Consider the following 55,259-nt stretch of genomic DNA (forward strand, 5'->3'; position numbering starts at 1 on the left):
ACCGCCCGACAGCTGGGCGGGGTATTTGTGCGCATGCTCGCCGAGCCCGACGCGGGTGAGCAGCGCCATCGCCTTTTCTTCCAGCGCCTTGCGGCGGGCGCCGAAGAAGCGGCCGAGGAAGGGCGCACCAGCCCATTGCGGGCCCATCATCACATTACCCAGCACGGTGCGGTGCGGGAACACGGAATAGCGCTGGAACACCACGCCGCGATCGGCGGTCGGCTCGCTGGCGATGGGCTCGCCGTCGATCAGGATGCGTCCGCGCGTCGGCTGCTCCTGCGAGAGCAGCATGCGCAGCAGCGTGGTCTTGCCGACGCCGGAAGGGCCGATGATGACGAGGAATTCGTGGTCGTCGAGCGACAGGTTGACCTGTTCGAGCACGACCCGCTCGTCATATTCCTTCCAGACATTCTCGAAGGTGATGGTGGTCATTCAGGCCGCCTTTATCTGGTCCCAGGGATAGGCGGCGACGGCGAGGCGGCGCAGCGCGTAATCCATGAGGAAGGCGAGAAGGGTGATCCAGATGACGTAGGGAAGGATCACATCCATGGCGAGGTAGCGACGCACCAGGAAGATGCGGTAGCCGAGGCCGCCCTCGGCGGTGATGGCTTCCGCCGCGATGACGAACAGCCAGGCGGCGCCGAGGGAGAGCCGCACCGAGTCGATGAGGCGCGGCATCACCTGCGGCAGCACTACGCCGGAGATCATCTGCCAGGTCGAGGCGCCGAGCGTCTGCGCCTTGATGATCTGTTCCGTCGGCAGGGCGGAGACCCGTAGCATCACGTCGCGGATGATGAAGGGGGCGATGCCGAACACGATCAGCACGATCTTCGAGGCTTCGCCGAGGCCGAACAGGATGAACAGGATTGGCAGCACCGCCAGCGGCGGTATGAGCGAGAAGGCGGCGAAGAACGGTTCGAAGGTGGCGCGCAGATAGGGCACGAAGCCGACGATGATGCCGAGCACAAGGCCGAGCAGGGCGGAAATGCCGAGGCCGAGGAACAGGCGCTGCAGGCTGAGCCAGGTGTCCCACCAGAGCAGATACTGGCTCGTCGCCTTGTCCACCGTGGTGGCCATGCGCACCATGGTGTTCCAGAAGCTGGCGAAGCTCGGCATCAGCTTGTCGGCCGGCTCGACCGCGAGGCGGGCATTCGAGCCCAGCATATAAATCGCCAGCACAATGACGAAAGGCAGGATGGCGAGGATAAGCCGGACGCCGGGCCGGGGGGCGTAGTTGATGATGCGGCGCATGCGGGGCCTTTCGGTTGCGATCGTCATCCAGAGGCTGATCCGCGCCCGTGATGACCGTCATCCCGAGGCGCCCGCCCGCCGGGCGGGGCCTCGAAGGATGGGTGGGGCGCTTAGGGAGCCCATCCTTCGGGACGCGCTGCGCCCACACCTTGTGAGGACTGTGCTTTGAGCGGTCTCTCGGGCGTCGCCGGGAACTGGCGCAGAAGCCCGCCGCTCACAGCTTCCCGTCGGCGGCGTCCTTGGTGAAGCTGGCATTGACCCGCATCTTGATGTTGCCCTTGTCGCCCAGCACGGTGCCGTCGGCGACTTCGATGCCGATGGAATCGACGCTGGTGGCGCCCTGGCCGAACAGGCCCTGCTGGAAGCAGAAGGTGCGGATGTTGTTCCAGATCTTGGCGTTGTCGGGCGAGAGCAGGAAGCTGGCCGCCTCCTGGGGGGTGTAGAAGAAATGGGTGGTGTCGAGCTGGGCCTGCAGGCCGCCGGCATCCGTGCCCATGGCGCTGGTCATTACCGCGCGCATTTCGTCGCCCGCAGCGCCGCCGGCCTTGAGGATGCCGAGCGCTTCGTACCAGGCGCCGACCACGGCCTTGGCGAAGTCCGGATTATCCTTGAGCGTGGCGGTGTTGCCGATGAACACGTCCATGATCTCGCCGGGGATCTTGGATGAGTCGAACAGGTTCGTGGTGCCGGAGACCTTGAGCATGTCCTCGGTGAGCGGCTTCCACGACACGGCGTGCTTCATGTCGGCTTGCGAGATGAAGGCGGCGGAGATTTCCGAATCCGAGATGTTCACCGTCTTGGTGGCGGTGGGGTCGTCGATGCCGGCGAGCTGAAGGCCGCGATTGAGGAGATAGTGCGAGACGCTGTACTGCAGCAGGTACACGTCCTGCCCGGCCAGTTCCTTCACGTTCTTCGCGGTCTTGGACAGAACGATGTCGTTGCCGTTGGAATAGTCGGTGATCAGCAGGATGGAGGTGTCGACGCCGCCGGCTGCCGGCATGGTGAGGCCGTCCATCGAGGCCACGCCCACCGCGTCGATCTCGCCGGCGATGAACTGGTTGATTGAACCGACATAGTCGTTGGCCTGGATGATTTCGACATCGATGCCGTATTTGTCGGCCCATTTCTTCATGATGCCGGAAGACTTCATGTAAGCGAAGGGCATGAAGCCGATATAGACGGTATAGGCGACCTTGAAACTCTTCTTCGGGGCGGCATGCGCCGCAGGCGCCCCCGCAAGAGCTGCGGCGGCGAGGCTGGCGAAGACGGCTGCAGCCCTGATTATGCGCTTCATGAGGGGTGGCTCCGGTCGCTGAAATGGCTGGACCGGGCTATTAAACGGTGACTTAATATGACGTGCAAGCCCAACAAATGGGCACGCTTAGCATATGAGCAAGGCAGAAAATTCCGTACAAATACGGAGGAAACGCATGACCGCACGCACCGCCCGCAAGCGCCTTCAGCCCGCCGAGCGGCGGGTGCTGATCCTGGAAGAAGCGTTGCGGCTGTTCGCGTCGCGCCATTTCTCCGTTGTCACGGTGCGCGACATCGCGCTGGTCTGCGACATCAATGTCGGGCTGCTCTACCACTATTTCGAGAACAAGGACGATCTGGTGCGCCGCGCGCTTGGGCACGCCATCGAGCAGCTCGTGGCCGGCTATGAGGAGCGGCGCGCCGCCGGGGCCGAACCACTGGCGGAAATCCTCGCCTGGCTCGACATCCATATGGAGCTGGCGCCGACCCTTGCCCTGATGGTCAAGCTGATGAGCGACTATGCCTCCTCCGGCCTGCGCGACGCGGAACTCGACGCGCTGATTGCCGGCTTCTACGGCCGCGAGCAGCAGCTGCTGGAGGGCGCGCTGGCGCGCGGGGTCGCGAGCGGCGCCTTTGCCCCGGTCGACATCGCCCGCACCGCCCGGCGGATCGGGCTGATGCTCGACGGCATCTTCCACGCCTCCGCCAGCCGTGGCGACGACCGTATCGTCGCCGACATCGCCGATCTCGCCGATTTCGTGCGCGAATTGCTCGCGGTGCGCGGCCTGCCGGCGGCCTGAGCGGCCCTCCCTTCACGGAAGGGTGATTAGATGACGCTCATCATGAAGCAGTAGCCTCCCGCCGGGAGCGCAGACACCCCGTCCAGCCATTGCTGTTGCGGTGGACAGGGTGCCGTTGCGCGTCCTCATCCCCGGGAAGGAGAGGGCGTTCTAATGAAATTCACACTCAATGGTCGCGAGCAGACGCTGGACGCTGACGGCGCTATGCCGCTGCTCTGGGCGATCCGCGACCTTGCCGGGCTGACCGGCACCAAGTTCGGCTGCGGCGCCGCCCTGTGCGGCGCCTGCACCGTGCATGTGGATGGGGCGCCGGTGCGCTCCTGCCAGACCTTTCTGTCCGATGTCGAGGGCAAGAGCGTCACCACCATCGAGGGCGTCGCCGCCACCGGCAAGGTGGGCGCGGCGGTGATCGACGCCTGGCGCAAGCTGGACGTGGTGCAGTGCGGCTATTGCCAGTCGGGGCAGATCATGTCGGCCGTCGGGCTGCTGAGCGAGAACCGCGCCCCGAGCGACGCCGACATCGACGCGGCCTTGGACGGCAATGTCTGCCGCTGCGCCACGTATCAGCGCATCCGTGCCGCCATCCACGAAGCCGCCTCCAACCTCGGGTGATCGCCATGCACCTCCTCACACCCGACCAATACCGGCAGATGCTCGCGGGCATGGGCGCCCCGGCGGCGGCCACGCGCCGCGGTTTCCTCAAGGGCCTCGCCGCCGCCGGCGGCGCGCTCGTCATCGGCGTGCATCTCGCCCCGCGCCTCGCGCAGGCGGAGGAAGCCGCCGCCGCCCCGCCCGCTCCGCCGATGCCCAACGCCTTCATCCGCATCGCCCCGGACAACACCGTGACCGTGCTCATCAAGCATGTCGACATGGGGCAGGGCGTCACCACCGGCCTGCCGACCATCGTCGCCGAAGAGCTCGACGCCGACTGGGGTCAGATGCGCACCGCCTTCGCCCCGGCCGATGCGAAGCTCTACAACAATCTCGCTTTCGGCCCCGTTCAGGGCACGGGCGGCTCCACCTCCATCGCCAATAGCTGGGACCAGCTGCGCCGCGCCGGTGCGGCGGCCCGCGCCATGCTGGTGGAGGCGGCCGCCAAGCAATGGGGCGTGGCGCCGGACACGGTCACAGTCGCAAAAGGCGTGCTGACGAGCGGCGCTCATTCCGGCACGTTTGGTGAGTTCGCCGAGGCGGCGGCGAGGCTGCCGGTGCCGGCCGAGGTGAGGCTCAAGGATCCCAAGGATTTCACGCTGATCGGCACGAAGCTGCCGCGGCTCGATTCCGCTACCAAAACCGACGGCACCGCGACCTATGCGCTCGACATGCGCCGGCCGGGCATGCTTACCGCCGTGGTCCGCCGGCCAGACCGCTTCGGCGCGACGGTGAAGAGCTTCGACGCCACTGCCGCGATGAAGGTGCCCGGCGTGGTCGAGGTGGCAGCGGTGCCGTCCGGCATCGCGGTGCTCGCTACCAACACCTGGGCGGCGATCCAGGGTCGCGACGCGCTTGCCGGCCTCGTCTGGGACGAGGCCAAGGCCGAGACGCGCGGCTCCGCCGCGCTCTTCGACGAATACGCCAAGCTGGCGAAGACGCCGGGCCTCCCCGCCGCCCGTCGGGGCGATGCGGCCAAGGGGCTGGAGCGGGCGGCGAAGATCATCGAGGCCGAGTTCAGCTTCCCCTATCTCGCCCATGCGCCGATGGAGCCGCTGAACTGTGTGATCGAGAAGACCGGCGAGGGCGTCACCATCTGGACCGGCTCGCAGTTCCAGACCATCGAGCAGGCGGTCACTGCCGGCATTCTCGGTGTGAAGCCCGAGCAGGTGAAGATCGAGTCGCTCTATGCCGGCGGCTCCTTCGGCCGCCGTGCCAACCCGCCGGCGGACTATGTCGCCGAAGCCGCCACCATCCTCAAGGCGATCGACGGGCGAGCGCCGGTGCATCTCGTCTGGACCCGCGAGGACGACATCAAGGGCGGCTATTACCGGCCCATGTTCTACCACTCGGTGCGCGCCGGCCTGACGGCGGACGGCAAGATCGCCGGCTGGGACCAGCGCATCGTCGGCCAGTCCTTCATCGTCGGCACCCCGTTCGAGGCCTTCATCATCAAGGAGGGCGTCGACGGTACATCGGTGGAGGGGGCCTCCGACACCAATTACGCCATCAACGATTTCCGGGTCGACCTGCACACGGTGAAGGTCGGCGTGCCCACCTTGTGGTGGCGCTCGGTCGGCCACACCCACACCGCCCATGTGGTGGAGGTGATGATCGATGAACTCGCCCACGCGGCGGGGCGTGATCCGGTCGCGTTCCGGCTGGAACTGCTGAAGGACAAGCCGCGCCACGCGGCCGTGCTGAAGCTGCTGGCGGAGAAGGCGGAATGGGGCGGGAAGCCCGGCGCCGGAAAGGGGCGCGGCGTGGCGCTGCATGAGAGCTTCAACACCGTGGTCGGCAGCGTCATCGACGTGTCGGTGGTCGAGGGGCGGATCAAGGTCGAGCGCGTCGTCTGCGCGGTCGATTGCGGCATCGCCATCAACCCGGACGTGATCGCGGCGCAGATCGAGGGCGGTGTCGGTTTCGGTCTTGGCGCGGCGCTGCATGACGAGATCACGCTCGACGGCGGCGTGGTCGAGCAGGCCAATTTCGACACTTATGTGCCGCTGCGCATGTCGGAAATGCCCAAGGTCGAGGTGCATATCCTACCCTCGGCCAACCCGCCGACCGGCATTGGCGAGCCGGGCGTGCCCGGCGTGGCGCCAGCGCTCTCCAACGCCATCTTCGCGGCTACCGGCCAGAGGCTGCGCTCGCTGCCCTTCCGGCTGGAGGATTTCAAGGTCTGACAGCCCGTCCGGCGCAACCTCCGTAAAATGAAAAGGCCGGTCGCAAGACCGGCCTTTTTGCTGGGACGTTAGTGTGCCGGCTTACAGTCCGCCGATGCACACATATTTCACATCGAGATATTCCTCGATGCCGTACTTCGAGCCTTCGCGGCCGACGCCGGATTCCTTCACCCCGCCGAAGGGCGCGACTTCCGTGGTGATGACGCCGGCATTGATCCCGACCTGCCCATAGCGCAGCTGCTCCGAGACGCGGAAGGCGCGGGCGAGATCGCGCGTGTAGAAATAGCAGGCGAGACCGAACTCGGTGTCGTTGGCGAGGCGCACCGCCTCTTCCTCGGTCTCGAAGCGGAACACCGGGGCGACCGGGCCGAAGATCTCCTCGCGGGCGAAATTCATCTCAGCCGTGGCATCGGCAATGACGGTGGGCTGGAAGAACTGGCCGCCGAGCGCGTGCCGTCCGCCGCCGGTGACCACCTTGCCGCCCTTGGCGAGCGCGTCGGCGACGAAGCTCTCGGTCTTCGCCATCGCCTTGTCGTCGATCAGCGGCCCCTGCACCACACCTTCCTCAAGGCCGGAGCCGACCTTCAGCTTGGCCGAGGCGGCGGCGAGCTTCTCGACGAAAGCGTCATAGATGCCGGCCTGGGCATAGAAGCGATTGGCGCAGACGCAGGTCTGGCCGGAATTGCGGTATTTGGAGGCGATGGCGCCTTCCACCGCCTTGTCGAGATCGGCGTCGTCAAAAATGACGAAGGGCGCGTTGCCACCGAGTTCCATCGACACGCGCTTCACCGTGTCGGCGGCCTGCTTCATCAACAGCTTGCCGATGGGGGTGGAGCCGGTGAAGGTGATCTTGCGCACGGTCGGGTTGGTGGTCATCTCGCCGCCAATGGCCGAGGCCGAGCCGGTGAGGATGTTGACCACGCCCTTGGGATAGCCGGCCTGTTCGCACAGCACGCCCCAGGCGAGGCCGGAATAGGGGGTCTGGGTCGCCGGCTTCATCACCGAGGTGCAGCCGGTGGCGAGCGCCGGGCCGATCTTGCGGGCTGCCATGGAGGAGGGGAAGTTCCACGGCGTAATGGCCGCGACCACGCCGACAGGCTGCTTGGTCGCGAGGATGCGCCGCTCGCCCCAGGGCGAGGGAATCACGTCGCCATAGACGCGGCGGGCTTCTTCCGAGAACCACAGCACATAGGCGGCGCTGGCGCCGACCTCGCCCATGGATTCGGTGAGCGGCTTGCCCTGCTCGATGGTCAGCAGTTCGGCGAGCGCGCGCTGATTGTCCATGATGGCGGTGTAGAGGCGGCGCAGCAGCTTGGCGCGCTCATCCGCCGTGGTGCGCGAGAAGCTCTCGAACGCCCGCTCGGCGGCGGCGATGGCGCGGCGGGTTTCGTCCGTGCCGGCATTGGGCACGGTGCCGATCACTTCGCCCGTGGCCGGGTTGGTGACCTCGATCGTGCCGCCGCCATCGGCGCCGACCCACTGCCCGTCGATGAGATTCGCGTCGCGCTTGAAATCCGCCCAGTTCATGGGTTCCGCCTCTCCGTCAGGGGGAGGCTGGAGAACCCGTCAGGCGGTACGCCCTGACCGGCTCAGCCTCCCGGGGCGCGGCTCTTCTGGCCGGCGCCGGCCAAGGCTATGTAGCGCCCGGCCGGCATGGCGACAATCACTCGCCGGTCACATCCGTTGTGAAGGCGTGGGGCAAGGCCTCAGTCCGGCCGCATGTCGAGCAGGGGGGTGAAGCCGCCAAAGATCATGCGGGCGCCGTCGAAGGGCATGTCGGTGAATTCCTTGAGGCGCGGGTCGTCCATGAACGCCTTCATGCCGGCATCGCGCGCCTCGCGGGAGGGCCATTCGATCCAGGAAAACACCACGGCTTCCTCGGGCGTCGCCTGCACCGCCCTATGGAAATCGGTCAGCTTGCCGTGTGGCACGTCGTCTTCCCAGGTCTCCATCAGCCGCAGGGCGCCGTGAGCGAAGAAGATCGGCGCCGTCTTCTCCGCCATGGTGCGGTAGGCCTCCTTCTTGGTAGTCGGCACGGCGATGACGAAACCGTCGATATAGCTCGTGGCGTCCTCCTCCCTTGGCCAAGTTGGACGCGATAGTAGGTCCATTCCCCTGGGGAAGAGCGGTAGGCAGGGCGGGAGCTCCAACGAAAAAGCCCCGGTGCGAGCCGGGGCTTTTCCTCATCTTGGCGTCGTCAGAGCGCTCAGTTGTTCCGGTTGCCGAATAGCTGCAGCAGCATGAGGAACATGTTGATGAAGTCGAGATAGAGCGTCAGCGCACCCATGATCGCCTTGCGGCCGGCCACCACGTCGTCGTCGCCGGCGAAGTACATCTCCTTGATGCGCTGGGTGTCGTAGGCGGTGAGGCCCGCGAACACCAGCACGCCCACCACCGAGATGATGAACTGCAGCATCGAGGAGACGAGGAAGATGTTCACCACCATGGCGACCAGAATGCCGATCAGGCCCATGACGAGGAACGAGCCGAGGCCCGACAGGCTGCGCGAGGTGGTGTAGCCATAGAGGCTGAGGCCACCGAACGCCGCCGCGGTGATGAAGAACACCCGGACGATGCTCTCATGCGTGTAGACCAGGAAGATGCTGGCCAGCGACACGCCGACAAGCGCGGCATAGACCCAGAAGATGGTCTGCGCGGTGGCGACGCTCAGCCGGTCCACCCGGAAGCTGAGGAACAGCACGGCGGCGAGCGGCGCGAACATCACGACATAGCGCAGCGGGCTGCCGAACAGCGTCGCGCCGAACTCGGTCAGGTAGATGCCGGCGAACTGGTAGGGCGTCGCCACGTCGGAGACGGCGAGCATGTAGATGCCAAGCGCCGCCGCGCCGGTGATGGCGAGGCCGAGCGTCATGTAGTTGTAGACGCGCAGCATATAGGCGCGCAGGCCCTGGTCGATCTCGGCCTGCGTCCGCGCCGCGGTCGCCCCGAAGCGCGGCACGGAGACGTTGCGGTTAAAGTCGGACATGGTCGAATCCTCTCGCGAAATCCGGTCACCCACCCCGCCACCGGCGCTCCGCCGAGCAGTGTGGGTCAGTGCGTCGAATATGAGGGCGCGACCTTCCTGCCGCAAGTGAAGTTTGCGACAGGTTTGACGCTACGGCACGCGGCGCGTGCCGCCGGCCTAGTGCGCGCCGCGCTACAGATTGCGCAGGATGCGCGCCGGTCTCTGCCCCAGCGCCCGCCAGGTGCCGATGAGGCCGAAGCCGACGGTGAGCACCAAAGCCACCGCGACGGCGCCGAGCGCCGCGCCGGTGGACCAGGCAAAGCCCAGCTTCATCACATAGACCACCACGACATAGGCCGCCGCCGTGCCGGCGCCAACCGCCACCACTGATGTGACAAGCCCGAGCGCGGCATATTCGAGCCCATAGGCGGCCACGAGCCGCGCCCTTGTGGCGCCGAGCGTCTTCAGGATCACCGCGTCATAGACCCGGTGATGCTGACCCGCCGCCAGCGCGCCGGCGAGCACCAGGACGCTGGAAAGCAGGGTGACGAGGCTCGCACCGCGTATGGCGATGAGCAGATTGCCGACGATTTCGCCGATCTGGGTCAGCGCCTCCTTCACCCGCACGGCGGTGACGGCAGGGAAATCCGCCGCCACGGCGCGGCCGAGACTGCGCTCGGTGGCGACATCGCCGCCTTCCGGGAGGGTGAGCGTCGCCAGCGAGGTGTGCGGCGCGCCGGCGAAGGTGTTGGGCGAGAACACCATGACGAAGTTGATGGCGAGACGCTCCCACTCCACATCGCGCAGATTGGCGATGGTGGCGGTGATGGAGCGGCCGAGCACGTTCACCGTCACCTCGTCGCCGATCTTGAGGCCGAAGGCGTCGGCGATCTCGCGCTCGAAGGAAACCAGCGGCGGGCCGGCATAATCGGCCGGCCACCACTCGCCGCCCGCCATCACCGAGCCTTCGGGCAGCGTCTGCGCATAGGTGATGCCCCGGTCGGAGGACAGAACCCAGGCGAATTCCGGCGGCGGGTCCAGGCTTTCCGCCGCCCGCCGGCCCAAAGTGAGGATGCGCCCGCGCAGCATCGGCACCACCTCGACCTCGCCCTCCGGCGCTTTCTGCTTGAGGAACTGAGTGAAGGCTTCGGTCTCGCCGTTCTGGATGTCGAGGAAGAAGAAGCTCGGCGCTTCCGTCGGCAGGCGCGAGGTGAGCTCGCGCGTCAGGCTGCGGTCGATCAGCGCCAGCGTCACCAGCAGGGTGAGGCCGAGGCCGAGCGACAGCACGATGGTGGGGGTGAGCGCCGCCGGCCGGTGGATATTGGCGAGTGCGAGGCGCAGCGCCGTGGAGCGCGGGCGCGGCAGCCGGCGGGCGATAGCCATGATGCCGGCGCCGACCAGCCGCAGCACCACGAGCACGCTCGCCGCCGCCGCGAGATAGATCATCGCGATGTTGCGCTGCTCCGAGGCGTAGACGGCGAGCGCCGCGAGCGCCAGCACGGCGAGGCCGGTGAACGCGACATAGGCGAAGCGCGGCCGGCGGCGCCCGCCTTCCACATGCTCGCGGAACAGCGCCGACACCGGCACATCATGGGCGAGGCCTAGCGGCCACAGCGCGAAGGCCAGGGCGATGAGCGCGCCATAGGCCAGCGCCAGCAGAATCGCGCCGGGCTGCAGGCTCGGCTCGATGGCCACCGGCAGCAGGTGGCCGAAGGCGGCATTGGCGAGGAAGGGCAGCGATGATCCCACCGCGATGCCGATGGCGATGCCGATCGCCGCGATCAGCCCCACTTCCGCGAGATAGATCGTGAACACCGTCCGCCCCGGCGCGCCGAGGCTCTTGAAGGTGGCGATGACGCCGCGCTTGGCGTCGAGATGGCTCTTCACCGCATTGGCGACGCCGACGCCGCCGACGAGGAGGGCGGTAAGGCCGACGAGGGTGAGATATTCGGTGAAGCGGCGGACATTGTTTTCCAGCCGAGGAGCGGCGGCGTCGCGGGTGCGGGCCTCGAAGCCGGCCTCCGGCGCGCCCTTCTGTACCTGCTCGACAAAGGCCGAAAGCTCAGCGGGGCGATCCATCCGCACGCGGTAATGCCAGCGCACCAGGCTGCCGGGCTGCAACAGATCGCTGGCGCGCAATGCGTCGATCGCGATCAGCACGCGCGGGCCGAATCCGATGCCGGTGGAGAGCAGGTCCGGCTCGCGCTCGAGCGTGCCGCGCAGGATGAGCGTCGCGGCGCCGAGCTGGAAACGGTCGCCGGTCTTCAGCTGCAGCCGGTCGGCGAGGGCGGGATCGACCAGCGCGCCATAGGCGTCGCCGTCGCGGGCCAGTGCCGCAGCGAGGGGCTGCGGCGGGGTGATGTCGAGCGTGCCGACCATGGGGTAGACGCCGTCCACCGCCTTCACCTCCGCCAGCGTGGCGTCGAGCGCCTCGCCACTGCCGGCACGCGCCATGGCGCGCAGGGTGGCGACGGTGGAAACGCGCCCGCCCGCCTCGATGAGCCGGTATTCCTCCGGGCTCGCCTCGCGCTGCACCAGGGTGAAGGCGGCATCGCCGCCGAGAAGCGTCGTGCCCTCGCGGGCCAGCCCGTCGGTCAGCGCCCGCGAGAAGGCGCCGACACCGGCAATGGCGGCGACACCGAGCGCGAGGCAGGCGAGAAACACGGCGAAACCGCGCAGGCCACCGCGCAACTCCCGCAGGGCGAAGCGCAGCGGCAGGGTGCGGCGGCTCGGCGCGCGCACCGGCAGGGCATGGCCGGCGGCGGCTGCCGGTGTCGAGATCTGATCTGTGCTCATGCGGGGATTCCGGCGCCGGCCAAGGCGTCCGCCGTCTCGACGGCACCGGAGCGCAGCCGCACCGTGCGGTTGCAGCGGCTGGCCAGCGTCGGGTCATGGGTGACGATGACCAGCGTGGCGCCGCGCCGCGCCTGCGCCTCGAACAGCAGGTCCATGATCTGCTTGCCGGTCGCCTCGTCCAGATTGCCGGTCGGCTCGTCGGCGACGAGGATGCGCGGCTCCGGCGCCAGGGCGCGAGCCACCGCCACGCGCTGCTGCTCGCCGCCGGAGAGCTGGGAGGGGTAGTGATCGAGCCGATGGCCGAGGCCGACGGCGGTGAGTTCGGCAGCGGCGCGGGCGAAGGCGTCGGCACGGCCGGCCAGTTCCAGCGGCACGGCCACGTTCTCCAGCGCGGTCATGGTCGGGATGAGGTGGAAGGCCTGGAAGACGATGCCGACATGCCGGCCGCGAAAGCGCGCCAGCGCGTCCTCGTCGAGCCCGGTGAGTTCCTGTCCCGCCACCTCGACCCGGCCGGCATCCGCCCGTTCCAGCCCGGCCAGCACCATGAGCAGGCTCGACTTGCCCGAGCCGGACGGCCCGACGAGGCCGACCGCCTCACCCTGGTGAATGGCGAGCGAGACGCCTTTGAGAATGTGCACGCGCGCCGCACCGCTGCCGAGAGAGAGTTCGACGCCATCGAGGCGGATGGCGGTGGCCTGTGTCGTGTCAGAAGGCATGGGGCTCTTTTCGCGTCTGTTGCGGGCCGGCGGGGCCTTGTCCTCTGGAGGCCGGCATCCCGTGCACCATATGTTGCGCTGCACCGTTTCCGAAAGGGTAGACCTTTGTCACGATTGCTCCATCGGCTCTTTGCTCTGTGCGCCCTTGCGCTTGTTGGCGCGACGGCCGCCGCCAGCGCCGCACGCGCCGAACCCGTGCGCCTGGTGGCGTTTGGCGACAGCCTCACCGCCGGCTATGGCCTCGCCGCCAGCCAGGCCTTTCCGGTACGGCTGCAAACGGCGCTGCGGGCCAAGGGACACGAGGTTGTGATCGAGAATGCCGGGGTGTCCGGCGACACCACCAGCGCCGGTCTCGCCCGGCTGGACTGGTCGATCCCCCAGGGGACGGACGGGGTGATCCTGGAACTCGGCGCCAATGACGCGCTGCGCGGCCTCGATCCGGCGATCCCGGAGCGCTCGCTCGACGCCATTCTGGCGCGGCTGAAAGTGCGGGGCATTCCGGTGCTGATGGCCGGCATGCGCGCGCCACCCAATCTCGGCAGTGCCTATCAGGCGCGTTTCGACGGCATCTACGAAAAGCTGGCGCGGAAATACGACGTTCCGCTCTACCCGTTCTTTCTCAACGGCGTGGCGGGGTCCCCGGCGCTGAACCTGCCTGATGGCGTGCATCCGACGGCGGCGGGGGTGGACATCATCGTCGCACGCATGCTGCCGGCGGTGGAGGCGTTCCTGGCGACGCTGAAGACCCAGGCCCCCGCCGGCAACGCCGCACCCGACTGACGTACCTCCGCCACCCCTGCGGCGAATGGCAGGATTGTGACGTTGTGTGTCCCGGCGGTTCTCGACGGGAGGGGCGGGGCGGGCTAACGCTCGGCCCGGGGCATAGCGTGCATAGTCGGCCTGTGCGGGGGCACATGAAGTATCGAAGCGAGATCGACGGCCTTCGGGCCGTCGCCGTCGTTCCTGTCATCCTGTTTCATGCCGGTTTCGGAGCCTTCTCCGGCGGTTATGTCGGGGTCGACGTCTTCTTCGTCATCAGCGGCTATCTGATTACCGTCATCCTGCTCAACGAGATTGAGGCCGGCACCTTCTCCATCGCCCGGTTCTATGAGCGGCGGGCGCGGCGCATCCTGCCGGCGCTCAGCGTGGTGATGCTGGCCTGCCTGCCCTTCGCCTGGCTGTGGATGATCCCGGACCAGCTCAAAGAGTTCGGCCAGAGCGTCACCGCCGTGGTCTTCTTCGTCTCCAACTTCCTGTTCTGGAAGGAGGAGGGCAGCTATTTCGCCGCCGCCGCCGAGCTAAAGCCGCTGCTCCACACCTGGAGCCTGGCGGTGGAGGAGCAATATTACCTGTTCGCGCCGCTGACGCTGGCGGCGCTGTGGCGCTTCGGCCGGCGGCGGCTGTTTTGGATGGTGGTCGGGGTGGCGGTGCTCAGCCTGCTCGCCACCGAATGGGGCTGGCGCTACGCGCCGCGCGCCAATTTCTACTTGCCGCAATTCCGCATCTGGGAACTGCTCGCCGGATCGATCTGCGGCTTTCTCGCCACCAGCCACGCGCCGCGCGCCAGCAACGGGCTGAGCGCGCTCGGGCTGGGGATGATCCTGTTCGCGATCTTCGCCTTTGACGAGGCGACGCCGTTTCCGAGCCTTTATGCGCTGGTGCCGGTGGTCGGGGCGGCGCTGGTGGTGCTGTTCGCGCATAAGGGCACGGTGGTGGCGCGGGTGCTGTCGGCGCGGGTTCTGGTGGGCCTTGGGCTGATCAGCTACAGCGCCTATCTCTGGCACCAGCCGCTTTTCGCCTTCGCGCGCATCCGCTCGCTGGTGGAGCCGGCGCCGGCGCTGATGATGGCGCTGGCGGTTCTTTCCCTTGTGCTTGCCTATCTCAGCTGGCGCTATGTCGAGCAGCCCTTTCGTCGCCGCCCCGTGCCGCTGCTGCCGAGCCGGCGCGACCTCTTCCGGGCGAGCGCGCTGGTCGGGGGACTGTTCGCCGTCGTCGGGATCTACGCCAATGTGTCCAAGGGCATTCCCTCCCGGCTGGCCAGCATCGAGAAGGGGAGTCAGGCGGAAAAGCTGATCGCCTCGGCCGGTCGCCCCACAATCGACGCCCATTGCGATCGCAGCGGCGTCCCCAACCAGGTCGGGCCGCTGTGTCCGATCTTCCAGCCGGCCAATCCGCGCCACCGCATCCTCATCATCGGCGACAGCCATGCCCAGGCAACGCTGCCCGCCTTCGCCGGGGTGGGCGAAACCGACGCCGTCTACTGGATGGGCGCGGCGAGCTGCCCGCCGCTGATCGGCGTCTCGGTGCATGGCGGGCTGTTCGAGCTGGGCGTGTGCGAGGATCTCGCCCGGCGCCAGCTGCGCGCGGCGGAGGAGGGCGCGTTCGATATCGTCGTGTTCATCGCGCGCTGGTCGATGTACCATTTCGGCCTGAGGAACAAGGTGTTGATTTCGCTTGAGGGCGCCCGTCGCTACCCCTCGCAGGCGGACGCGCGGGACGCCTTCGCCACCATGCTGCCCGAGACGGTGCGGCGCTATGTCGAAATGGGCGTGACGGTGGCGCTGCTGGACCAGATTCCGGAACAGGCCGTGCTGCCGCAGAAGGTCCTGGAACAGGCGGCTCTGCTCGGCCTGCGCGGCGGGTTCGACGGGGAGGCGCTGGAACAGGCGATCTGGGAGAGTTCCCCCGCTCTGGAGACGGATGCCGCGCGCCAGGCCTTCAGCGTGGGCGAGTTGCAGAAGGTAAAGGGCGAGAAGGTCTGGCTGCTGTCCTTCGACGAGGTCTTTGAGCGTAAGGGGCGCTATGTCTGGGGGGATCGCGACGGAGCCTTCTATTCCGACCGCGACCATCTTTCAGTGCATGGCAACGCGTTTTTGCGCGACAGCGTGACAAAGGCCTTCGCGGCGATCACGCGCTCGCTGCCTGGGGCGGTGACGCCCGGATTGTGACGTTGTGTGTCTCGGCGGTTCTCGACGAGGGCGGCGGGGCGGGCTAACGCTCGGCCCGGGGCATAGCGTGCATAGTCGGCCTGTGCGGGGGCACATGAAGTATCGAAGCGAGATCGACGGCCTTCGGGCCGTCGCCGTCGTTCCTGTCATCCTGTTTCATGCCGGTTTCGGAGCCTTCTCCGGCGGTTATGTCGGGGTCGACGTCTTCTTCGTCATCAGCGGCTATCTGATTACCGTCATCCTGCTCAACGAGATTGAGGCCGGCACCTTCTCCATCGCCCGGTTCTATGAGCGGCGGGCGCGGCGCATCCTGCCGGCGCTCAGCGTGGTGATGCTGGCCTGCCTGCCCTTCGCCTGGCTGTGGATGATCCCGGACCAGCTCAAAGAGTTCGGCCAGAGCGTCACGGCGGTGGTGTTCTTCGTCTCCAACTTCCTGTTCTGGAAGGAGGAGGGCAGCTATTTCGCCGCCGCCGCAGAGCTCAAGCCGCTGCTCCACACCTGGAGCCTGGCGGTGGAGGAGCAATATTACCTGTTCGCGCCGCTGACGCTGGCGGCGCTGTGGCGCTTCGGCCGGCGGCGGCTGTTCTGGATGGTGGTCGGTGTGGCGGTGCTCAGCCTGCTCGCCACCGAATGGGGCTGGCGCTACGCGCCGCGCGCCAATTTCTACTTGCCGCAATTCCGCATCTGGGAACTGCTCGCCGGATCGATCTGCGGCTTTCTCGCCACCAGCCACGCGCCGCGCGCCAGCAACGGGCTGAGCGCGCTCGGGCTGGGGATGATCCTGTTCGCGATCTTCGCCTTTGACGAGGCGACGCCGTTTCCGAGCCTTTATGCGCTGGTGCCGGTGGTCGGGGCGGCGCTGGTGGTGCTGTTCGCGCATAAGGGCACGGTGGTGGCGCGGGTGCTGTCGGCGCGGGTTCTGGTGGGCCTTGGGCTGATCAGCTACAGCGCCTATCTCTGGCACCAGCCGCTTTTCGCCTTCGCGCGCATCCGCTCGCTGGTGGAGCCGGCGCCGGCGCTGATGATGGCGCTGGCGGTTCTTTCCCTTGTGCTTGCCTATCTCAGCTGGCGCTATGTCGAGCAGCCCTTCCGCCGCCGCCCGGTGCCGCTGCTGCCGAGCCGGCGCGACCTCTTCCGGGCGAGCGCGCTGGTCGGGGGACTGTTCGCCGTCGTTGGTATCGCCATGACTGTCTCGGGCGGCTTTCCCAGCCGGCTCGCCGGTGTTGCGCCCGGCAGCTATGCCGACACGCTTCTGGCCTCGTTCCGCCGGTCGTCTGTCAAGCTCGACTGCGCCCCGGTGCCGCCAGGCGAGAACCGGGCGCCGCTCTGCGCCGTGTTCACGCCGGAACATCCGAAGCTGCGCATCCTCATTATCGGCGACAGCCATGCCGGTTCGATCCTGCCCGCCTTTGCCGGGGTCGGACGCGACAACGCGGTCTACCAGATGGCACTGGCCAGTTGCCCGCCGATCAACCGCACCACGCTGCACCGGGCGATCTTCGACATCGGCGTGTGTGAGCAGGCCACGCGCGACCAGCTGCAGGCCGCGCGCGACGGGCATTTTGACGTGGTGGTGCTCGCAGCGCGCTGGTCGGTCTATGCCCGGCGCGGGCGGGGCCGCTCCTTCGCGCTGGGGCCGGAAGGCGACCCGTCCTTCCCGTCCTTCGAGACGTCGCGCGCCACCTTCTCCAGCCATCTCGCGGCGACGGTGCAGGATTATCGCGCTCTCGGCGCCGCCGTGGTGCTGATCGACCAGGTGCCGGAACACCCGGTGGTGCCGCGCAAGGTAATCGAGCAGGCGGTGCTGCTCAATCTCGACCATGGCAGCGGTCCGGCGCAGTTCGAGAAGGCGGTGGAGGAGAGTTCCACCACGGTGGAGGAGGATGGCAAGCTGCAGGGCTTCGCCACGGCGGAGCTGGACAAGCTGCGCGGGGAGAAGGTCTGGGTGCTCTCCTTCGACGCGCTCTTCGCCCATGGCGGGCGCTATGTCTGGGGCGATCGCAACGGGGCCTACTATATCGACGGCGACCACCTTTCCCCCTATGGCGCGGCCCTGGTGGAACCGGCGATGACGGCGGCGTTCACGACGATTGCGGAGGAACTGAAGCCCAGCGGGAGCGCGCCGCCACTGCCGTAACGGTAGCCGGTAGATGTGCCGAAGGAGAAGGGCGGCGGCTTGCCGCCCGGCCGGGGGCTACCTATCTTGTCCGCACCTTCCCCCGTCTTTGCGAAAAGCTCCCCACATGCAGTATCGCCCGCTCGGCCGCACCGGCCTCGAGGTCTCCACGATCTGTCTCGGCACCATGACCTATGGTGAACAGAACACAGAGGCCGAAGGCCATGCGCAGATGGACTATGCGCTCGACCACGGCATCAATTTCTTCGACACCGCCGAACTCTATTCGATTCCGCCGAAGCCCGAGACGCAGGGCTCCACCGAGCGCATCATCGGCAGTTGGTTCAAGGCACGCGGCAACCGCGACAAGGTGATCCTCGCCACCAAAGTGTGCGGCCTCTCGCAGATGGACTGGTTCCGCGACGACGGCGTACCCGCGCGCCCGACGCGCGGCCAGATTCGCGAGGCGGTGGAAAAGAGCCTCGCGCGGCTGCAGACCGAGTACATCGACCTCTATCAACTGCATTGGCCTGGCCGGCCGGTGGCACTGTTCGGCGCCAACCCGACCCGCTGGGAGAGCGCGCCCGGGCCGGAGACCCCCATCGCCGAGACGCTCGACGCCTTCGCCGGACTGGTGAAAGAGGGAAAGATCCGCCATTTCGGCCTCTCCAATGAGAGCGCCTGGGGCACGATGAAATTCCTCGCCGAGGCGGAGCGGACCAGCGCGCCGCGCGTCGCCTCGCTGCAGAATGCCTATAATCTCCTGAACCGTACTTATGAGACGGCGCTGGCCGAAGTGAGCCTGCGCGAGGATGTGGCGCTTCTCGCCTATTCCCCGCTCGGCCAAGGCTACCTCACCGGCAAGTACCAAAAGGGCGCCCTGCCGGCGGGCTCGCGCACCGCGCTGTTCCAGCGCGCGACCCGTTATCAGGTGCCGGGGGCGGAGGAGGCGATCGACGACTATCTCGCCATCGCCCGCGACGCCGGGCTCGATCCCTCGCAGATGGCGATCGCCTTCTGCCTGACGCGGGACTTCATGACCTCGGTCATCATCGGCGCGACGACGATGGAACAGCTCGTCACCGACATCGGCGCGGTCGACGTGACGCTGTCGCCGGAGGTGCTCAAGCGCATCGATGCCGTGCACCAGCTTCGCGGCAATCCCTGCCCCTGAGCGGGCGCGGGCGGCGGGCTGGCCCCGCCGCCTATTTCTCGCCCGTGCTTTCGGGCGGGGCGTGGCGGGTCATCAGCGGTACCTGCGCCATGGCGAAGACGAGGGTGATCGGCAGATAGCCGAAGGTCTTGAACGCCACCCAGGTGTCGGTGGAGACGCTGCGCCAGACGATTTCGTTCAGCACCGCCATGACGAGGAAGAACACGCCCCAGCGAATGGTCAATTCGCGCCAGCCCTGGTCGGTGAGCACGAAGACATCGCCCAGCACATAGGGCAGCAGCGGCTTGCGCAGCCACAGCCCGCCGAGAAGGGCGAGGCCGAACAGCGCGTTCACCAGCGTCGGCTTCATCTTGATGAAATGGTCGTCCTGCAGCACCAGAGTGAGCGTGCCGAACACCAGCACCACCCCGGCGGAGACCAGCGGCATCACCGCGATCTTGCGGGCAATGATCCACATCACCGCTAGAGCGGCGAAGGTGGCGACCATGAAGGCGCCGGTGGCGACATAGATTCCGCCGCGCCCATTGGCGATGAAGAACACCACCAGCGGACCCATTTCCAGCGCGAATTTCAGCAGCGGGTGCATGGTGCGCAGGCGGGTGCCGGCGGGCGCGCCGGACGGTGCATCGCTCATGGATCAGTCCTCCAGTCCGACGATGGCGCGGGCGAAATCGCGCGCCGCGAAGGGTTGCAGGTCGTCAATGCCCTCGCCGACGCCGATGAGGTGGATCGGCAGGCCGTGCTTGGCGGCGATGGCGACCAGTATGCCGCCGCGCGCCGTGCCGTCCAGCTTGGTCATGACGAGGCCGGTGACGCCCGCCACCCGCTTGAACGCATCCACCTGCTGCAGGGCATTCTGGCCCACCGTGGCATCGAGTGTCAGCACCACCGCATGCGGCGCTGTGGGGTCCTGTTTCTTGATGACGCGGACGATCTTTTCCAGTTCGTCCATCAGCTCGACGCGGTTTTGCAGCCGGCCGGCCGTGTCGATGATGAGCACGTCGGCGCCCTCCGCGCGGGCCTGCTGCAGCCCGTCAAAGGCGACGCCGGCGGCGTCGGCGCCGGGGGCACGGGAGACGAGGCTGGCGCCGGTGCGCTCCGCCCACACCTTCAATTGCTCGATGGCCGCCGCACGGAACGTGTCGCCGGCGGCGAGCACGACCTTCTTGCCCTGCGCCTTCAGCGTGGAGGCGAGCTTGCCGATGGTCGTGGTCTTGCCCGAGCCGTTGACGCCGACCATCAGCAGGATGAACGGCTTGGTCTCGCCGGCGAAGGCGAGTGGCTGCGCCACCGGCTTCAGCACCGCCTCGATCTCGGCGGCGACGAGGGCGCGCACCTCCTCGGGCTCGATGGTCTTGTCGTAGCGCCCCTTACCGACGGCCGCGGCGATGCGGGCGGCCGTGTCCATGCCGAGATCGGCGCGAATCAGCACGTCCTCCAGGTCCTCCAGCGTGTCGGCATCGAGCTTGCGCTTGGTGAATAGGTCGGTGATGCCGGTGGAGAGACCGGTGGCGGTGCGGGTCAGCCCCTGGGTCAGGCGCTTCCAGAATCCGGGGCGGGATTTCGTCGTCTCGTCGTTCATGTCGGTCATGCCGCGATCAGCCGAACGCCGTCATGGCCGGCGATGCGGATATGGGTCAGCGTGCCGGGCGCCAGTGCCGAGGCCAGACGCACCGGGGTGAAGCTCTTGGTGCGGGCGAGGCCGCCGCGCTCGGCCAGCACCTCGCGCCGCGCGCCAACCTCGGCAGCGAGGTGGCGAAGCAGCGCATGCGCGCCCTTTTCCCGCAGGCGGCGGGCGCGTTCCCTCACCACTGCGGGGTCCACTGCCGGCATGCGCGCCGCCGGGGTGCCGGGGCGCGCGGAGAAGGGGAATACGTGCAGATGGGTCAGCCCGCAGGCGTCCACCAGATCGAGCGAGGCGCGGAAAGCCGTCTCCGATTCCGTGGGGAAGCCGGCGATGAGATCGGCGCCGAACACCATTTCCGGCCGGGCTTGGCGCAGTTCGCGGCAGAAGCGGATGGCCTGCTCGCGCGAATGCCGGCGCTTCATCCGCTTGAGGATCAGATTGTCGCCCGCCTGCAGCGACAGGTGGAGATGCGGCATCAGCCGTTCCTCTTCCGCCAGCGCACGCATCAGCTCGGCGTCGACTTCCACGGAATCGAGCGAGGAGAGCCGAAGCCGGGGCAGCTCCGGCACATGGCGCAGCAGGGTGCGTACCAGCGTGCCGAGCCGTGGCGCGCCGGGAAGGCCGGCGCCATAGGAGGTGAGGTCGACCCCGGTGAGCACGATTTCGCGCGCGCCCTGTTCCACCAGCTCGCGCACCCGCGCTACGACGGCGCCCATCGGCACGGAGCGGGAATTGCCCCGCCCATGGGGGATGACGCAGAAGGTGCAGCGATGGTCGCAGCCATCCTGCACCTGCACGAAGGCGCGCGTGTGCCCCTCAATCGTGTCGGCCGGTCCGTCGAGCAGATGCGGCGCGGTCTCGCGCACCGCCATGATGTCGCCGACGACGATCTTCGCCTCGTGGCCGAGGCCGAAATCGAGCGCGGCGCGGGTCGCCTGCCACGCCTCCGGCGCGGTCTTCTCGGCCGTGCCGAGCACGCGATCGACCTCGTCCATCGCGGCGAAGCGGGCGGGCTCGGTCTGCGCGGCGCAGCCGGTGACGATGATGCGGCGGGAGGGCGCCTCGCGCTTGAGCCGGCGGATGGTCTGGCGCGCCTGCTTCACCGCCTCGGCGGTGACCGCGCAGGTATTGACGATGACCGCGTTCTCCAGCCCCGCGGCGCCCGCCATTGCCTTGGCGCTGGCGGAATCGAGCGCGTTCAGCCGGCAGCCGAAGCTGACGACCTCAATGGCGGACGCAGCGGCCGGGGCGGCGAGGGGCATCGTCACTCGGCGTCGCCGGACGCGATGGCAGAAGGCTCGGCTTCGCCGGAGGTAGCGGCAGGACGCTCGGCTTCGCCGAGCATGGCGGCGGTGAGCCGGCCGTCGAACTCGAACTCGGCCGGACCGGTCATCAACATATGGTCGTCGCTCTCGCGCCAGTCGATGACGAGATCGCCGCCGGGCAGGGAGATGGTGACGCGCCGGCCGGTGAGGCCGAGGCGCGCCGCGCAGACGGCGGTGGCGCAGGCGGCGGTGCCGCAGGCGCGGGTGAGGCCGACGCCTCGCTCCCACACCTTCAGCACGATGTGGTCGGGCGAGACCACCTGCGCGGCGGAGATGTTGGCCCGCTCCGGGAAGATCGGATGGTGTTCCAGCTCCGGCCCAAGAAGGGCGAGGTCGACCGCGTTGATGTCCTCCACCCAGAAAATGGCGTGCGGGTTGCCGACATTGACCACGGCCGGCGCGCGCAGCACGGGGGCTTCCGCCGGGCCGGCCTGCAATTCGATCGCGCGGGTGTCCGCTACCGGGCCGGCGAGCGGGATGTCGTGCCAGCCGAAGCGCGGCACGCCCATGTCGACGGTGATGCCTTCCGGGGCGAGCGTGCATTCCAGCGGGCCGGCGACGCTCTCGAACAGGATATGGTCGGCGCCGGTGCGGCCGGATTCATAAAGCGCGATGCAGCGTGTGCCGTTGCCGCACGCACCGGACTCTGAGCCGTCGGCATTGATGATGCGCACGAAGGCGCGCGTGCCCTCGGTCTGTGGCGGATAGAGCGCCATGATCTGGTCGAAGGGCAGTACCTCCGGCCGGGCGAGGGCGCGCGCCTCTTCCGGCGGCACGGCGAGCGGGGCGTCGCGCAGGTCCAGCACCACGATCTCGTTGCCGAGGCCGTTCATCTTGACGAAGGGGCGGTTTTCCAGCGCGGCCATGAACCCGGTTTCGCGGCAGCGGCGGACGGGCCGCCGGTGGGTTGACGAGGATGCGGTCCTTATATGGCGAAGCGCCGAGGATTGACCAGACTTATCGCCGGCCGCCCGTCGGGGCGTGAGTGTCGCGGCACGGCGACAGGGGGCGGCGAAGCGGCGCGGCGGGTCGCGCGGGCCGTCGCGGGCGCGCCTGCGGAATGCTAGGAATCGCGTTGTTGCCTTGTTTCCGGCGCCGCGCCCCTTTTCCGGTGAATCGACCATGATGGTGAACGTCTCCGCCCGCCCGCTGCCGCGCCGGCTTCTCCTCCTGCTGGTGCTGCTGGCCGTGCCGGCGCTGCCGGCCACGCTGCGGGCGCAGGACGCCGCTCCGCCTGTTGCCGCTCCGTCGGCTGCCGCTCCGCCCGCGAACGCCGCGCCCGCCGATCCCGCGCCGGCATCGCCCGATGCGCCGCCGCTTGACGACGACGACATGATCGCCCCGCCGATGATCGACCCGCGCGCGGTGGAAACGCAGAATGTCGCCCCCGCGCCGGATCCGATGAAGCGGCCCGACGGGTTCGGCGAGGAATCGGTGATGAAGCCGGTGCCGGTGCTGATGAAGGCCGGTCATGCCAGTTGGGACGACGCCTTCAAGACCATCGTCGCGGCGCTGAAGGAGATCGACGCCGAGATGGCGCGGCTGAAGCTCAAGCCCAACGGCGCCTCTTTCATCATCTATACCGCGACGGACGATCTCGGCTTCGATTTCGAGGCGGCCGTGCCGTTCGAGGGCGCGACGGCGGACAAGCCGCAGAACGGCATGATGTTCTCCGCCTCGCCCGCCGGCCGGGCGCTGCGCTTCACCCATCGCGGGCCCTATGATTCCATGGACCCGACCTATGAGCAGATCGCCAACCTGCTCGACGCCAAGGATCTGGAAGCCCAAGACCTTTATGTCGAGGAATACCGTTCCGACCCGCGGACCACGCCCGAGGACGACCTCGTCATCGACATCTGGGTGCCGCTGAAGTGATGATCGGCGGCCCGCCCCGCATGGGTGCCCGGCGTCCCGGCCATTCGCCTCGCCCGCCGCTCTGTGCTATGAGGCGCGCAAACGGACATCTTCGATAGCGACATGAACCTCATCGATACCACAGCGGCCTCCGCCGCCGGGGCGCGTCTCCCCGTCGAGGGCGCTTCCGCCGAGACGCCGCGTGCGGAAGCGAAGCGCTCGCTTGCCGGGCTCGACCGCGCCGGGCTGGCCGAGGCGCTGGCCGAGATCGGCCTGCCGGAGCGCGAACGCCGCATGCGCGTCGCCCAGCTCTGGCACTGGATCTATCTGCGCGGGGCGCTGTCCTTCGACGAGATGACCAATGTCGGCAAGGGTCTGCGCGAAAAGCTCAGCGCTGTCTTCTCGCTGGATCGTCCCGAGGTGGTGGTCGAGCAGGTGTCGAATGACGGCACCCGCAAATGGCTGCTTCGCCTGCCGCCCGACATTGCCGGCGACAAGCCGCACGATGTCGAGATGGTCTATATCCCCGAGAGCGACCGCGGCACGCTGTGCGTCTCCTCTCAGGTCGGTTGCACGCTCAACTGCTCCTTCTGCCACACCGGCACGCAGCGCCTGGTGCGCAACCTCACGGCGGCCGAGATCGTGGCGCAGGTGATGGTGGCGCGCGACCGGCTCGGCGACTATCCCGGCCGCGACCGCGCCGTCGGCCCGGGTCTTCCGACCGAGGGTGACCGGCTGGTGACCAATATCGTGTTCATGGGCATGGGCGAGCCGCTCTACGCCTATGACTCGGTGGCGAAATCCATCGAGGTGCTGGCCGATGGCGAAGGTCTCGGCATCGGCAAGAGGCGCATCACCGTGTCGACCTCGGGCGTGGTGCCGGAGATCGAGAAGCTGGGCCGCGAGGTCGGGCCGATGCTCGCCATCTCGCTGCACGCGGTGCGCGACGAACTGCGCGACGTGCTGGTGCCGATCAACAAGAAGTACCCCCTGAAGGATTTGCTGGAGGCGTGCCGCACCTATCCGGCCGCGTCCAACGCGAAGCGCATCACCTTCGAATATGTGATGCTCAAGGGTGTGAACGACAGCCCGGCCGACGCCAAGGCGCTGGTGCGGCTGCTCGCCGGCATTCCCGCCAAGATCAATTTGATCCCGTTCAATCCGTGGCCGGGCACGAAATATGAGTGCTCGGACTGGGAGACGATCGAGCAGTTCTCCGACATCGTCTTTCGCGCCGGCTATTCCAGCCCGGTGCGCACGCCGCGCGGGCGCGACATCCTCGCCGCCTGCGGCCAGCTGAAAAGCGAGACGGAGAAGCTCTCCGCCCGCGAGCGCCTGGCCCTGCGGGCAATGGCGGCGGCGGCGGAATAGGGGCGCGTAATGGACAACCTGCTGCGCCTGCTGCTGCGTCTCCTCATCGTGCCGCTCGGCGCCGTGGCGGGAATGATCGCCGCGCTGGCCATCATCCTAGTCGGCTACTGGCAGCTGGGCGACCTCATCTCCGGCGTCACCGACATCGAGGCGGTGGCGCTGGCGGACGCATTGATGACCACCGCTTTTGCGCTGATCGCCATCGTCGTCCTGATGGGTGGTCTCGCGCTGATCGGGGTGCTCTTCTCTGAGGCGTTCGCCGTGCGCTCCTGGGTGTTCCATGTCGCCAATGGCGCGATCTCGGCCTTGATCGCAGCACAGATTTTCCCGCCCTATCCGGATGCGCCCGTGCCGTTCAACGGCATGCTCTACATTCTCGGCGCCGGCCTGGCCGGCGGGCTGGTCTATTGGGCGGTGGCGGGATGGAGCGCCGGCTTCTGGAAGCCGCTGGGCCCCGCGCAGGCCGCCGCGCCGCTGCCGCCGGCCCAGCCCGTGCCGCCGGCGGCCGTCCCACCTGCGAACTGACGGCGTCGGCGCATACCTATGCGCATACTTGCACCGGCGCGCGCCATGCCTATAGTCCGCGCGCCCTTCCGGGCTCGGCTCCTTTCCTGCGGAACGTGATATGGCGAACGATGTGAAGAAGGTGGTGCTCGCCTATTCGGGCGGTCTCGACACCTCGGTGATCCTCAAATGGCTGCAGACCACCTATGGCTGCGAGGTGGTGACCTTCACCGCCGATCTCGGCCAGGGCGAGGAGCTAGAGCCGGCGCGCAAGAAGGCCGAGCTGCTCGGCATCAAGCCGGAAAACATCTTCATCGAAGACGTGCGCGAGGAGTTCGTCTCCGAATACGTTTTCCCGATGTTCCGCGCCAATGCGCTGTATGAGGGGCTGTACCTGCTCGGCACCTCCATCGCCCGGCCGCTGATCTCCAAGAAGCAGATCGAGATCGCCCGCAAGGTCGGCGCCGACGCCGTGGCCCATGGCGCCACCGGCAAGGGCAACGACCAGGTGCGCTTCGAGCTCTCCTATTACGCGCTGGAGCCGGAGATCAAGGTGATCGCGCCGTGGCGCGAATGGGACCTGACCTCACGCACCCGCCTGCTGGAATTCGCCGAGACCCACCAGATTCCGATCGCCAAGGACAAGCGCGGCGAGGCGCCGTTCTCGGTCGACGCGAACCTGCTGCACTCCTCTTCCGAGGGCAAGGTGCTGGAAGACCCGGCCGATGAGGCGCCAGAATATGTCTACCAGCGCACCATCTCGCCCGAGGCGGCGCCGGACAAGGCGACCTACATCACGGTGGGCTTCGAGAAGGGCGACGCGGTCTCCATCGACGGCGAAAAGCTCTCGCCCGCCACGCTGCTGACCAAGCTGAACGAGCTCGGCAAGGCCAATGGCATCGGCCGGCTCGACCTCGTCGAGAACCGCTTCGTCGGCATGAAGTCGCGCGGCGTCTACGAGACCCCTGGCGGCACGATCCTTCTGCAGGCGCATCGCGGCATCGAGAGCATCACGCTCGACCGCGGCGCGGCGCATTTGAAAGACGACATCATGCCCCGCTATGCGGAGCTGATCTATTACGGCTTCTGGTTCTCGCCCGAGCGCGAGATGCTGCAGGCGCTGATCGACAAGAGCCAGGAATTCGTCACCGGCGAGGTGCGGCTCAAGCTCTACAAGGGCAATGTCGAGGTGGTGGGGCGCTCCTCGCCCTACTCGCTCTACAATCAGGACCTCGTGACCTTCGAGGAAGGCGCGGTGGCCTATGACCACCGCGACGCCGCCGGCTTCATCAAGCTGAACGCGCTGCGCCTGCGCACGCTGGCCAATCGCGACCGCAAGGTCCGGGGCTGAGGCGCCCTCGCACCTGCCTCATCCCCGGGCTTGACCCGGGGATCCAGACCTTCCAGTGCGCCCAGCCACTGGGTGCCCGGGTCAAGCCCGGGCATGAGGGGGGCGAGTTTCCCCAGCGCTTCGCTTTTCCTCAGATCGCCTGACCGCCCGACACCTCGATGCGCTGGGCCGTGACCCAGCGATTGTCGGGCGACAAGAGGCTCGCCACCATCGGGCCGATATCGTCCGGCAGGCCGACCCGGCCGAGGGCTGTGATGCCGGCGATGAATTTGTTGACCTCCGGTGTGTCGCGCACCGCGCCGCCGCGGAAATCGGTCTCGATCGCCCCCGGCGCCACCGTGTTGACGGCGATGCCGCGCGCCCCGAGTTCCTTGGCCATATAGCGGGTGAGCACCTCTACCGCGCCCTTCACCGCCGCATAGGCGGCATAGCCGGGATAGGCGAAGCGGGTGAGGCCGGAGGAGAAATTGACGATGCGCCCGCCATCAGTGATCAGCGGCAGCAGGGACTGGGTGAGGAAGAACACGCCCTTGAAATGGACATCGACGAGTTGGTCGAACTGCGCCTGCGTGGTCTCTGCGATCGACGCGCCGTCGCCGTGGCCGGCATTGTTGACGAGATGGTCGAAGCTCTCGCGGCCCCAGACCTCGGAAAGCACGGCGCGCAGGCGCTCGGCGAAGGCGGGGAAATCGGCGACCTTGCCGGTGTCGAGCTGAAGCGCGACCGCCTTGCGTCCCACCGCTTCGATCTCGGCCACCACCGCCTGCGCGTCTTCGGCGCGGCTGTGATAGGTCAAGACGACATCGCCGCCGCGACGAGCAACGCTGAGGGCGGTGTTGCGGCCAAGCCCGCGGCTGCCGCCGGTGATGAGGGTAATGGTCATGGGTCTGTCTCCTGTTGGGGTGAGACAGATATGACGCACGGCGCCCGGCGGCGGTTGCCGGATCGGCGGAGCTTCTTGCCTAATCCTCCGAAGGTGCTTTCCTTCCCGCGTCAGCGGGCTAAGATGGTCGCATGACAACGCTGCTCGACATCATGGACCGGCACGGCCGTCTGCACGCTGACGCCAACGGCATCGCCACGACGCCGATTCCCGGCGTCATGTTCTTCCGCGTCACCTCCCTGTCGGGCGTCAGCCACGCCATTGCCCGGCCGCTGGTCTGTCTGGTGGTACAGGGCGCCAAGCAGGTGACGATGGGCGGCCGCGATTTTTCCCTGGGTGCCGGGGATTCGCTGCTGATCACCGCCGATGTGCCGATCGTCAGCCAGATCACCAAGGCGAGCCACGCCGCTCCCTATGTCTCGCTGGTGCTGGAACTGGACCTCGCTACCGTCGCCGAACTATCGCAGGAGATGGGACCGGCCTTGGCGGAGGCGGCCGACCCGGTGCGGGTCGACCCGACCGATTGCGAAGTGGCGGAAGCCGCGCTGCGGCTGCTGCACTTGCTCGATCGTCCCGCAGCCCTGCCGGTGCTGCAGGCGCCGCTCATTCGCGAGATGCATTATTGGCTGCTGGCGGGCCGGCATGGCGCCGCCATTCGCCGGCTCGGCTGGCCGGACAGCCACGCCCAGCGCATCGGCCGGGCGGTGGCTTTGCTCCGCGCCGACTTCGCCAAGCCCGTGCCGGTGAACCGCCTCGCGGAGGTGGCGGGAATGAGCGTCTCAACCTTCCACCAGCATTTCCGCACCGTCACCTCGCTGTCGCCGCTGCAGTTCCAGAAGCAGCTTCGGTTGATCGAGGCGCGGCGGTTGATGGCGGCGGAGGGGGCGTCCGCCAGCATGGCGGCTTTTGCGGTGGGCTATGAGAGCGTGCCGCAATTCACCCGCGAATATGGACGCCTGTTCGGCGCGCCGCCGGTGCGGGACGTGAAGGCGGCGCGGGAGCAGATGCGCGCCGCCTGACCGTGGCGAGCGGCAAGGAGTCAGTCCAGCGGCACCTTGCGGTTCTCACCGAGATCGGTGGTGGAGCCGGAGAGACGCGCCGCCATCATCTTGAACAGCACGCCAATGGAATTGGACGGACCGTCCCAATATTCCGCCTGATCGGGGATGAAGCGCAGCACGCAGATATTCGGGTCGGTCTTGCCCTGCGGCCAGAACGCCTTGTTCATGTCGCTCCACAATTCGTCGATCTTGGCGCGGTCGTTGGAGACTTCGGCCTGGCCGGAGACGGAGAGGTAGTTGTTGTCGCCCGGCTTGGCGAAGGTCAGCGCGGCCTGCGGGTCCCGCTCCAGCTCGTCGTCCTTGTGGCCGCGACGGTCGGAAAGGAACCAGACGCAGCCTTCCTCGCGCGAGGGGTGGGCGTCCATCGGCCGGGCGCGCAGGGTTTCGCCTTCGCGGGTGACGAGCATGCAGATGCGCATGTCTTCCATCATCTCCCAGACGCGGTCGATGGCTTCGGCGGTGGTCTTGTCGTCCATGTAAAATGCCTCCTCGGGTTCGAGGGGAGAACCCGGAGCCTCTGCGCTGGTTCCTCGCGTCGTGCGGCTATCCGCCCGCGGCATCCGTGCTGTTCCGCTGTCATGTGGCAGCGCTCTCGCTATGCTAGCGCGCTCACGCAAGGAGACGCTCATGGCCTGGTCGCTCACCGTCGGATATGTCTATGGCACCGCGGTCCGCATTCACGTGACTTTCCTGCTGTTTCTCGCCTGGATCTGGGTCGCCTATTACCAGAGAGGCGGGGCGGGAGCGGCGTGGGATGGTGTCGCCTTTGTGGCGCTGTTGTTCCTGTGCGTGCTGCTGCACGAATTCGGCCATATCTTCGCGGCGCGGCGCTATGGTGTGAAGACGCCGGAGGTCACTCTGTGGCCATTCGGGGGCATTGCCCGACTGGAGCGCATCCCGGAAAAGCCGTCGGAAGAGCTGGTGGTGGCGCTGGCCGGGCCGGCGGTGAATGTGGTCATCGCCGCCGTGCTGCTGCTCTTCCTCGACGGCAATGTCGGGGTCGAGCACATCGAGAGCATCGAGAACCCGCAGGTGAGCCTGCTCGCCAAACTCGCGGCCGCCAACATCTTTCTCGTGGTGTTCAATCTCATTCCTGCCTTCCCTATGGATGGCGGGCGGGTGCTGCGCGCGCTGCTGGCAATGCGGATGAGCCACGCCCAGGCGACGCAGACGGCGGCCTCCATCGGCCAGGGCCTTGCCATCGGTCTCGGCGTGCTGGGTATTTTCGGCAACCCGATGCTCATCATCATCGCCGTCTTCGTCTTCCTTGCCGCCTCGGGCGAGGCCGGGCAGGTGCAGATGAAGCAGGTGGCGCGGGGCCTGCTGGTGGAAGACGCGATGATCACCCAGTTCGAGACGTTGGGTCCGACGGCGAGCGTCGGCGATGCGGCGGAAGCGCTGATCCGCACCACCCAGAAGGAGTTTCCCATCGTCGACGGCGCGGTGCATCTGCGCGGCGTGCTCACGCGCGACGCGATGATCCGCGCGCTGCAGGCGCAGGGGCCGGGCGCCTCGGTGCTGGAGGCGATGGCGGAGGTGCCGACGGTCGGCACCCGCACCCCGCTGGACCGAGCGCTGGCGCTGATCACCCAGCGCGGCGCGCCGGTGGTCGGCGTGGTGGATGCCGGCGGCAGGCTGGTCGGGCTGCTTTCGCCGGAGAATGTCGGCGAGATGATGATGCTGCGCGCCGCCCAGCCGGACGCCCGCTTCGGGCCTTGGGCCAAGCGCAGCCCGCCCGCGCGGCCGGTCGCCTGACGGCGCGCGGCGCGCTTAGCCGGCTTCCTTCACACCTGTGACGCCGGTGAAGGCTGGCGGGTCGCTGGCGGGGAAGCTCTCGTCCAGCGCCTCGTCGATGTCCGCCTCGCCGGCTTCCGCTCCAGTCGCATGGCCGCCGGGGGGGATGACCTCGGTGCCGCCGGGAACGCCGCCATCGGAAGGGGGCACATCGCCGGTAATGCCGCCCAGCGCCGGCGGATCGCTGGCGGGGAAGGTTTCTTCCACGCTCCGGTCGATCTCGGCCTCCGAGTATTCCGGTTCGCCCGGCTTACCGTTGTCCTGAACCATGGCCCGCTCCTGTGTCTGATAGACGCAAAGTGGGGCCAGGCCGCGCGGCTTCAAGGGTTTCGGCCACGCCGTCATGCGGGATGGAACTTTGCCGGACCGCGCGCGTTGTTCGCGATGTCGCGCCTCGTTCCAGCGCGCGCGGGCGCGGCGGCTTTCCGACCCTCTGCGCGCTGAGGAGTAGGTTCATGACTCCCGATCACGAGCCCGTCCGGCTGCAATACTGGCCGCCCTCCCACACCGTGGATGCCCCCGACAAATGGCCCGATTCCTATGAGTTCGGCTCTGTGGAAGATGCGGTCGTCTTCGCCATGACCCAATCGCCGTCCCATCGCGAGGTGGCGTGGCTGCGCACGGCCGAGGGCGAGATCCTCAAGCCCGCGCAGATCCGCCGGCTGTGGGAATTGCGGCGCGACCATTGATCGCTTTTTCGTCCGCGACGGCGGAGCGCGCCGCTTCCGTCGTTGATCTTGCGGGCTTTGTGAGTATAGTGCGCCGCAAAATTCACGCGGGTCCGAAGACTTCGGGCCCGCTTTTTGGTGTTTTCATATGAAGCTGCGCAACATCGCCATCATCGCCCACGTCGACCACGGCAAGACCACGCTGGTGGACGAACTGCTGAAGCAGTCCGGTTCTTACCGCGAGAACCAGCGCGTCGCCGAGCGTGTGATGGATTCGAACGATCTCGAAAAGGAGCGCGGCATCACCATCCTCGCCAAGGCCACCTCGGTGGTCTGGAAGGACACCCGGATCAACATCGTCGACACCCCCGGCCACGCCGATTTCGGCGGCGAGGTGGAGCGCATCCTCAACATGGTGGACGGCGCCATCGTGCTGGTGGACGCCGCCGAAGGCCCGATGCCGCAGACCAAATTCGTGGTCGGCAAGGCGCTGAAGGTCGGCCTGCGGCCGATCGTGGCGATCAACAAGGTCGACCGTTCGGACGCCCGCGCGCAGGAAGTCATCAACGAGGTATTCGACCTCTTCGCCGCGCTCGACGCCAATGACGACCAGCTCGACTTCCCCATTCTCTACGGGTCGGGCCGCAATGGCTGGATGGCGCATTCGCCGGAAGGCCCGCAGGACGAGGGCATGGCCCCCCTGTTCGATCTCGTGCTCAAGCATGTGCCCGAGCCCACCGTCGATGACGGCCCGTTCCGCATGATCGGCACGCTGCTGGAAGCCAACCCCTTCCTCGGCCGCATGATCACCGGGCGCATCACCTCCGGTTCGATCAAGCCGAACCAGTCCATCAAGGTTCTGGCGCAGGACGGCTCGCTCGTCGAGCAGGGCCGCGTCTCCAAGATCCTCGCCTTCCGCGGCATCGAGCGCCAGCCGATCGAGGAAGGCGTGCAGGGCGACATCATCGCCATTGCCGGCCTTTCCAAGGGCACGGTCGCCGACACCTTCTGCGCGCTCGAAGTGTCCGAGCCGCTCAAGGCGCAGCCGATCGATCCGCCGACCGTCACCATGTCCTTCATCGTCAACGATTCGCCGCTCGCCGGCACCGAGGGTGACAAGGTGACGAGCCGCGTCATCCGCGACCGCCTGCTGCGCGAGGCCGAAGGCAATGTGGCGCTGAAGATCGAAGAATCCTCCGACAAGGATTCGTTCTTCGTCTCCGGCCGCGGCGAACTTCAGCTCTCGGTGCTGATTGAGACCATGCGCCGCGAAGGCTTCGAAATCGCCGTGTCGCGTCCGCGCGTGGTGTTCTCGAAGGACGAGGCGACCGGCGAGATTCTTGAGCCGATCGAGGAAGTGCTGATCGACGTCGACGAGGAATATTCCGGCGTCGTGGTGCAGAAGATGTCCGAGCGCCGGGCCGAAATGGTGGAGATGAAGCCCTCGGGTGGCAGCCGCCAGCGCTTGGTGTTCTACGCCCCCACTCGTGGCCTTATCGGCTACCAGGGTGAGCTGATGACCGACACGCGCGGCACCGCCATCATGAACCGCCTGTTCCACGCCTATCAGCCGCATCGTGGTGAGATCCCCGGCCGCCGCAACGGCGTGCTGATCTCCAACGAGGCGGGCGAGGCCGTGGCCTATGCGCTGTGGAATCTCGAAGATCGCGGCCCGATGATGATCGAGCCCGGCTGGAAGGTCTATCAGGGCATGATCGTGGGCGAGCACAACCGCGAGAACGATCTGGAAGTGAACGTTCTCAAGGGCAAGAAGCTCACCAACATCCGCACCACGTCGAAGGACGAAGCGGTGCGCCTCACCCCGCCGATCCGCATGACGCTGGAGCGCTCGCTGGCCTGGATTCAGGACGACGAGCTGGTCGAGGTGACGCCGAAGTCCATCCGAATCCGCAAGCGCTTCCTCGATCCGAACGAGCGCAAGCGCGAGGAGCGCCGCAAGGAAGCCGAGGGCGTCTGACGCGCCGCGCCTCCCTTTCCGGTCCACGAAAAGGCCTGTCCGCGTGCGCGGGCAGGCCTTTTTCGATTCGCCCCAGCGTTGCCCTGGCGCCACGCTCCGGTGGAACGATCGTCGCGACGATGCGGAAAGACCTTGATCCCTCGGAGCGCATTTGCTCCCATAAGGCCATGAGCACGCTTCTCATCGAGACACGCCGGGCGCGCCTGGCCGATGCAGGCGACATTGCCGATATCCATGATGCGGCATGGCGGGTGGCCTATCGCGGCCTCATCCCCGGCGCCGAGCTGGAAAAGATGATCCTGCGCCGCGGTCCCGCCTGGTGGCACACGGCGCTGAAGCGCGGTTCACGCGTCATCGTGCTGACCTTCGGCGACGCGGTGGCCGGCTATGCCAATGTCGGGCGCAACCGTGCCAAGGGGCTGCCCTTCGAAGGCGAGATCTACGAGCTTTATCTGCGGCCGGAATATCAGGGGCTCGGCTTCGGCCGCCGCCTGTTCGAGGATGCGCGCAAGGAACTCGTCAGCGCCGGTTTCGACGGGCTGGCAGTCTGGGCGCTGGCGGCCAATGAGCCGGCCGTGGGCTTCTACCGCGCCATGGGCGGCATGGGCGTCGCGCGTTCCACCGAGAGCTTCGGCGGCCGCGCGCTGGAGAAACTGGCCTTCGGCTGGAACGCCTGACGCCTCTTAGAGCACGTTCCGATCTGATTGCAGCGCAATCAGGATCGGTAAATCAGTCTCCAGCGACCTTGCAGAATTGATCAGTCGGCAGCGTCGGCGAGGCGCACCAGCCGGGCGGCGATCTCCTGCGCGTCGCCGGCAAGCCGGAAGCTCTTGGTCCGGCCCGTCGCGCCCGCCAGCAGTTCCACCCGCGAGGGCGCGAGACCAGCCGCCTTGGCCAGTAGTTTCGCCAGCGCGGCATTGGCCTTGCCGTCCTCGGCGGCGACACTGACACGCGCTTTCAGCGCGCGCCGCCCATCGCCGAGTTCGACGATGCCGTCAATGGCATCGCGCCCGCCGCGCGGGGTGGCGCGCACCGTCACCGTCACTCCCTCGGCCGTCAACGTCCAGGGCAGCGCCGAAACGGGCGCGGTCACGAGCCGGCGACGAGTTCAAACACCAGGTTGCGGATGAAATAGAGCAGGATGATCAGGATCACCGGCGAGACATCAATGCCGCCGAGATTGGGCAGCACACGCCGCAGCGGCGCCAGCACCGGCTCGGTCACCCGCCAGAGGAATTCGCCGATGCTGCGGACGATGGGGTTGTGCGCGTTGACCACGTTGAACACCACCAGCCAGGACAGGATGGCCGAGGCGATGAGAATCCAGACATAAAGCGTGATCAGCGTGTCGAACAGCCAGAGAATCGAATACATCGGCAGCCTCGGAACAGGGGCGGGAGCACGGCGCGGACGTGTCTCGTCACGCGGGAGATTAGGCCTCCGACCCGGTTTTCCACCGGATCGGACCCGCCCCCACAGCGCCGTCCGCCACGATGCTTAATGCTGCCGCTGCATTGCGGCAACCCTGATTCACAGCCCCGCGCATCAACCGCGCCGAGCCGCCTTGACACAGCCCCGGCGGCGAACGTACAAGGCGCGGCCTGAGGCTTGGGGCCGTAGCTCAGTTGGGAGAGCGCTGCAATCGCACTGCAGAGGTCAGGGGTTCAAATCCCCTCGGCTCCACCAGGTCTTCAGGCATTTCGGCGCTGATCTGAGCGCCCTCGAATTTTCCCTCGACATTATTACTCTCTACGTTCGCCTGCGCTGAGCGCCTATCTCCACGCAGGGTCACGCAGCCGTGACGCGGCGTCGCCCCGGGACATGCCTCTGCGTCACATTGCGGGCGTAAAGCCCGGCAAAATCAGCCGAGTTTTCCACGAAGGTTCCCTGAATGGTATCGGCTCTGCGCGAAGGCGTGTCCGGGCTCGACGTGACCATGCGCCTCACGCTTGCCGTGCTGGCGCTGGCCTCGGGTGTCTACACCTATCTCGGCGTGCGCGAACTGCTTGACGGCCCGCCCGTTATGACCGTGTTCGCGGCGATCATCTATTCGAGCGCGGTTTCCGTCGCCATCTACGCCTTCTGGTCGTTCCTGCTGCGCTTTCTGCCGCATGTGCGCGATGTGGCGAGCCGGCTCTGGCTGACCGCGGCGATGCTGCTCGGCTCGCTGATGATCATCGCCATGTCGTCCTGGCTGAACGCGGCGGCACTCGCGGGGGCGGCGGCAATCGAGCAGCACCTCGCGGTAACGGTGCAGAACTACACGCGCGACCTCGACACGGCGCATAACCGGGCGCTTGGCGCGCAAAGCCTGCTGCCCGACATCCAATTGGCCTCAACCCGTTTCGCCCGGCTGGCGGAGGCCGAGCGTGGCGGCGCTCTGACCGGCACGGGCGGCTCCGGCACGGTGGTGCAGTTGCTCAGCCAGATGTCGAACCAGCTCGATGATCTCGCGCGCGAAGTGGCGGCAAGCGGCGAGCGGGCCAAGGCGTTCTATGCCGAGGGCAGCGCGCAGATCGCCCGCATGCGCGAATTCGTTTCCGGCCAGGGCGACATCAAGGCCCGCTCCGATGCCTTCGGCGCCGAGGCGCTGGCGCTGATCGGCACCATCGCCGCGCTGGAACAGACCTCCATGGCACCGGCGGTCCGGCGGGCGGCGGACGATCTCGTCACCGGCTTCATCGCCCCGGCCGCCGATGGCCGTACCGCCGATCTCGCCGGGCGGCAGAGCACGGTTGTCGGCAGCGTCGAGAAGGCGGTGCAGGCTCAGGCGAGTGCGCTCTCGCAGGCGGCCGACAAGATCATCGGCACCGGCACGGTCGAGCCGGCGCGTTTCCAACCGCTCTCCACCGCCGAGGCGGTGGTGCGCTATGCCGGCGACTTCCTGCCGAGTTGGGCCGGCGCCATTTCCATCGATCTGCTACCGGCGGTGCTGGTGCTGATCCTGTGTGTCGTCCACGCTGCGATTCGCCGCGAGGAGCAGCCGGCCGAGGCCGAGACGATGTCGGCGGCGCAGCTCATCGCCGCGTTGCGGCTGGCGCGGCAGGTGGGTGATGAGCGGCGATCGGCCGAGGACGGGGAGAGTTTCGAGGCGGTCATGGCCGAGATGTCGCCCGCCGCCACGGTGACCACTCTGCCCGCCGGCCGGGCCAAGAAGGACTGAGCCGTGGACGCCGCTGCCCCGCCATCCTCTCCCCCTGCGCCGGCCCGATGGCGCCGCGCCCTCGGCGACCGGCCGGACGAGACCCTGCTGCGGGCGATTTTCCGCGGCCTGGTCGTGCTGTCCGTGGTGGCGGTGGCGTGGGATATCTATGAGCGCGAGCAGGCGCCGCCCTCTCTTCCGGGCGCGAACCCTTCTGCCCCGGCCGAGGCGCCGGCGGTGCCTTATCTCCCTTCCGCCCGCCCGGACCGGGCGGCGCCGGAGAAGGATCGCCCCGGCCGCGCGCCCGACTCCGCGCTGCGCCAGCCGATGAGCCTCGAATTGCTGGCCGATGGCCGGCTGGACGCGCGCGGCACCATCACCCCTGGCACGGCCGAGCGGCTGACGGCCGAACTCGACAAGCGCGGCTCCTATGTGAAGACCGTCGTACTGAACTCGCCGGGCGGGGCGGTTGCGGATGCGCTGGCGATGGGTCGGGTGATCCGCGCGCGCGGGCTCGACACCCGTGTCGAGCGAACGGGTCTGTGCGCCTCGTCCTGCCCGCTCATCTTCGCGGCGGGAGTGGCGCGGACGGCCGAGCCTGGCGCGGCGATCGGCGTGCATCAGGTTTTCGCCGCGCAGCCGCCGGGAACGCCCCGCCTCGACGGTGCCGAAGGCATGGCGCAGGCGCAGCGCGTTTCCGCCGAGGCGCAGCGCCATCTCTTCGATATGGGCGTCGATCCGCGAGTGTGGATCAACGCCATGGAGACCCCGCCGCAGGAGATGTTCTATTTCACCGCGCCGGAATTGCGGGAGCTGAAGCTGGTGACATCACCGTCCTGACGGCAAGAGGTCGCAGCCTGGTGAAAAATCCGCCCCGACGCGGTCATTTTTGCAATTCATCAATGGCTTGCCCGCATGGATGCGCGTCATCCAGAAGCGGGCCGGCGCGCCTATATACAGCGCCTCACTGAACGGACGTGCCGCCATGAGCGCTCTCGGCTTTCTCCCCATTCCCTTCGCATCGGCCCTGTTCCTCGTGGGCTTCGCCGTCTCCATGATGATTGCCTTCAACGTGCTGGGCGAGCGCGGCGGTAAGTCCTGACGCGTCGGGTCGTCTATCCGCAGGCCGGGGTGTGGCGCCGCGCGGGAATAGGTGAACTGTCATCCGCTCCGCTCTATGATTGGTGAGCCGCTGTGGCGGCTACGCTGGTGAAAGGGCCCGTCATGCTGAATCTGTCCCGCCTGTCCGAGCTCTCCCGCCGCCTCCTGGCGCCGCTGCTGCTGGTGGTGCTGGCCACCGGCCTCGCCGGCTGCGGCGTGAACAACATTCCCACCAATGAGGAAAAGGCGAAGGCAGCGTGGAGCGACGTGCTGAACCAGTATCAGCGCCGCGCCGAGCTGATTCCCAACCTCGTCGAGACGGTGAAGGGCTACGCTCAGCATGAGAGCGAGGTGCTGACGCAGGTGACGCAGGCGAGGGCGCAGGCGACCTCGATCAAGGTGGACGTTTCCACCATCACCGATCCCGAACAGTTCAAGCAGTTCCAGCAGGCGCAGGCGCAGCTTTCCGGTGCGCTCGGCCGGCTGATTGCGGTGTCCGAAGCCTATCCCGAGCTGAAGGCCAACCAGAACTTCCTTGCCCTGCAGGCGCAGATCGAAGGCACGGAGAACCGCATCGCCGTAGCCCGGCGCGATTATATCGAGGCGGTGCGCGTCTATAATACCGAGCTACGCACCTTTCCCGGCGTTCTGTGGGCGAGCACACTCTATCGCAGCAGCAAGCCGATGGAGACCTTCACCATCTCGGAGGAGCAGATGAAGGCGCCTCAGGTGAAGTTCAACTGACCATGTGGGCCCTCTCGCCGCGACCTCTGCGCCGCGCCGCCGCGCTTTGGCTGCTGGTGGGGCTGGCGTTCGTCGGCCTCGCGCTCGGTACGGACAGGGCGCGGGCGGAACTGACCTTTCCCGCGCTGTCCGGCCGCGTCGTCGATGCCGCGCAGGTTCTGACCCCCGACGCCCGCGCGGCGCTGGAGGCCAAGCTCGCCGCGCAGGAGGCGCGCAGCACCGACCAGTTCGTCGTCGCCACCGTGCCCTCGCTTGAGGGCACCTCTGTCGAGGACTACGCCAACCGTCTGTTCCGGTTCTGGAAGCTCGGCCAGGCCGACAAGAACAACGGCGTGCTGCTGCTGGTCGCGCCCAATGAGCGGCGGGTGCGCATCGAGACGGGCTACGGGCTGGAAGGCGTGCTGCCCGACGCGGTGGCGAGCACCATCATCCAGACCGCGATTCTCCCCGAATTCCGCCAGAGCAATTTTGCCGGCGGGATCGAAAAGGGCGCGGACGCCGTCATCGAGGTGCTCAATCTCGACCCCGAAGAGGCGAAGGCTCGGGCGCGCGCAGCTGCCGAGCCGGAGATGAGCGCGGAGGACTGGGCGCATTTGGTCTTCATCGTGCTGATGATCGCCTTCTGGGCCTATGTGTTCTACCGCCAGGCCAAATCCGGCCATCTGCGCACGCGCGGGCGGCGCGGCGCGGGCGCGCTCACCGGCGGCGCCGCCGGCTGGGACTGGTCGCGCCGCAGCGGCGGTGGCGGCTGGTCCGGTGGCGGCGGCGGGGGTGGGTTTTCGGGCGGCGGAGGCTCCTCCGGCGGCGGCGGCGCCTCGGGGAGCTGGTGATGACGGGCGGTTTGATCGAGGCGGAACATGCGCGGGTGGCCGCTGCCATCGCCGCCGCAGAGGCGACGACCGCTGGCGAGATCCGTGTTGTCGTGCTCACCCGGCCGCTGGTGAGCCACGGTTTTTACGGGTTGATGTGGGCGGCGCTGCTGGCGCTGGTGCTGCCCTGGCCGCTGGCGCTGTTCACCGCGCTCGACACGCCCATGCTGCTGTCGCTGCAGGCCTGCGCCTTCATCCTCGCCGGCGCGGCGCTGATCTTCACCCCGCTCGGCGCCTTCACCGTACCGCGCTTCGCCCGCGAGGAAGCGGGCCGGGCGGCGGCCATCGACCATTTCCTCACGCTCGGCGTGCATCAGACGCGCGGGCGCACCGGGGTGCTGATCCTGGTGGCGCCGGCCGATCATCTGGTCGAGGTCGTCGCCGACGAGGCGATCCATGGCCAGGTGGGGCATGACGGCTGGGAGGGAGTCTGCGCCGCCGTGCTCTCCGGTGCCCGCGAGGGCCGGCTCGGCGACGGGCTGGCCGACGGCGTTGCGGCGGCCGGGCGCATCCTCGCCCAACATGTGCCGCCTTCCGCTGGCGACACGAATGAACTGCCGGACCGCATGATCGTGCTTTGAGGTTTGGGCGCGGAGGCTCAGTCCTGCGCCGCGCCGATGGTGTCCGCCATATGCGCGCCGCGCAGGCCGAGCGGCAAAGGCGGGCCGGTGGTGGTGTCGCGCGCGGTCTGGTGCTCGATCTCGGCGTTGAGCTCCGCGCCCAGCAGCAGCACCGACATGGACAGCCAGATCCACACCATGAAGCCGATCACCGCCCCCAGCGAGCCATAGGTCTGCTCATAGGACGCATAGCGGCTGACATAGAAGGAGAAGCCAGCGGAGGTGGCGAGCCACAGCACGGCGGCGACAGCGCTGCCGAGGCTTACCCATTTCCATTGCGGCCGCTCGCGCGAGGGGCCGAAGCGGTAGACGACGGTGATGAGCAGCGCGACGATCACCGCCAGGGCCGGCCAGCGCAGCAGCGCGATCAGCCGCTCCGTTCCCTGGGGAAGATGCAGCACGTTGAGCAGCAGCGGTAGTACGACCACCGTCGCCAGGGCGATCACGGCGAACAGCACGGCGCCGACGGTAAAGGTGAGCGTGACCAGCGTCAGGCGAAGGAACGAGCGCCGCTCTTCCTCCTCATAGACAAGATTCAGCGCCTCGATCATCGCCTTGGTCGCGGCATTCGCGCTCCACAGCGCGACGCCGAGGCTGAACAGAAAGCGCCAGCCGAGGCTCGCGGTCTCCGTCGCGGTCAACCTCAGAATCTGGTCGCGCATGACCTCAATTGCGCCGGAGGGCAAGACCCAAGCGGCGGCTTCCAACTGGCCCTGAATGGTCGCCGGATTGAGGAACAGCCCATAGAGCGAGATGATGGCGGCGAGCGCCGGGAAGGTGGCGAGAAGCGCGTAAAAGGTGACGCCGGCGGCAAGGCTCAGCACGCGGTTGGCAAAGAAGGCCTTGCCCGTGCGCAGCACGATGTCGCGCCAGCCCCTCGCCGGAATCTCCGTGGGGCGGGTGGCGGCGCGCCCGCGTCCGATTTCCGCCGAGGAAGCGGATGAGCCTGTGTCGGACCCCGTGCGTCCGCCTGGGCGAAAAGCCATTGCGACGACGGCGCCGATCGCCGCGCCGCTGAGGGCCGCGCTCCACAGCGCGCGTTTGTCCGAGTTGTACACCCCGCTCATCCCTCCCAGTCCTGCCGGCGGTGACTCGTGGTCGCCGTATCCGCGTATGGATCGGGGAGAGAACGCGACGGGGCGGATGCCGTTCCCCGCTTCAGCCGGAGGCGAGATCGCCCCGGCCGATGCCGACATAGGTGAAGCCCCGGCGGATGAGGTCTTCGGGCGGGTAGATATTGCGCAGATCGACCACGATGGCGCTGCGCAGCTGCGCTTTCAGCCGGTCGAGATCAAGCGCCCGGAAGGTGTCCCATTCGGTGACGATGACGAGGGCGTCGGCGCCCTCGGCGCATTCATAGGCGCCGGTGGCGTAATGGATGCCTTCGGGCAGCACTTTGCGCGCCTCCTCCATGCCGACCGGGTCATAGGCGCGGATCTTCACCCCCCGGTCGACGAGCGACTGCACGATATTGATCGCTGGGCTGTCGCGCATGTCGTCGGTGTTCGGCTTGAAGGTGAGGCCGAGCACGGCGACGGTGGCGCCGCGTGGGGGCACGCTGAGCGCTTCCAGCACCCGGCGGCCCATGGCCGCCTTGCGGGTCTCGTTCAGCGTGGTGACGGTTTCGATGAGGCGCAGCGGCGTGCCGGCTTCCTGCGCCGTACGAGCGAGCGCCAGCGTGTCCTTCGGGAAGCAGGAGCCGCCATAGCCGGGGCCGGCATGCAGGAATTTCGACCCGATTCGGCGGTCGAGCCCGATGCCGCGCGCCACTTCCTGCACGTCGCCGCCGACCTTTTCGCACAGATCCGCCATCTCGTTGATGAAGGTGATCTTCATCGCGAGGAAGGCGTTGCTGGCGTACTTGATCAGCTCGGCATTGGCCCGCTCGGTGAAGAGCAGCGGCGCGGCGTTCAACGACAACGGGCGGTAGAGCGCGGCCATCACGTCCCGCGCCCGCGAATCATCCGTGCCGACGACGATACGGTCCGGCCGCTTGAAATCCTCGATCGCCGCGCCTTCGCGCAGGAACTCCGGGTTGGAGACGACGGCGATGTCCGCCTCCGGCACGTCCTCGCGGATGATCGCCTCAAGATCGGCGCCGGTGCCGACCGGCACGGTCGATTTGGTGACGACGACGGTGAAGCCCTGGGCCGCGCGGGCGATCTCGCGGGCGGCGGCGTGAACATAGGACAGGTCGGCATGTCCGTCGCCACGGCGCGAGGGCGTGCCCACGGCGATGAACACAACTTCGGCGTCGGCCACGGCGGCAGCAAGGTCAGTGGTGAAATGCAGCCGGCCGGCGGCGACGTTGCGGGCGACGAGATCGTCGAGGCCGGGCTCGAAGATCGGCATGATGCCGGCTTTCAGCCGCTCGATCTTGGACAAGTCGTTGTCGACGCAGGTGACATCGTGGCCGAAGTCGGAGAAGCAGGTGCCAGAGACCAGGCCGACATAACCTGTACCGATCATCGCGACGCGCATATGTGTTCTCAATCCGTTTGACGGTGGAGGCTTCTGCCGCCCGTCGGAAGTCTTTCATTCCTTTAGCCAATCGCGCCAGGCATTTCGAGAGTCGCGGCGGCGGTCGGTTTCGGGGGCGGGAGAATGCCAGTCTTGTGCGTCGTCCGAACGACAAGGCGTGGCGGCGCGGCATCCATCAGACGTGATGTTCGGTCCCATTTGCGCCGGCGGGCCGAGCGGCTAGTAATGGCATCCGGCCGCTGCCCGGCGGCTCGCCAGCACGAGTGACGCCATGCCCGCCAATTCCCCTGCCATCGCTCCGTCCGCCGATGCCCGCCGCGCGGTGCGCAGCCGGCAGCTCACCGCCGGGCTGGTGGTGGCCGCCATTGGTGCCGGCGCGCTGGGCGGGGCGTGGTATTTTCAGCTCGTGGTTGGGTTGGCGCCCTGTCCGCTCTGCCTGGAACAGCGAATCCCCTATTATATCGGGGTGCCGGTGGCGCTCATCGGCGCGCTGTGCGGGGGGCTCGGCAAGGAGGGACTGGCGCGGGTAGCGCTGGCGCTCGCCGGCATGCTGATGGCGCTCGGCGCGTTTCTCGCCGTCTACCATGCCGGGGTGGAATGGGGCCTGTGGGCCGGGCCGGAAACCTGTTCGGGCGCCGGCCCGGCGGTGGGGGGCGGCAACCTCCTCGGCCAGCTGCAAACGGCGCGGGTGGTGCGCTGCGACGAGGCGCCCTGGCGCCTGCTGGGCCTTTCGCTCGCTGGCTATAATGCCTTCATCGCGGCGTCGCTACTGGTGGTGGCGATGTGGGGCGCGACGGCCAAGGCGTGAGCCGTCGCGGCTCACGGATCCAGTTCGGTGTCCCAGTAGAGATAGTCCATCCAGCTGTCGTGCAGGTAGTTCGGCGGAAAGTGGCGGCCGTTCTGGTGCAGGTCGAACACGCTCGGCTGATAGGGCTTCTGCCGTGGCACCATATGGGCGGCCTCTGGCATAAGGCTGCCCTTGCGCAGATTGCAGGGCGAGCAGGCGGCGACGACGTTCTCCCAGGTGGTCTGGCCGCCGCGCGAGCGCGGGATGACGTGATCGAAGGTCAGATCCTCGCGGGAATAGCAGTACTGGCAGGTGAAGCGGTCGCGCAGGAAGACGTTGAAACGGGTGAAGGCGGGCTGGCGCGAGGGGCGGATGAAGGTCTTGAGCGAGACGACGCTCGGCAGCCGCATCTGGAACGTCGCGCTGGAGACCTGCCGCTCGTAATATTCGACGATGTTCACCCGGTCGAGAAACACCGCCTTGATGGCGTCCTGCCACGCCCAGACCGAGAGGGGGTAATAGCTCAGAGGCCGGTAATCGGCATTGAGCACGAGGGCAGGCCAGGCACCCGGAGACAAAGTCGCCGTCAACGCTCGCTCCCTGTCAGGAACGTCCGCACGGTCGCTCGAGTCGGCGCCGCGTGACGCACGGCAATAGTCTATAGGGAGCGTGTCAGTCTTGTGAAGCGCCGGCGCGCAATTGGCCGCGTCCGGCCGGCTTCAGGCCAGAACCTCGGTCAGGAAGGTGCCAGCGAGAGTGAGCCCGGTGCCGTCAATGCCGTGGGCGAGGCCATTGGACAGATGCGCGCGCACCGCGACGCCCTGCTGCTGCAGGCTTTCCACCGCGCGTGGCAGCGCCATGGGCGGAATCACCTGGTCGAGGTCGCCATGGATCAGCAGCACCGGCGGGCGGGCGGTGATCTCCTCCGTGAAGGCCGCCGTCGCGCCCTTGGGCGGCAGGACATGGATGCCGGAGAAGCCGACAATGCCGGCGGGCGCGACCTTGCGGCGCAGGCCCACATGCAGGGCCATCATCGTGCCCTGGCTGAAGCCGACCAGCGCGAGGCGCGAGCCGGGCAGGTTCAGCCGCGCCAGCTCGGCGTCGAGAAAGCTGTCGAGCGCCCTCTGTGCGCTCTGCACCCCAGCCCACCGCTCGCGGTCATTGCGTTCGGTGTAGCCGAACCATTGCCGGCCGACCGGGGCGATGGCCAGCGGTTCCGGGGCATGGGGCGAGACGAAGGCGGTGTTGGGGAGCAGCGGCGCCCAATAGTCGCCGAGGTCGATCAGGTCACGCCCGTCGGCGCCATAACCGTGCAGCAGCACGACCAGCGAGGTGGCGGGGCCGCCGGAGCGGGGCGAAAGGCGGGGACCATCGAGCATCAATTGGTCTCGGCGTCGCCGGCATTGCTGGAAGCCACGCGCGGCGCACTGCTGTGGTTGAGCAGCGTGTCGATATTGGCACGCTCTTTCTCGAAGCTGGCGAGAATGCGCCCGTCCAGCGCCCGTCCGCGCGGCAGGCGGATGCGCATCGGATCGACGAAGCGGCCGTTCACCAGCACTTCGTAATGCAGGTGCGCGCCGGTGGAGAGGCCGGTGGAGCCGATATAGCCGATGAGCTGGCCCTGACGCACCCGCACCCCTTCGCGGATGCCCTTGGCGAAGCCGGACTGGTGCGAATAGGTGGTGACATAGCCATTGGCGTGCTGGATCTCGATGCGGCGGCCATAGCCGGAGGTCCAGGCCGCCTTCTTGATTACGCCATTGCCGGCGGCGTAGATCGGCGTGCCGGTGCGGTCGGACCAATCGACGCCCGAATGCAGGCGGCTATAGCCCAGAATCGGATGGCGGCGCATGCCGAAGCCCGAGCGCAGCTGACCGCCGGAGAGCGGCTTGCGCACCAGGAACTTCTTCGCGCTCTTGCCTGCGTCGTCATAGAAATCGAGCAGCCCGTCATCGGGGGTCTGGTAGCGGTAATAGCGCCGTTCCTCGCCGCCGACGGTGAGACCCGCATAAAGCACGCCGCCGGCGCCGCCCGCCTCGTCAGGCTCATAGAGCACTTCGAGCGAATCGCCGGCGCGCACGCGGCGCTGGAAATCCACGTCGAAGGAATAGACGCGGATCATGCTCTCGATCACCGGGCGCGGCACCTCGTGGCGCAGCGCGGTCTCCCAGATGCTGTCGTAAAGGGTGATGCGCCCGCCGCCGCTGTCCTCGTCGCCATCGTCCGGGCCGAGATCGGCGAGCTGGGTGTCGCTCGCCTCCTGAACGGGGAGGAAGGTACCGCTGTCGGACAGCGCCACCGTACCCTGATGGCCGCTCTCGCCGAACACCGCCACGCGCAGCGGCATCGCCCCCTCGGTGGCATTGTCGAGCAGCACCTTGAGCCGCAGGCCCGGCGCCAGCTTGCCCGAGAGTTCGCGTGTGCCGAAGGCGCGCGCCGCGCCATTGGCGGCGACATCCGGCACGCCGAGGTCAATGAGGATAGAGGCGACGGTGTCGCCCGCCTTCGCCACGACGGTGCGCTCGGACCAGTCATTGCCGCCGGAGGCATCCTCGGCGGACTTGTCGACCGCCGACATGTTCTCGGGCTGATGCAGCGCGTTCAACGGATCGGCGGCGCCAGACGGCGCATAGGCCATCATGCCGACGCTCGGGAAGGCCGGTGCGCGAGCGTCGGCAGTGGGCACGCTGAATTCGGCGGTCTCGCGCACCTTCATCAGCACATCTTCCATCGGCAGCTCGGCGGCGAAGCGTGTGCTGGGCGGAAGCGCGGCGATGTCGCGCAGAACGATGGTGAGGTCGCCGGTGGGTTCGGCCTGCACCGCATCGGCGTCGTCATTGGTCGATTCGGCGATCAGCTTGGCCGGGTTGAAGCGCGGCACGTCGACCGAGGCGGAGGTGACACTCTGCGCCAGGTTGGTCGCCACCTTGGTGACGGCGCGCACCTTGATGACCTCGCGGTCGCCGTCCTTGACGGTGGTGGACAGGCGCAGAGTCTGCTTGGCGCTGAAGCTTTCGGAGAGGATGGACATGCGGTCACCCTTGCGGGCGACGTTGGAGGGGCGCTCGCCCGCCGCCAGCGTGCCGCGCAGCGCCGAGCGCACCGTCTCCGGCGACTGGGCGAAGCGGTATTCGCCGTCGAGCGCGGCATAGACCGCGCCGCCCATCAGCGCCGCACCGCAAATGCCGGTGAGCAGCGTCGCCATCAGCCAGCGGATGGAGATGCGGCGGCGGTTGATCGGCTCTTCGGCATCGCCATCGACGCCGAGCGGGGGCTCGTCGCCGAGATCGAACGCCGCGAGGTTCGAACGCCTCGCGCCTGCCAGTCCGCGCCTCGTCTCCAACAGGCTTCCCCGCCTTCCCTCGTGGCGCGCCGCGCGGTCGAGGACCGGGGTGCGCTCGCATGTTTCCAACGGCGCCCGGCGGCGCTCGTGCAGTCGGCCCGGCACCCCGCTGGGCGCTGGCTTTGTGATCCGGCCCGGCAAGCGGTCGCTTGCGCAAGGACACGGCGAGAGGTTTTAAGATACCCTCGCGACAGATGGAGGGACGATGCCGCCCATGATCGCGCCCGTCAACCCGGCCCGTCATCGATTCGACGCAGACGCCGAGCGGCGAAGTCCCGATGTAAAGCGGGGCCTCGCGGCAAAAGGATGGCGGGGGCGCTACTGGGCGCTGGCAGCCCGGGCGCGCAGCGGGGAGGGCGGCGGCAGAGGCACCTGCGCCAGGCGGGTCGCGGTGGCCGGTGGAACTGCCTGCCCCGCGCCGGCCTGAACGAACCCATCCTGTCCGAAACCCGCCTGCAAGGGCAGCGGTGCGCCGGGCGCAAGCGGCCTGTGGAGCGCGGGCGTGGCCTCCGCTGCGGCAAAGGCGGTGGGTGCGGACGTGCCGGCGTCACGCGTATCGGCTTCCGGCACGATGCCCTGCCAGGCGTTGGCGAGCGTCGTCGGCTCACGCAGGATCGGCCGGGCAGGGGTCGCCGTGCGCGCGGGCGCTGCGGCGCGGGTGTTGGAGGTGGCGGCCACAGGCGCTGCGGCGGCGGGCGCGGCTGTCGCGATTTCAGCCGCCGGGGTGCCGCCGAAACGCTTGAAGAAGCTCCAGATCTCTTCCGGCGCGTCGAGCCCGCTGCGCCGCGGCCCGAGCAGCACGGAGGCGAGCGCATCCGCCGCATCGGTCGACTGCGCGGGCGGCTGGTGGCCACCGGCAATCTCGTAATAGGCGACGGCGGCGCCGGGGGCGCAATTGTTCCAGCGGGTGATGCGGGCCTGCGGGGCGCTGGAAATGTCCGGCGCGGCGCAGCCGCCGAGCCGGGCGAACAGGGCGGCGGTGGCGTCCGCCGACATCAGCCGGGCGCCGGGGGTGGGGCGACCGAACATCGGCACGATGGGATCATAAGTGCCGTTCATCAGCAGGATCGGCACCGGCTTCGACGGCCGGCAGCTTTCGGTGTAGCCGACCGGCACCGTCATCATCATCGTCGCATAGGCCTGGAAGCGGTCGGCATAGTTGCAGGCGACATAGGCGGTGAGGAAGCCGCCATTTGAGAAGCCCATGAGATAGGCGCGGGAGGGATCGGCGATGCCTTCTGCAACCAACGTGTCCAGCACGTCGAGCACGAAGCGGCCATCGTCGCGCTTGTGCAGCAGCGGGATAAAGCCGGCGATCGAACTGCGGCCGTCGTTCCAGAGGAGGTTCATGCCCTTGGGGTAGGCGACAATGAAGCCCTCGCGGTCGGCGATGGCGTCGAGATCGAGGTAGCGCTGCATCATTCCGGCCGGCTGCAGCGCGCCGTGCAGCGCGATCACCAGCGGCAGCGGGCCGGGATCGGCGTTCGCCGGGCGGTGTAGGATGAATTCGCGGGAGAGGCCGCCAGAGACCAGACTGCGCACCGAATCCGTCGGCGCGTCCTCCGCCTGGGCCTCGGCCGGGGAGGCAGCGAACCCGCCAAGGGCGAGAAACATCGCCAGGGCTGCGCCCAGCAGGCATCTGGGTTTCGCAAAAAGCATGGACGGCGCGACCTCGGATGGGCGGGTTCCGCAGGACCCCTAGAGACGGCGGATTTCCGTCAATTAAAAGGCAAAGATGGTTAACAGCCCGTCAGCGGCAGCTTTCGTGGAGCTTTCCTCCACCCACCGCGTTGGCGAAAAGGGGGTGCGCGAGCCGGCGCGGTTGCGCTAGGGTGCGCGCGCTGCAGCGCAACCTGAAAGAGGGCGCGCGGACGAACGATAGGATTTGCCTTTGGAATGATTGCGAACTGCAATCGTTTCCGCTACGCACACTTCATCTTCCTGAGTGATCTGGGACACCGACATGGCAGGAGCGGCCGAGCGGCCCCTTTCCCCACATCTGCAAATTTACCGCCCGATGCTGACGATGATGATGTCCATCGTGCATCGCATCACCGGCGTTGCGCTGTATTTCGGTACGGCACTGCTGGTGATCTGGCTGCTGGCCGCCGCCAGTTCCGGCCAGGCCTTCAGCACCGTGAACGGGCTTTACGGCAGCTGGCTGGGGCTTCTGGTGCTGGTGGGTTACAGCTGGGCGCTGATCCATCACGCGCTGGGTGGCATTCGTCACTTTGTCTGGGACACGGGCGCGGGCTTCGGCCCCGGGCCGCGCGAATTGTTCGCCAAGCTCACCATCGGCGGCTCGGTCGTGCTGACCGTCATCCTGTGGGTGGTCATCTGGCTGGTGAAGGGCTGATCATGAGCGTTTCCCCGGGTTCCTCCATGCGCACGCCGCGCCGGCGGGTCGCCGGCCTCGGCTCGGCGCGCTCCGGTACCGGTCATTTCTGGCTGCAGCGTCTCACCGCGATCGGCAATCTTCTGCTGATCCTGATCGCCCTGCCCATCGTAGTAGCGGCAGCGGGGCAGGAGCAGGCGCAGGTAGTGGCCATCATCGGCCATCCGCTGGTCGCCATCGTGCTGCTGCTACTGCTGTTCTCGATCTGCTTCCACATGCGCATCGGCATGCAGGTGGTGATCGAGGATTATGTCCACACGGAGGGGCTGAAGGTGCTCGCGCTGATCGCCAACACCTTCTTCACCATCGCGGTCGGCAGCGCCGGTGCGTTTGCCGTCCTCAAGATCAGTTTCGGAGGCTGAGACCATGGCCGGGACCTCTTCCGCCAATGGCGCCGCCAACGGGGCGTCGCCGCTCGGTGCGGCTTATCCCATCACCGATCATACCTATGACGTGGTGGTGGTGGGCGCTGGCGGCGCGGGGCTGCGCGCCGTCGTCGGCTGTTCCGAGGCGGGGCTGCGCACCGCCTGCGTCACCAAGGTGTTCCCGACGCGCTCGCACACGGTGGCGGCGCAGGGCGGCATCGCGGCCTCGCTCGGCAATATGGGCACCGACGACTGGCGCTATCACATGTACGACACCGTGAAGGGGTCGGACTGGCTGGGCGACCAGGACGCCATTGAGTATCTCGTGCGCCATGCCCCCGCCGCCGTCTACGAGCTGGAGCATTGGGGCGTGCCGTTCTCACGTACCGAGGAAGGCCGCATCTACCAGCGCCCCTTCGGCGGCATGACGGTGGATTATGGCAAGAGCCCGGCGCAGCGCACCTGCGCCGCTGCCGACCGCACCGGCCACGCCATCCTGCACACGCTGTACGGCGCGGCGCTGAAGCACTCGGCCGAGTTCTTCATTGAGTATTTCGCCCTCGACCTGATCATGGACGAGGATGGGCGCTGCCGCGGCCTCATCGCGCTGAAGATGGACGACGGCACGATCCACCGCTTCCGCGCCCAGACGGTGATCCTCGCTACCGGCGGCTATGGCCGCGCCTATTTTTCCGCGACCTCCGCCCATACCTGCACCGGCGACGGCAATGCCATGGTGCTGCGCGCGGGCCTGCCGCTGCAGGACATGGAGTTCGTTCAGTTCCACCCGACCGGCATTTACGGCTCGGGTTGCCTCATCACCGAGGGCGCGCGCGGCGAGGGCGGCTACCTCACCAATGCCGAGGGCGAGCGCTTCATGGAGCGCTACGCTCCCTCGGCCAAGGACCTCGCCTCGCGCGACGTGGTCTCCCGTTCCATGACGATGGAAATCCGCGAGGGCCGCGGCGTCGGCAAGAACAAGGACCACATCTACCTGCACCTCGACCATCTCGACCCGGCGATCCTGCATGAGCGCCTGCCGGGCATTTCCGAGAGCGCGAAGATCTTCGCCGGCGTCGACGTGACCAAGGAGCCGATCCCGGTGCTGCCGACCGTGCATTACAACATGGGCGGCATTCCCACGAACTTCCACGGCGAGGTGGTGACCAAGAAGGACGGCAACCCGGACCATGTGGTGCCCGGCCTGATGGCGGTGGGCGAATGTGCCTGCGTCTCCATCCACGGTGCCAACCGGCTCGGCTCCAACTCGCTGACCGATCTCGTGGTCTTCGGCCGCGCGGCGGCGCTGCGCTGCGCCGAACTGCTGACGCCGGGCGACAAGCAGCGCGAGCTGCCTTCCGGTTCCGCCGACCTCGCTCTGGCGCGCCTCGACCATTTCCGCAACGCCCAGGGCGGCACGCCGACCGCCGAACTGCGTCTGTCGATGCAGAAGGTGATGCAGAATAATTGCGCGGTCTACCGCACCGGCGAGGTGCTGGAGGAAGGGCGCAAGCTGATCGCGGGCGTGTTCGCCGGCTCCAGCGACATTCGCGTCACCGACCGCTCGCTGATCTGGAATTCCGATCTCATCGAGACGCTGGAATATGACAATTTGATCGCGCAGGCGAGCGTGACCATGGAAAGCGCCGCCGCCCGCACCGAGAGCCGCGGCGCCCATGCGCGCGAGGACTATCCCGAGCGCGACGACGCCCATTGGATGAAGCACACGCTGGCCTTCCTGGATTTCGAGACGCAGTCCGTGCGCCTCGATGATCGGCCGGTACACACCTACACGCTGTCGAACGACATCCAGTACATCGAGCCGCGCAAGCGGGTGTATTGAGCCGGAGAACGATCGCTCGCCATGGTCCAGCTCACGCTTCCAAAGAACTCGCAGCTTGTCGAAGGCAAGGTGTGGCCGAAGCCGCCCGGCGCCAACCGGCTGACCGAGTACAAGATCTACCGCTGGAACCCGGATGACGGGAAGAATCCAAGCGTCGACACCTATTATGTCGACCGCGACGATTGCGGGCCGATGGTGCTCGACGGGCTGATCTGGATCAAGAACAAGGTCGACCCGACCCTCACCTTCCGCCGCTCCTGCCGCGAGGGTATTTGCGGCTCCTGCTCGATGAACATCGACGGCACCAACACGCTCGCCTGCCTGAAGAGCATGGACGACGTGGACGCCTCGGCGGTGAAGATCTACCCGCTTCCGCACATGCCTGTGGTGAAGGATCTGGTTCCGGACCTCACACAGTTCTACGCGCAGCACGCCTCGGTCGAGCCCTGGCTGCACACCGAGACCCCGGCGCCGGAAAAGGAATGGCGCCAGGGGCGCGGCGACCGCGAGAAGCTGGACGGGCTGTATGAGTGCATTCTCTGCGCCTGCTGCTCCACTTCCTGCCCGAGCTATTGGTGGAATGGCGACCGCTATCTCGGCCCCGCCGCGCTGCTGCAGGCCTATCGCTGGCTGATCGACAGTCGCGACGAAGCCACCGGCGACCGGCTGGACGACCTGGAAGACCCGTTCCGGCTCTACCGCTGCCACACCATCATGAACTGCGCCAAGGCCTGCCCGAAGGGGCTGAACCCGGCCAAGGCTATCGCCGAAATCAAGAAGATGATGGTGGCGCGGCAGTTCTGAGCTTAACGCCAACGGGCGAAGCCACTATCCTGAGCCTCCGGGGCGCGTCGGCGCGCCGGGGGAGGAACCCATGGATGCCTCGACGCTGCTCGCCTTCGCGGCGGCCTTCTTCGTCTTCGCCGCCAGTCCCGGCCCCGACAACATGACCATTGTCGCGCGCACGCTCGCGCATGGCGCGCCGTCCGGGCTTGCCTATGGCGCCGGCACGGTCGCTGGGGTGCTCATCTTTCTCGGCCTTGCCGCCTGCGGCCTCTCTCTGCTGGCGCAGGAGATGGGCTGGCTGATGACGGCGCTGCGCTATGCCGGTGCCGTCTGGCTGGTGTGGATGGGCGTGCGGCTATGGACCGCCCCGCCGGTGGTGCCCGACTTAGCGCCCATGGCGGCGCGGCGCGGGCTGCTGCCGGACTTTGCCACCGGCGTCGCGCTCAATCTCGGCAACCCGAAGATGCCGTTGTTCTATGTCGCGCTGCTGCCGAATGTGGTGGGGCCTTCCCTGACGCTCGGCCAACTCGCCAGCCTGTCCGTTGTCATCCTGGCCGTCGAACTCGTGGTGGTTGGCGGCCATGTGCTGCTGGCCGGCCGCGCGCGCCGGCTGTTGCGCACGCCCAAGGTGGTGCGCCGCGTCAACCGCACCGCCGGGGGCGTGATGGTGGGTGCGGGCGTCGCGGTGGTGGCGGTCCGCTGACACCGTGTCCCGTCCCGTCTTCCGCTTCGCACCAAGCCCGAACGGGCAATTGCATCTCGGCCATGCGCGCTCCGCGCTGATCAATGACGCGCTGGCGTGGGCCAGCGGGGCCCGGCTGCTGCTGCGGATCGAGGATATCGACGCCACCCGCTGCCGGCCGGAATTCGAGGCCGGCATTTATGAAGACCTCGCCTGGCTCGGGCTAGACTGGGAGCGGCCGGTGCGCCGGCAATCCCAGCATTTTGCCGACTATCGGTCTGCACTGGCCCGGCTGGAAGCGCTGGATCTGATCTATCCCAGCTTCGAGACCCGTGGCGATATCCGCCGCGCTGTTGCGGAACGGTCGGGCTGGCCGAGCGACCCGGACGGGGCGCCGCTGTTTCCGTTCCCCCGCGCGGCGCTGAGCCCGGCGGAGCGCACCCGGCGCGTGGCCGCGGGGGAGCCCTACGCGCTCCGGCTCGATATGGACCGGGCTCACGCGCTAGCGGTGGAGAGGGCGGGCGCCCTCGGCTGGCAAGAGGTGGATGCTGCGGGGACGGTGAGGGACATCGCCGCCGATCCGCTCGCCTGGGGCGACATCATCCTCGCCCGCAAGGAGGTGCCTACCTCCTATCACCTGGCCGTAGTGGTGGACGATGCGCTGCAGGGCGTGACACATGTGGTGCGCGGAGCTGACCTGAAGGCGGCGACCTCGGTGCATCGGCTGCTGCAGGTGCTGCTGAGCCTGCCGGCGCCGCTCTACACTCATCATGCGCTGCTGCTGGATGCGGAAGGGCGCAAGCTCTCCAAATCCATCGGCTCGCGGAGTCTGGCCGCCCTGCGTGCCGAGGGTGTGACGCCCGACGAGGTGCGCCGCCACGCGCTGGAGCCGCAACGCGTGGGCGAAAGCGCGGAGTCGTCACTCGTGCGCAAATGATAGGGTTGAGTTCCCCTGAGTAATCGGGAAAGTTTGTCCGCCCGGCGCCGCGACATGGTGATCGCGCGGGGCAAGCTGCGCGGCCTGCGGGGGCCGGGGGTGAGGACGATATGGCGGGCTCGACCGTGCGTTCGGTCACGTATGATCTGCTGCGTGATCTTGGACTGACAACCTTTTTCGGTAATCCCGGCTCGACGGAAGAGACCTTCCTCAAGGAGTTTCCGGCCGATTTCACCTATCACCTCGCCTTGCAGGAGGCGTCCGCCATCGCCATCGCCGATGGCTATGCGCAGGCCACCGGCAAGCCCGCCATCGTCAATGTCCACACCGCGGCGGGGCTGGGCAATGCGATGGGCAACCTCATCACTGCCGCCCTCAACAAGACGCCGCTTATCGTCACCGCTGGCCAGCAGACGCGCGAAATGCTGCTGATGGAGCCGTGGCTAACCAATGTCGACGCCACGCAGCTGCCGCGTCCCTGGGTGAAATGGAGCTATGAGCCGGCGCGGCCGGAGGACGTGCCCGCCGCCTTCATGCGCGCCTATGCGACTGCGATGCAGGCGCCGGCCGGGCCGGTGTTCCTTTCCCTGCCGCTGGACGATTGGGATAAGCCGCTGGAAGGCCGCGCGGTGGTGCGCACGGTGAGCCATCGCATCGCGCCCGATCCGGACCGGCTGGCGGCGTTTGCCGAACTCCTCTCCGGCGCCGAGCATCCGGCGCTGATCTTCGGCGCCGCCATCGATCGTGGCGCAGGCTGGGCGGACGCCATCGCCCTGGCGGAGGCGCTCGACGCCACCGTGTTCGCGGCGCCGGCAAGCGAACGCTGCCCCTTCCCGGAAGATCACCCGCTCTATGCCGGCGGGCTGCCCTTCGCCATCGGCCCGCTCAGCGAGAAGCTGAAGGGGCACGATGTCGCCATCGTCATCGGCGCGCCGGTGTTCCGCTATTATCCCTATGTCGCGGGCGACTACCTGCCGGAGGGGCTGCGCCTGCTGCATGTCAGCGATGACCCAGCGGAAACAGCGCGCGCGCCTGTGGGCGACAGCCTGGTGGGCGATCCCGTTCTCGCGACACGGGCGCTGGCCGGGCTGGTGACGCGCCGGGCAGGCACGGGCGCCGCCCGCGAAAAGCAGCCGCACCGCATGGCGCCGCATCCAGCATCGGACGCGCCGGCGACCACGGATGAGGTGCCGACCGCCGCCGAGGTGTTCGCCGCGCTGGCGCAGGTGCGGCTGCCGCACACTGTGCTGGTGGAGGAATCACCTTCCAACCTCGCCGATCTGCACACGCATTGGCCGATCACCGAGCCGGCGACCTTCTTCACCTTCGCCAGCGGCGGGCTCGGCTGGAACCTGCCGGCCTCCGTCGGCATCGCGCTGGGCGAGCGCGACACCGGCCGCAACCGCCCGGTGATGCTGATCATCGGCGACGGCTCGTTTCAATATTCGCTGCAGGGGCTGTGGACGGCGGCGCGCGAGCAGGTGCCGCTGGTCGTCATCGCGCTGCGCAACGGCGAGTATGGCATTCTTAAATCCTTCGCCGTGCTGGAGGAGACGCCCGGGGTGCCGGGGCTGGACATTCCCGGTCTCGATCTCGTCAGCCTCGCCAAGGGCTTCGGCTGCGCCGCCGAGCGGATCAGCGATCTCAGACTGCTGAAGGAGCGGGTGGCGGCGGCGTTCAACGCCACCGGGCCGACCGTGTTCGAGGTGCCGATCAACCCGTCCATCCCGCCGCTGATCTGACCAGCGCGGGCGCGCGGCGCACGGGCGTCCTTGCCCGGTGGCCCGGATCGGGGCTACCGAGGGGGGACGCCCTCCGCCGAGATGACCGATGATTCCCTGGACCGTGCTCGCAACCGCCCAAGTGCCCGATGGCGGCGAGCTGCGCCTCA

The 55,259-nt window shown here is 67.8% G+C and carries 53 protein-coding genes and 1 tRNA gene (2 of these 54 only partly in view); 31 read left to right on the top strand and 23 right to left on the bottom strand.

Translation table 11 applies throughout. The features are described from left to right. From ACO07Z_RS14250 to ACO07Z_RS14260, 3 genes are all read right to left on the bottom strand, one after another. Positions 1-432: the 5' portion of an ABC transporter ATP-binding protein gene (locus tag ACO07Z_RS14250; RefSeq protein WP_421699303.1), read on the bottom strand. It extends 417 nt beyond the left edge of the window; the window shows 432 of its 849 coding nt (coding positions 1-432); it begins with the start codon at positions 430-432; its stop codon lies beyond the left edge, outside the window. Next, positions 433-1,251, bottom strand: coding sequence for an ABC transporter permease (locus tag ACO07Z_RS14255; RefSeq protein WP_421700822.1), 819 nt, complete (start codon positions 1,249-1,251; stop codon positions 433-435). A 214-nt stretch (positions 1,252-1,465) separates the two neighbouring features. Next, entirely contained in the window at positions 1,466-2,545 is a 1,080-nt protein-coding gene (locus tag ACO07Z_RS14260) for a putative urea ABC transporter substrate-binding protein (RefSeq protein WP_421699304.1), read from the bottom strand. Between the two features lie 136 nt (positions 2,546-2,681). Here ACO07Z_RS14260 and ACO07Z_RS14265 point away from each other — a divergent pair, with 136 nt between their 5' ends. From ACO07Z_RS14265 to ACO07Z_RS14275, 3 genes are all read left to right on the top strand, one after another. After that, positions 2,682-3,305, top strand: a complete 624-nt coding sequence (locus ACO07Z_RS14265; RefSeq protein ID WP_421699305.1) for a TetR/AcrR family transcriptional regulator — start codon at positions 2,682-2,684, stop codon at positions 3,303-3,305. Between the two features lie 153 nt (positions 3,306-3,458). Then, positions 3,459-3,917, top strand: coding sequence for a (2Fe-2S)-binding protein (locus ACO07Z_RS14270; RefSeq protein ID WP_421699306.1), 459 nt, complete (start codon positions 3,459-3,461; stop codon positions 3,915-3,917). A 5-nt stretch (positions 3,918-3,922) separates the two neighbouring features. Next, positions 3,923-6,142: a molybdopterin cofactor-binding domain-containing protein gene (locus tag ACO07Z_RS14275; protein WP_421699307.1), complete on the top strand. Its 2,220-nt coding sequence runs from the start codon at positions 3,923-3,925 to the stop codon at positions 6,140-6,142. Positions 6,143-6,223: 81 nt separating this feature from the next. Here ACO07Z_RS14275 and ACO07Z_RS14280 read toward each other — a convergent pair whose 3' ends face one another. The 5 genes from ACO07Z_RS14280 to ACO07Z_RS14300 all read right to left on the bottom strand — a co-directional run bounded on the left by ACO07Z_RS14280 (position 6,224) and on the right by ACO07Z_RS14300 (position 12,619). After that, the gene (locus tag ACO07Z_RS14280) at positions 6,224-7,669 is read right to left on the bottom strand and encodes an NAD-dependent succinate-semialdehyde dehydrogenase (protein ID WP_421699308.1); all 1,446 of its coding nucleotides are present in this window, start codon (positions 7,667-7,669) and stop codon (positions 6,224-6,226) included. Positions 7,670-7,848: 179 nt separating this feature from the next. Continuing rightward, positions 7,849-8,253 (bottom strand): DUF1428 domain-containing protein, encoded by a 405-nt coding sequence (locus tag ACO07Z_RS14285; protein ID WP_421699309.1) that lies wholly within the window; start codon positions 8,251-8,253, stop codon positions 7,849-7,851. 95 nt (positions 8,254-8,348) lie between these two features. After that, positions 8,349-9,128: a Bax inhibitor-1/YccA family protein gene (locus ACO07Z_RS14290; RefSeq protein WP_244450281.1), complete on the bottom strand. Its 780-nt coding sequence runs from the start codon at positions 9,126-9,128 to the stop codon at positions 8,349-8,351. Positions 9,129-9,299: 171 nt separating this feature from the next. Continuing rightward, on the bottom strand, positions 9,300-11,903 hold the full coding sequence (locus tag ACO07Z_RS14295) for an ABC transporter permease (protein WP_421699310.1): 2,604 nt from the start codon (positions 11,901-11,903) through the stop codon (positions 9,300-9,302). Then, positions 11,900-12,619, bottom strand: a complete 720-nt coding sequence (locus ACO07Z_RS14300; protein WP_421699311.1) for an ABC transporter ATP-binding protein — start codon at positions 12,617-12,619, stop codon at positions 11,900-11,902. Before ACO07Z_RS14300 ends, ACO07Z_RS14295 begins: the two co-directional genes overlap by 4 nt. Before the next feature lie 114 nt (positions 12,620-12,733). Between ACO07Z_RS14300 and ACO07Z_RS14305 the strand changes: the two genes are divergently transcribed. From ACO07Z_RS14305 to ACO07Z_RS14320, 4 genes are all read left to right on the top strand, one after another. Further along, positions 12,734-13,399, top strand: coding sequence for an arylesterase (locus ACO07Z_RS14305; RefSeq protein ID WP_421700823.1), 666 nt, complete (start codon positions 12,734-12,736; stop codon positions 13,397-13,399). Between the two features lie 134 nt (positions 13,400-13,533). Beyond that, a complete protein-coding gene (locus ACO07Z_RS14310) occupies positions 13,534-15,567 on the top strand; it encodes an acyltransferase family protein (RefSeq protein ID WP_421699312.1) in 2,034 nt (677 codons plus the stop codon). Between the two features lie 94 nt (positions 15,568-15,661). Continuing rightward, a complete protein-coding gene (locus tag ACO07Z_RS14315) occupies positions 15,662-17,704 on the top strand; it encodes an acyltransferase family protein (RefSeq protein WP_421699313.1) in 2,043 nt (680 codons plus the stop codon). Positions 17,705-17,810: 106 nt separating this feature from the next. After that, positions 17,811-18,857, top strand: coding sequence for an aldo/keto reductase (locus ACO07Z_RS14320; RefSeq protein WP_421699314.1), 1,047 nt, complete (start codon positions 17,811-17,813; stop codon positions 18,855-18,857). 31 nt (positions 18,858-18,888) lie between these two features. On the opposite strand, the gene ACO07Z_RS14325 is transcribed toward ACO07Z_RS14320, so the two are convergent. From ACO07Z_RS14325 to dapF, 4 genes are read right to left on the bottom strand one after another with little or no spacing between them, the layout of a single operon-like run. Continuing rightward, on the bottom strand, positions 18,889-19,491 hold the full coding sequence (locus ACO07Z_RS14325) for a septation protein A (RefSeq protein WP_421699315.1): 603 nt from the start codon (positions 19,489-19,491) through the stop codon (positions 18,889-18,891). Between the two features lie 3 nt (positions 19,492-19,494). Beyond that, positions 19,495-20,448 (bottom strand): signal recognition particle-docking protein FtsY, encoded by a 954-nt coding sequence (gene ftsY / locus ACO07Z_RS14330; RefSeq protein WP_421699316.1) that lies wholly within the window; start codon positions 20,446-20,448, stop codon positions 19,495-19,497. Beyond that, positions 20,445-21,746: a tRNA (N(6)-L-threonylcarbamoyladenosine(37)-C(2))-methylthiotransferase MtaB gene (gene mtaB / locus ACO07Z_RS14335; protein ID WP_421700824.1), complete on the bottom strand. Its 1,302-nt coding sequence runs from the start codon at positions 21,744-21,746 to the stop codon at positions 20,445-20,447. Before mtaB ends, ftsY begins: the two co-directional genes overlap by 4 nt. 2 nt (positions 21,747-21,748) lie before the next feature. Then, positions 21,749-22,675: a diaminopimelate epimerase gene (dapF, locus tag ACO07Z_RS14340; protein ID WP_421699317.1), complete on the bottom strand. Its 927-nt coding sequence runs from the start codon at positions 22,673-22,675 to the stop codon at positions 21,749-21,751. Between the two features lie 256 nt (positions 22,676-22,931). Between dapF and ACO07Z_RS14345 the strand changes: the two genes are divergently transcribed. The 4 genes from ACO07Z_RS14345 (at position 22,932) to ACO07Z_RS14360 (ending at position 26,889) form a co-directional block, all read left to right on the top strand. Continuing rightward, on the top strand, positions 22,932-23,684 hold the full coding sequence (locus tag ACO07Z_RS14345; protein ID WP_421699318.1) for a GyrI-like domain-containing protein: 753 nt from the start codon (positions 22,932-22,934) through the stop codon (positions 23,682-23,684). A gap of 102 nt (positions 23,685-23,786) precedes the next feature. Beyond that, positions 23,787-25,034, top strand: coding sequence for a 23S rRNA (adenine(2503)-C(2))-methyltransferase RlmN (gene rlmN, locus ACO07Z_RS14350; protein ID WP_421699319.1), 1,248 nt, complete (start codon positions 23,787-23,789; stop codon positions 25,032-25,034). A gap of 9 nt (positions 25,035-25,043) precedes the next feature. Then, a complete protein-coding gene (locus ACO07Z_RS14355) occupies positions 25,044-25,559 on the top strand; it encodes a hypothetical protein (protein WP_421699320.1) in 516 nt (171 codons plus the stop codon). Positions 25,560-25,659: 100 nt separating this feature from the next. After that, on the top strand, positions 25,660-26,889 hold the full coding sequence (locus tag ACO07Z_RS14360; protein ID WP_421699321.1) for an argininosuccinate synthase: 1,230 nt from the start codon (positions 25,660-25,662) through the stop codon (positions 26,887-26,889). 130 nt (positions 26,890-27,019) lie between these two features. Here the strand turns inward: ACO07Z_RS14360 and ACO07Z_RS14365 are convergent, their stop codons facing one another. Beyond that, positions 27,020-27,772, bottom strand: a complete 753-nt coding sequence (locus ACO07Z_RS14365) for an SDR family NAD(P)-dependent oxidoreductase (protein ID WP_421699322.1) — start codon at positions 27,770-27,772, stop codon at positions 27,020-27,022. Between the two features lie 131 nt (positions 27,773-27,903). On the opposite strand from ACO07Z_RS14365, the gene ACO07Z_RS14370 reads away from it, so the two are divergent. After that, the gene (locus ACO07Z_RS14370) at positions 27,904-28,791 is read left to right on the top strand and encodes an AraC family transcriptional regulator N-terminal domain-containing protein (protein WP_421699323.1); all 888 of its coding nucleotides are present in this window, start codon (positions 27,904-27,906) and stop codon (positions 28,789-28,791) included. A 20-nt stretch (positions 28,792-28,811) separates the two neighbouring features. On the opposite strand, the gene ACO07Z_RS14375 is transcribed toward ACO07Z_RS14370, so the two are convergent. Then, complete coding sequence (locus ACO07Z_RS14375) at positions 28,812-29,309, bottom strand: pyridoxamine 5'-phosphate oxidase family protein (RefSeq protein ID WP_421699324.1); 498 nt, start codon at positions 29,307-29,309, stop codon at positions 28,812-28,814. A gap of 151 nt (positions 29,310-29,460) precedes the next feature. Here ACO07Z_RS14375 and ACO07Z_RS14380 point away from each other — a divergent pair, with 151 nt between their 5' ends. Next, complete coding sequence (locus ACO07Z_RS14380) at positions 29,461-30,588, top strand: site-2 protease family protein (RefSeq protein WP_421699325.1); 1,128 nt, start codon at positions 29,461-29,463, stop codon at positions 30,586-30,588. A gap of 15 nt (positions 30,589-30,603) precedes the next feature. On the opposite strand, the gene ACO07Z_RS14385 is transcribed toward ACO07Z_RS14380, so the two are convergent. Continuing rightward, the gene (locus ACO07Z_RS14385) at positions 30,604-30,897 is read right to left on the bottom strand and encodes a hypothetical protein (protein WP_421699326.1); all 294 of its coding nucleotides are present in this window, start codon (positions 30,895-30,897) and stop codon (positions 30,604-30,606) included. Positions 30,898-31,082: 185 nt separating this feature from the next. On the opposite strand from ACO07Z_RS14385, the gene ACO07Z_RS14390 reads away from it, so the two are divergent. The 3 genes from ACO07Z_RS14390 (at position 31,083) to ACO07Z_RS14400 (ending at position 33,950) form a co-directional block, all read left to right on the top strand. Beyond that, positions 31,083-31,316 (top strand): hypothetical protein, encoded by a 234-nt coding sequence (locus ACO07Z_RS14390; RefSeq protein WP_421699327.1) that lies wholly within the window; start codon positions 31,083-31,085, stop codon positions 31,314-31,316. Between the two features lie 127 nt (positions 31,317-31,443). Further along, complete coding sequence (gene typA / locus ACO07Z_RS14395) at positions 31,444-33,273, top strand: translational GTPase TypA (RefSeq protein ID WP_421699328.1); 1,830 nt, start codon at positions 31,444-31,446, stop codon at positions 33,271-33,273. Between the two features lie 167 nt (positions 33,274-33,440). Further along, on the top strand, positions 33,441-33,950 hold the full coding sequence (locus ACO07Z_RS14400; protein ID WP_421699329.1) for a GNAT family N-acetyltransferase: 510 nt from the start codon (positions 33,441-33,443) through the stop codon (positions 33,948-33,950). An 80-nt stretch (positions 33,951-34,030) separates the two neighbouring features. On the opposite strand, the gene ACO07Z_RS14405 is transcribed toward ACO07Z_RS14400, so the two are convergent. Together ACO07Z_RS14405 and ACO07Z_RS14410 are read right to left on the bottom strand one after the other, a co-directional pair. Next, positions 34,031-34,345, bottom strand: a complete 315-nt coding sequence (locus tag ACO07Z_RS14405) for a DUF167 family protein (RefSeq protein WP_421700825.1) — start codon at positions 34,343-34,345, stop codon at positions 34,031-34,033. 17 nt (positions 34,346-34,362) lie between these two features. Continuing rightward, positions 34,363-34,647 carry a YggT family protein gene (locus ACO07Z_RS14410; RefSeq protein WP_244450303.1) on the bottom strand — a complete coding sequence of 95 codons (285 nt, stop codon included), beginning with the start codon at positions 34,645-34,647 and terminating at the stop codon, positions 34,363-34,365. 236 nt (positions 34,648-34,883) lie between these two features. Between ACO07Z_RS14410 and ACO07Z_RS14415 the strand changes: the two genes are divergently transcribed. The 6 genes from ACO07Z_RS14415 to ACO07Z_RS14440 all read left to right on the top strand — a co-directional run bounded on the left by ACO07Z_RS14415 (position 34,884) and on the right by ACO07Z_RS14440 (position 39,710). Further along, positions 34,884-34,959, top strand: a tRNA-Ala gene (locus ACO07Z_RS14415). Between the two features lie 205 nt (positions 34,960-35,164). After that, entirely contained in the window at positions 35,165-36,436 is a 1,272-nt protein-coding gene (locus tag ACO07Z_RS14420; protein WP_421699330.1) for a hypothetical protein, read from the top strand. Positions 36,437-36,439: 3 nt separating this feature from the next. Further along, a complete protein-coding gene (locus tag ACO07Z_RS14425) occupies positions 36,440-37,255 on the top strand; it encodes a hypothetical protein (RefSeq protein WP_421699331.1) in 816 nt (271 codons plus the stop codon). Positions 37,256-37,639: 384 nt separating this feature from the next. Continuing rightward, on the top strand, positions 37,640-38,260 hold the full coding sequence (locus ACO07Z_RS14430) for a LemA family protein (protein WP_421699332.1): 621 nt from the start codon (positions 37,640-37,642) through the stop codon (positions 38,258-38,260). Positions 38,261-38,262: 2 nt separating this feature from the next. Next, a complete protein-coding gene (locus ACO07Z_RS14435) occupies positions 38,263-39,090 on the top strand; it encodes a TPM domain-containing protein (protein WP_421699333.1) in 828 nt (275 codons plus the stop codon). Beyond that, on the top strand, positions 39,090-39,710 hold the full coding sequence (locus ACO07Z_RS14440; protein ID WP_421699334.1) for a TPM domain-containing protein: 621 nt from the start codon (positions 39,090-39,092) through the stop codon (positions 39,708-39,710). The genes ACO07Z_RS14435 and ACO07Z_RS14440 overlap by 1 nt, the downstream gene beginning before the upstream one ends. Before the next feature lie 17 nt (positions 39,711-39,727). Here the strand turns inward: ACO07Z_RS14440 and ACO07Z_RS14445 are convergent, their stop codons facing one another. Together ACO07Z_RS14445 and ACO07Z_RS14450 are read right to left on the bottom strand one after the other, a co-directional pair. Then, a complete protein-coding gene (locus ACO07Z_RS14445; protein ID WP_421699335.1) occupies positions 39,728-40,816 on the bottom strand; it encodes a YihY/virulence factor BrkB family protein in 1,089 nt (362 codons plus the stop codon). 91 nt (positions 40,817-40,907) lie between these two features. Next, complete coding sequence (locus tag ACO07Z_RS14450; protein WP_421699336.1) at positions 40,908-42,230, bottom strand: UDP-glucose dehydrogenase family protein; 1,323 nt, start codon at positions 42,228-42,230, stop codon at positions 40,908-40,910. A gap of 271 nt (positions 42,231-42,501) precedes the next feature. Between ACO07Z_RS14450 and ACO07Z_RS14455 the strand changes: the two genes are divergently transcribed. Then, positions 42,502-43,038, top strand: a complete 537-nt coding sequence (locus ACO07Z_RS14455) for a disulfide bond formation protein B (protein ID WP_421699337.1) — start codon at positions 42,502-42,504, stop codon at positions 43,036-43,038. Between the two features lie 11 nt (positions 43,039-43,049). Here the strand turns inward: ACO07Z_RS14455 and ACO07Z_RS14460 are convergent, their stop codons facing one another. The 4 genes from ACO07Z_RS14460 to ACO07Z_RS14475 form a co-directional block, all read right to left on the bottom strand. Beyond that, positions 43,050-43,607, bottom strand: a complete 558-nt coding sequence (locus ACO07Z_RS14460; protein ID WP_421699338.1) for an HNH endonuclease — start codon at positions 43,605-43,607, stop codon at positions 43,050-43,052. Positions 43,608-43,736: 129 nt separating this feature from the next. Beyond that, on the bottom strand, positions 43,737-44,396 hold the full coding sequence (locus ACO07Z_RS14465; RefSeq protein WP_421699339.1) for an alpha/beta hydrolase: 660 nt from the start codon (positions 44,394-44,396) through the stop codon (positions 43,737-43,739). Next, on the bottom strand, positions 44,396-46,360 hold the full coding sequence (locus tag ACO07Z_RS14470) for a peptidoglycan DD-metalloendopeptidase family protein (protein WP_421699340.1): 1,965 nt from the start codon (positions 46,358-46,360) through the stop codon (positions 44,396-44,398). Before ACO07Z_RS14470 ends, ACO07Z_RS14465 begins: the two co-directional genes overlap by 1 nt. Positions 46,361-46,678: 318 nt before the next feature. Further along, complete coding sequence (locus ACO07Z_RS14475) at positions 46,679-47,974, bottom strand: alpha/beta hydrolase family esterase (RefSeq protein ID WP_421699341.1); 1,296 nt, start codon at positions 47,972-47,974, stop codon at positions 46,679-46,681. Positions 47,975-48,323: 349 nt separating this feature from the next. On the opposite strand from ACO07Z_RS14475, the gene sdhC reads away from it, so the two are divergent. The 8 genes from sdhC to ACO07Z_RS14515 form a co-directional block, all read left to right on the top strand. Beyond that, the gene (sdhC, locus tag ACO07Z_RS14480) at positions 48,324-48,716 is read left to right on the top strand and encodes a succinate dehydrogenase, cytochrome b556 subunit (protein ID WP_421699342.1); all 393 of its coding nucleotides are present in this window, start codon (positions 48,324-48,326) and stop codon (positions 48,714-48,716) included. 2 nt (positions 48,717-48,718) lie between these two features. After that, a complete protein-coding gene (gene sdhD, locus ACO07Z_RS14485) occupies positions 48,719-49,117 on the top strand; it encodes a succinate dehydrogenase, hydrophobic membrane anchor protein (RefSeq protein WP_421699343.1) in 399 nt (132 codons plus the stop codon). A gap of 4 nt (positions 49,118-49,121) precedes the next feature. Then, a complete protein-coding gene (gene sdhA, locus ACO07Z_RS14490) occupies positions 49,122-50,963 on the top strand; it encodes a succinate dehydrogenase flavoprotein subunit (protein ID WP_421699344.1) in 1,842 nt (613 codons plus the stop codon). Between the two features lie 21 nt (positions 50,964-50,984). Then, the gene (locus ACO07Z_RS14495; RefSeq protein WP_244450319.1) at positions 50,985-51,767 is read left to right on the top strand and encodes a succinate dehydrogenase iron-sulfur subunit; all 783 of its coding nucleotides are present in this window, start codon (positions 50,985-50,987) and stop codon (positions 51,765-51,767) included. A gap of 70 nt (positions 51,768-51,837) precedes the next feature. Further along, complete coding sequence (locus ACO07Z_RS14500; RefSeq protein ID WP_421699345.1) at positions 51,838-52,452, top strand: LysE family translocator; 615 nt, start codon at positions 51,838-51,840, stop codon at positions 52,450-52,452. 4 nt (positions 52,453-52,456) lie between these two features. Beyond that, positions 52,457-53,368, top strand: a complete 912-nt coding sequence (gluQRS, locus tag ACO07Z_RS14505) for a tRNA glutamyl-Q(34) synthetase GluQRS (protein WP_421699346.1) — start codon at positions 52,457-52,459, stop codon at positions 53,366-53,368. A gap of 110 nt (positions 53,369-53,478) precedes the next feature. After that, on the top strand, positions 53,479-55,110 hold the full coding sequence (gene mdlC / locus ACO07Z_RS14510) for a benzoylformate decarboxylase (RefSeq protein ID WP_421699347.1): 1,632 nt from the start codon (positions 53,479-53,481) through the stop codon (positions 55,108-55,110). 88 nt (positions 55,111-55,198) lie between these two features. Beyond that, a protein-coding gene (locus ACO07Z_RS14515) for a spermidine synthase (protein WP_421699348.1) crosses the window boundary here: on the top strand, positions 55,199-55,259 show its beginning. The gene runs 653 nt beyond the window's last position; 61 of the gene's 714 nt are visible here — the first part of the coding sequence; its start codon is at positions 55,199-55,201; its stop codon lies beyond the right edge, outside the window.

Origin of the sequence: Ancylobacter sp. (assembly GCF_965229075.1) — a bacterium.
Lineage (GTDB): Bacteria > Pseudomonadota > Alphaproteobacteria > Rhizobiales > Xanthobacteraceae > Ancylobacter.

What these genes read in the sequence shown, in the direction of transcription:
- ACO07Z_RS14255 (WP_421700822.1), bottom strand. Translation starts at nt 1,251, where the DNA reads ATGCGCCGCATCATCAACTACGCCCCCCGGCCCGGCGTCCGGCTTATC.
- ACO07Z_RS14260 (WP_421699304.1), bottom strand. Translation starts at nt 2,545, where the DNA reads ATGAAGCGCATAATCAGGGCTGCAGCCGTCTTCGCCAGCCTCGCCGCC.
- ACO07Z_RS14265 (WP_421699305.1), top strand. Translation starts at nt 2,682, where the DNA reads ATGACCGCACGCACCGCCCGCAAGCGCCTTCAGCCCGCCGAGCGGCGG.
- ACO07Z_RS14270 (WP_421699306.1), top strand. Translation starts at nt 3,459, where the DNA reads ATGAAATTCACACTCAATGGTCGCGAGCAGACGCTGGACGCTGACGGC.
- ACO07Z_RS14275 (WP_421699307.1), top strand. Translation starts at nt 3,923, where the DNA reads ATGCACCTCCTCACACCCGACCAATACCGGCAGATGCTCGCGGGCATG.
- ACO07Z_RS14280 (WP_421699308.1), bottom strand. Translation starts at nt 7,669, where the DNA reads ATGAACTGGGCGGATTTCAAGCGCGACGCGAATCTCATCGACGGGCAG.
- ACO07Z_RS14285 (WP_421699309.1), bottom strand. Translation starts at nt 8,253, where the DNA reads ATGGACCTACTATCGCGTCCAACTTGGCCAAGGGAGGAGGACGCCACG.
- ACO07Z_RS14290 (WP_244450281.1), bottom strand. Translation starts at nt 9,128, where the DNA reads ATGTCCGACTTTAACCGCAACGTCTCCGTGCCGCGCTTCGGGGCGACC.
- ACO07Z_RS14295 (WP_421699310.1), bottom strand. Translation starts at nt 11,903, where the DNA reads ATGAGCACAGATCAGATCTCGACACCGGCAGCCGCCGCCGGCCATGCC.
- ACO07Z_RS14300 (WP_421699311.1), bottom strand. Translation starts at nt 12,619, where the DNA reads ATGCCTTCTGACACGACACAGGCCACCGCCATCCGCCTCGATGGCGTC.
- ACO07Z_RS14310 (WP_421699312.1), top strand. Translation starts at nt 13,534, where the DNA reads ATGAAGTATCGAAGCGAGATCGACGGCCTTCGGGCCGTCGCCGTCGTT.
- ACO07Z_RS14315 (WP_421699313.1), top strand. Translation starts at nt 15,662, where the DNA reads ATGAAGTATCGAAGCGAGATCGACGGCCTTCGGGCCGTCGCCGTCGTT.
- ACO07Z_RS14320 (WP_421699314.1), top strand. Translation starts at nt 17,811, where the DNA reads ATGCAGTATCGCCCGCTCGGCCGCACCGGCCTCGAGGTCTCCACGATC.
- ACO07Z_RS14325 (WP_421699315.1), bottom strand. Translation starts at nt 19,491, where the DNA reads ATGAGCGATGCACCGTCCGGCGCGCCCGCCGGCACCCGCCTGCGCACC.
- ftsY (WP_421699316.1), bottom strand. Translation starts at nt 20,448, where the DNA reads ATGACCGACATGAACGACGAGACGACGAAATCCCGCCCCGGATTCTGG.
- mtaB (WP_421700824.1), bottom strand. Translation starts at nt 21,746, where the DNA reads ATGCCCCTCGCCGCCCCGGCCGCTGCGTCCGCCATTGAGGTCGTCAGC.
- dapF (WP_421699317.1), bottom strand. Translation starts at nt 22,675, where the DNA reads ATGGCCGCGCTGGAAAACCGCCCCTTCGTCAAGATGAACGGCCTCGGC.
- ACO07Z_RS14345 (WP_421699318.1), top strand. Translation starts at nt 22,932, where the DNA reads ATGATGGTGAACGTCTCCGCCCGCCCGCTGCCGCGCCGGCTTCTCCTC.
- rlmN (WP_421699319.1), top strand. Translation starts at nt 23,787, where the DNA reads ATGAACCTCATCGATACCACAGCGGCCTCCGCCGCCGGGGCGCGTCTC.
- ACO07Z_RS14355 (WP_421699320.1), top strand. Translation starts at nt 25,044, where the DNA reads ATGGACAACCTGCTGCGCCTGCTGCTGCGTCTCCTCATCGTGCCGCTC.
- ACO07Z_RS14360 (WP_421699321.1), top strand. Translation starts at nt 25,660, where the DNA reads ATGGCGAACGATGTGAAGAAGGTGGTGCTCGCCTATTCGGGCGGTCTC.
- ACO07Z_RS14365 (WP_421699322.1), bottom strand. Translation starts at nt 27,772, where the DNA reads ATGACCATTACCCTCATCACCGGCGGCAGCCGCGGGCTTGGCCGCAAC.
- ACO07Z_RS14370 (WP_421699323.1), top strand. Translation starts at nt 27,904, where the DNA reads ATGACAACGCTGCTCGACATCATGGACCGGCACGGCCGTCTGCACGCT.
- ACO07Z_RS14375 (WP_421699324.1), bottom strand. Translation starts at nt 29,309, where the DNA reads ATGGACGACAAGACCACCGCCGAAGCCATCGACCGCGTCTGGGAGATG.
- ACO07Z_RS14380 (WP_421699325.1), top strand. Translation starts at nt 29,461, where the DNA reads ATGGCCTGGTCGCTCACCGTCGGATATGTCTATGGCACCGCGGTCCGC.
- ACO07Z_RS14385 (WP_421699326.1), bottom strand. Translation starts at nt 30,897, where the DNA reads ATGGTTCAGGACAACGGTAAGCCGGGCGAACCGGAATACTCGGAGGCC.
- ACO07Z_RS14390 (WP_421699327.1), top strand. Translation starts at nt 31,083, where the DNA reads ATGACTCCCGATCACGAGCCCGTCCGGCTGCAATACTGGCCGCCCTCC.
- typA (WP_421699328.1), top strand. Translation starts at nt 31,444, where the DNA reads ATGAAGCTGCGCAACATCGCCATCATCGCCCACGTCGACCACGGCAAG.
- ACO07Z_RS14400 (WP_421699329.1), top strand. Translation starts at nt 33,441, where the DNA reads ATGAGCACGCTTCTCATCGAGACACGCCGGGCGCGCCTGGCCGATGCA.
- ACO07Z_RS14410 (WP_244450303.1), bottom strand. Translation starts at nt 34,647, where the DNA reads ATGTATTCGATTCTCTGGCTGTTCGACACGCTGATCACGCTTTATGTC.
- ACO07Z_RS14420 (WP_421699330.1), top strand. Translation starts at nt 35,165, where the DNA reads ATGGTATCGGCTCTGCGCGAAGGCGTGTCCGGGCTCGACGTGACCATG.
- ACO07Z_RS14430 (WP_421699332.1), top strand. Translation starts at nt 37,640, where the DNA reads ATGCTGAATCTGTCCCGCCTGTCCGAGCTCTCCCGCCGCCTCCTGGCG.
- ACO07Z_RS14435 (WP_421699333.1), top strand. Translation starts at nt 38,263, where the DNA reads ATGTGGGCCCTCTCGCCGCGACCTCTGCGCCGCGCCGCCGCGCTTTGG.
- ACO07Z_RS14440 (WP_421699334.1), top strand. Translation starts at nt 39,090, where the DNA reads ATGACGGGCGGTTTGATCGAGGCGGAACATGCGCGGGTGGCCGCTGCC.
- ACO07Z_RS14445 (WP_421699335.1), bottom strand. Translation starts at nt 40,816, where the DNA reads ATGAGCGGGGTGTACAACTCGGACAAACGCGCGCTGTGGAGCGCGGCC.
- ACO07Z_RS14450 (WP_421699336.1), bottom strand. Translation starts at nt 42,230, where the DNA reads ATGCGCGTCGCGATGATCGGTACAGGTTATGTCGGCCTGGTCTCTGGC.
- ACO07Z_RS14455 (WP_421699337.1), top strand. Translation starts at nt 42,502, where the DNA reads ATGCCCGCCAATTCCCCTGCCATCGCTCCGTCCGCCGATGCCCGCCGC.
- ACO07Z_RS14465 (WP_421699339.1), bottom strand. Translation starts at nt 44,396, where the DNA reads ATGCTCGATGGTCCCCGCCTTTCGCCCCGCTCCGGCGGCCCCGCCACC.
- ACO07Z_RS14475 (WP_421699341.1), bottom strand. Translation starts at nt 47,974, where the DNA reads ATGTTTCTCGCCCTTGGCGGGTTCGCTGCCTCCCCGGCCGAGGCCCAG.
- sdhC (WP_421699342.1), top strand. Translation starts at nt 48,324, where the DNA reads ATGGCAGGAGCGGCCGAGCGGCCCCTTTCCCCACATCTGCAAATTTAC.
- sdhD (WP_421699343.1), top strand. Translation starts at nt 48,719, where the DNA reads ATGAGCGTTTCCCCGGGTTCCTCCATGCGCACGCCGCGCCGGCGGGTC.
- sdhA (WP_421699344.1), top strand. Translation starts at nt 49,122, where the DNA reads ATGGCCGGGACCTCTTCCGCCAATGGCGCCGCCAACGGGGCGTCGCCG.
- ACO07Z_RS14495 (WP_244450319.1), top strand. Translation starts at nt 50,985, where the DNA reads ATGGTCCAGCTCACGCTTCCAAAGAACTCGCAGCTTGTCGAAGGCAAG.
- ACO07Z_RS14500 (WP_421699345.1), top strand. Translation starts at nt 51,838, where the DNA reads ATGGATGCCTCGACGCTGCTCGCCTTCGCGGCGGCCTTCTTCGTCTTC.
- mdlC (WP_421699347.1), top strand. Translation starts at nt 53,479, where the DNA reads ATGGCGGGCTCGACCGTGCGTTCGGTCACGTATGATCTGCTGCGTGAT.